Below are 55,208 nucleotides of genomic sequence, written 5' to 3'. Positions count from 1 at the left end.
CCCCTTCGACACCATCTCGGGCGGCTATCTCTATGACCGTCGCATGGTCGAGGGGCTGCGGGCGCGGGGCCATGCCGTGCGCGTGGTGGAGCTGGCCGGCGCGCACCCCATGGCCGATGCCGCCGCGCGGGACGCCGCCGGCGCGGCGCTTTCCGGGCTGCGCGCGGGCGAGGTCGCGCTGGTGGACGGGCTTGGCCTGCCCGCCTTCGCCCCGCACCGGGATGCGCTGGCGGCGCGCGGCGCGGTGGGGCTGATCCATCACCCGGTCAGCCTGGAACAGGGGCTGGACCGGGAGGCGCTGGAGCCTATCGAGCGCGACCTCTTCGCCGCCTGCGCGAAGCTGGTCGTCACCTCGCCCATGACGGCGACGACGCTCGGCACCTTTGGCGTGGACCTGGAGCGTGTGTCGGTGGTGGAGCCCGGCACGGACCCCGCGCCACGCAGCCAGGGCTCGGGCGGGCCGGGCTGCCGGATTTTGGCGGTCGGCTCCATCATCCCGCGCAAGGGGCATGACGTGCTGCTGCGCGCGCTGGAACGGCTGACGGATTTGGACTGGACGCTGCGCATCGTGGGCGCGGCCCATGACCCGGTTCACCTGCACAGCCTGGAGGCGCTGGTGGAGGAGCTGGGCCTCGGCGCGCGGGTGGAATTCCTGGGCGGGCTCGACACCGCCAGCCTGGAGGCGGAATACGCCACGGCCGACCTCTTCGCGCTCGCAACCCATTACGAGGGCTATGGCATGGTGGTGGCGGAAGCCCAGGCGCGCGGCCTTCCCATGGCGCTCTGCACCGGGGGGGCGGTGGCGGATCTGGTCGCCCCCGGCTCGGCCATCCTGGCGCCGCCGGGGGATTTCAACTCCCTCTCGCGGGGCATGCGCCGGCCCATCTATGACACGGCGCTGCGGGCGCAGATGGCGGATGCCGCCTGGAAGGCCGGGCAGGCCCTGCCGCGCTGGGAAGACCAGGCGGCCAGGCTCGCCACCATCCTGGAGGCCCCCCATGGCTGAGAGCTTTGACGGCGACTGGCTCTCCCTGCGCGAGGGCTTCGATGCCGAATCGCGCAGCATGGAACTGGCCGAAGCCCTGCTGGAGCACCTGGACGAGGTGGCCCGCCCGCGCTTCCTCGACCTCGGCGCCGGCACGGGCAGCCTGACGCGCTGGCTGGGCCATGTGCCCCAGCGCCCCCATGCCTGGGTGCTGGCGGACGCCGATGCGGACCTCATGTCCCGCGCCTTCGACAGCATGATGGAGGCCGCCCATGACTGGGGCTGGCGCGCCACCTGGCCGCAGAAGAAGGCGCTGCTGCTGCACTCGCCGCACGGCGCCTGGCGCATCGAGGGGATTCTCACGGACCTCGCCCGCGCGCCGGAGGGGCTGCCGCTGGACCGCGTGGACGCCGTGACCTGTTCCGCCCTGTGCGACCTGGTGTCGGAGCGCTGGGTGGAGGCGCTGGCCGCGGCCCTGGCCGAACACCGCCTGCCCTTCTACGCCGCGCTGAACGTCTCGGGACGGGAGCGTTTCATGCCCCCGCACCCGGATGATGCCTGGGTGGCGCGCGGCTTCGGCCGCGACCAGCGGCGGGTGAAGGGCTTCGGCGGGCCGGCGCTGGGGGTGGAGGCGCCGGCGGCCATCGCCCGCGCCTTCGCGGCCCAGAGCTATCAGGTGCTGACGGCGCCGACCGACTGGCGCATCCCGCGCCAGGCCGGCGCCATGGCGCGCGAATTGGCGCTGGGCCATGCCGAGGCCGCCATGCGCCACGAAACCCGCGAGGCCGGGCGCATCGAGGCCTGGGCGGAGGCCCGCGCCGCGCAGGCCGAGGCGGGGCGGCTTTCCGTGCGGGTGCCGCACAAGGATGTGCTGTGCCTCCCGCCCGCCTGAGGCCCTGCCCCGTCTGATGCCTTGCATCCGCCCGTCCGACATGGGTTGATGGGCCCCGCCCCCACCGGACCGGAGCCCCCCATGTCGAGCGTCAAGGACCCCGCGGCCGAAATCCATGTCGAGCAGCGCCGCCAGGCCCGCATCGACATGGCCGCCGCCCATCGCCTGGCCGTGCTGCATGACTTCCACGAGGCCATAGACAACCACTTCACCCTGATGGTGCCGGGCCGGCCGGGTCGGTTCTACCTCAACGCCTATGGGCTGCACTGGTCGGAGGTGACGGCCAGCAACCTGATCGAGGTGGCGTTCGACGGCACGGTGCTGGAAGGCACGGGGCCGGCCGACCGCAGCGCCATCTGCATCCATGCGCCCATCCATGAAGCCACGGGCGCGGCCTGCGTGCTGCACACCCACATGCCCTATTGCACCGCCATCTCGCAGCTGGAGGACATGACCATCGAGATGACGGGGCAGAGCGCCCTGCAGTTTCACAACCGCATCGCCTATGACTACGACTACAACGGCTTCGCCCATGAGCATGAGGAAGGGGCGCGCATGGCCGCCCTCATGGACGGCAAGCCCATCCTGATGCTGGCCAACCACGGCGTGGTGGTGACGGGAAATTCCGTCGCCCAGGCCTATCACCGCCTCTATTACCTGGAGCGCGCCTGCCGGACGCAGCTGTTCTCCATGTGGACCGGCCACCGCCGCCGCTTCGTCAAGGAGGAGGTGCTGGAGAAGATGCGCGTCCAGGCCGCCTGGAAGGACCCGACCATGGCGATGAGCGGCCCCGAATACCACTTCGCGGCGCTGAAGCGGCTGCTGGACCGCAGCGACCCGAGCTACGCGGATTGATGACGGGAGGCACAGGAAAGGAGGAGCTGCGCGTTGCAAGCGCCGCCACCAATCCCAACTTCCTGTAGGCGATCGCACAGGGGCACGAGGCCATGCCGCAGCCAAATTGGATCATCTCATGTCACGGTTACTCGGACGTGAGGTCAGGCTCCAGGTTCGCCATCACGAAGCGGCAGAGCTATGAGAATTTCAGCATCCCGCGCGGCGTGGAACTGGTCACCTATACCGAGCAGGGGGTGAACCTGAGCATGGCCCAAGGCTGGGACCTGTGGGACAAGCTGACAGGCAACCAGGAGGCCGCGGCCTACGCCCAGCGGCACAAGGGCAAGACATGGCCGACATCCGTCATCGACTACGGGCTGAGCGGACCGCACGACGCCGCGGATTTCGCGGACTGGATCAGCCCCGCGGGGCATAACGCGTGCGGGTTGTTCGAAGTGGGCAACCCTGTCTCCTTCCACCCCTTTCCCATCGCGACGCAGGTGACGACCCTGAAAGCCGTCGTGATGGAGGCGAAGAAGCAGAAAATTGCCCGTGTGTACTATCTGGCGTGCCAGGAACTCGGTTAGGCCCCTTGCACAATCCGCCCATGCCAGCTTGCCACATGCCATGCCCGGCGGGGAGGGATGCGTGTTCCCGGTGACCCACGCCACGCCCGGCGCCATCCCGCGCTGCCGCGCCGCCGCCGCCCCATGACCGACGACAAGGAGGCTAGGCGGGCCGCCGCCCTGCGGGCCAACCTGCGCCGGCGGAAGGCGCAAGCCCGGGCGCGTGAGGCGCTGGCGCATACGCCCCCCGCGACCCCGGCGGATGGACGCGACCCGCCCGAAGCGGGTAATCCACCGCCTCCGGGGAGTGACGCGCCGCCCCGGGAGTAACCTTCGGGGATCCCCAGCCATGTCCATCATGCCCGACCACTGGATCCGCCGCATGGCGGCCGAACACGGCATGATCGAGCCCTTCGTCGAGGCGCAGAAGCGCGAGGGCGTGATCAGCTACGGGCTTTCCTCCTTCGGCTATGACGCGCGGGCGGCCGATGAGTTCAAGGTCTTCACCAATGTGGACAATGCGGTGGTGGACCCCAAGGCCTTCAACGAGACGGGCTTCGTCACCCGCAAGGGTCCCGTCTGCATCATCCCGCCCAATTCCTTCGTGCTGACGCATACGGTGGAATATTTCCGCATCCCGCGCGACGTGCTGGTGATCTGCCTCGGCAAATCCACCTATGCGCGCTGCGGGCTGATCGTGAACGTGACGCCGCTGGAGCCCGAATGGGAAGGCCAGGTGACCATCGAGATCAGCAACACCACCCCCCTGCCGGCCAAGGTCTATGCCCATGAGGGCATCTGCCAGTTCCTCTTCCTGAAGGGCGAAAGCGCGCCGGAAGTGAGCTATGCCGACCGCAAGGGGAAATACATGGGGCAGCGCGGCGTCGCGCTTCCGAGGCTTTAGGGAGCGCTGACCATGGACCGCATCCGCATCCGCGGGGGCGCGCGCTGAATGGCAGCGTCCCCATCTCCGGCGCCAAGAACGCCACCCTGCCGCTGATGGCGGCCGCCCTGCTGGCCGATGGGCCGCTCACGCTGACCAACGCGCCGGATTTGGCCGACATCGCCACCATGCGCGCCCTGCTGCGCCAGCACGGGCTGAATGTGGAGCATGACAAGGCGGCGCGCACCCTGACCCTGTCGGGTTCGGCCAGCAACCTCGAAGCGCCCTATGACATCGTGCGGAAGATGCGCGCCTCGGTGCTGGTGCTGGGGCCGCTCGTGGCCCGGCACGGGCGCGCGCGTGTCTCGCTGCCCGGCGGCTGCGCCATCGGCACCCGGCCCGTGGACCTGCACATCAAGGGGTTGCAGGAGATGGGCGCCGAGATCGAGATCACGGCGGGCTATATCGAGGCCAAGGCCCCGCCAGGCGGGTTGCGCGGCGCGCGCATCCTCTTCCCGCAGGTGAGCGTCGGCGCCACCGAGAATTTGCTCATGGCCGCCTGCCTCGCCCAGGGCGAGACGGAGCTGGTGAACGCGGCGCGCGAGCCCGAGATCACCGACCTCGCCATGTGCCTCATGCGGATGGGCGCGCGGATCGAGGGCATCGGCACCGACCGGCTGCGCGTCGAGGGCGGCGCCACCCTGCTGCCCGCCACCCACCCCGTGGTGCCCGACCGCATCGAGGCCGGCACCTATGCCTGCGCCGCCGCCATCACGGGCGGCACGCTGCACCTGGAAGGCGCGCGCCTCGAACATCTGGGCTCCGTGGCGCGCGTGCTGCGCGAGGCGGGCGTGGACGTGGCCGAGACGCATACGGGCCTCACCGTCTCCCGCATGAACGGGCTGCGCGGCGCCGATGTGATGACCGAGCCCTTCCCCGGCTTCGCCACCGACATGCAGGCGCAGTTCATGGCGCTGATGTGCGTGGCCGAGGGGGCCTCCATGATCACGGAGACCATCTTCGAGAACCGCTTCATGCATGTGCCGGAACTCACGCGCATGGGCGCGCGCATCAACTTCCATGGCAGCAGCGCCATCGTGCGCGGGGTGCCGAAGCTGTCCGGCGCGCCGGTGATGGCGACGGATTTGCGCGCCTCGGTCAGCCTGGTGCTGGCGGGGCTCGCCGCCGAGGGCGAGACCATCGTCAACCGCGTCTATCACCTCGACCGCGGCTATGAGCGGGTGGAGGCGAAGCTCGCCGCCGTGGGTGCCGAGATCGAAAGGCTGCCCAATTGATGGACATGCCCATGACCACGCATTTCGCCGACAGCGCCACCGGCCTGGTGCTGGCCCTGCCCAAGGGGCGCATCCTGAAGGAGCTGGCGCCCTTCCTGGCGCGGGCCGGCATCATCCCCGCCCCCGACTTCACCGACGAGGACAGCCGCCGCCTGCGCTTCCCGACCAATGACGCGGCCCTCGACGTGGTGCGCGTGCGGCCCTTCGACGTCGCCACCTTCGTGGCGCATGGCGCGGCGCAGATCGGCGTCTGCGGGGCCGATGTGCTGATGGAATACGACACGGACCAGATCTACGCGCCGCTCGACCTCGGCATCGGGCGCTGCCGCGTCTCGGTGGCGGAGCAGGTGGTGACGGCGGGGCGCGAGGATTGGCGCGCCTGGTCGCGCATCGCGGTGGCGACGAAATACCCGAACATCGCCCGCCGCCATTTCGCCGCGCGCGGCATCCAGGCCGAGGTGGTGCATCTGAACGGGGCGATGGAGCTGGCGCCCTCGCTCGGGCTTTCGCGCGTGATCGTGGACCTGGTGCAAACCGGCTCCACCCTCAAGGCCAATGGACTGGTGGAGACGGAGGTGATCGCGCATGTCACCTCGCGCCTCATCGTCAACCGCACCGCGCTGAAGACGCGGCCGGAGGAGATCACGGGTTTCGTGGACCGTTTCCGCGCGGCGATGGACCAGAGCGCATGATGGCCACCGATTCACGCCTCCGGGCCGAGGCCCTCCGGCGATCGGAGGCGGCATGAAGCGCCTCTCCACCACGGATGCCGGCTTCGAGGCCGCCTTCACCGCCATCCTGGAAGACGGCCGCGACACGACGACGCGGGTGGATGCGGCGGTCTCCGCCATCATCGCCGCCGTGCGCGAAGAGGGCGATGCGGCGCTGCTGCGCTACACCGCGCGCTGGGATGGCTGGGCGCCGGAAAGCGCCGCGGCCCTGCGCGTGACGGAGGCCGAGGTGGAGGCCGCGCTGGCCTCCATCCCCCCTGACCTGCTGGCCGCGCTGGACGTGGCGGCCGCGCGCATCGAGGCCTTTCACCGGGCGCAGCTTCCCACCGACCTCGACCTCCCCGGCACCGATGGCGTGGCGGTCGGTATGCGCTGGGGCGCGCTGGATGCGGTGGGCCTCTATGTGCCGGGGGGCAAGGCGGCCTACCCCTCCTCGGTGCTGATGAACGCGTTGCCGGCGCGGGTGGCGGGGGTGGGGCGCATCGCCATCGCCGTGCCGGCCACCGAGGGCGCCATCAACCCGCTGGTGCTGGCCGCCGCGCATCGCGCGGGTGTGTCGGAGATCTGGCGCGTCGGCGGGGCGCAGGCGGTGGCGGCCCTGGCCTGGGGCACGCGGAGCATCGCGCCCGTGGACCGCATCGTGGGGCCGGGCAATGCCTATGTGGCCGAAGCGAAGCGCCAGGTGTTCGGCCGCGTGGGCATCGATTCCATCGCCGGCCCGTCCGAGGTGGTCATCCTCGCCGATGGCGACAACAACCCGGACCATGTGGCGCTCGACCTGCTGGCCCAGGCGGAGCATGACGAGGCGGCGCAGTCCATCCTCATCACCGATGACACGGCTTTCGCCGACGCCGTCGCCGCCGCCGTTGCGCGTGAGCTGGAGACCCTGCCGCGCGCGGGCATCGCCGGCGAATCCTGGCGCGACCACGGCGCCGTGATCCTGGTGCGCGACATGGAGGAGGCGGCGGCGCTGACCAACCGCCTCGCCCCCGAGCATTTGCAGATCATGGTGGCCAACCCCCGCGCGCTGTTCGGAAAAATCCGCCACGCGGGCGCGGCCTTCCTGGGCCGCCACACGCCCGAGGCCATCGGCGACTATGTGGCCGGGCCCAACCATGTGCTGCCCACGGGGCGCACCAGCCGCTTCGCCTCGGGGCTTTCCGTCTTCGATTTCCTGAAGCGCACCACCTGGGTGGAGTGCAGCGAGGCGGGCCTCGCCGCCATCGGGCCGGCCGCGGTGGCGCTGGCGCAGGCGGAGGGGTTGGGGGCGCATGGCCTCAGCGTCTCCACCCGGCTGCAAAGCAACGCGCCGGGGATGATGGCCAAAACTTGACCATCGCTCGTTCCGGGCGCATCTAGGCCCCGCCGGCGCCGGGGGCTGACCGCGGCGCGATCATCCGCGCCCACCCCGAGATGCCCAAGGAAGCGAATGTCGAAAGAGGATATGATTGAGTTCAGCGGCCAGGTCGTTGAACTTTTGCCCAACGCCATGTTCCGCGTGAAGCTGGACAATGAGCACATGGTCCTGGCCCACACCTCGGGGAAGATGCGCAAGAACCGCATCCGGGTGCTGGCGGGCGACCGTGTGAATGTCGAAATGACGCCCTATGACCTGACCAAGGGAAGAATCACGTTTCGGTTCAAGTGAGCCTGCGGCTCACTTGAACCGAAACGTTTTTTTGATGCCCTCAGGCGCCGGGCGCCGCCTCCGGCGGCTTGGCTTTCGGCGCGTTTCGGTGGCGACTGCCGTCAGGTGCCACGGGCGCCGCCGGCCGCCTTGCGGCCGGAGCGTGGGCGAGGGGCGCCACGGGCCTGCCGTTGCGCTGGCTGGACGCCACCCGTGCCTGCCGCTGAACGCCGGACCCCCTGATGCCTGACACCCCCCTCCTCCTCGCCTCCGCCAGCCCCCGCCGCCTGGAGCTGCTGGCGCGCATCGGCGTGGTGCCGGACCGCGTGGCCCCGGCGGATGTGGACGAGACGCCGCTGAAGGCCGAGCTGCCGCGCCTGCTGGCGCGCCGCCTGGCCGAGACCAAGGCCCGCGCCGTGGAGGCCCCCGGCGCCCTGGTGCTCGCAGCCGACACCGTGGTGGGCGTGGGCCGCCGCATCCTGGGCAAGCCCGCGGATGCGGAGGAAGCCCGGCGTTTCCTCACCCTGCTCTCGGGCCGGCGGCACCAGGTGCATACGGGCGTGGCGCTCCGCCTGCCCGATGGCGCGCTGCGGCAGCGCCTAGTCAGCACCACCCTCGCCTTCCAGCGCCTGACCGACCAGCAGATCAACGCCTATGTCGAAACCGGCGAATGGCAGGGCAAGGCCGGCGGCTACGCCATCCAGGGAAGGGCCGAGATGTTCGTGCGCTTCCTCTCGGGCAGCCATTCCAACGTGGTGGGGCTGCCGCTCTTCGAGACGGCCCAGCTCCTGCGCGGCTGCGGATGGCTGCGCCCCTGACCGAGATCCATGTCGGCCGCGCCCCCGGCGAGCGCCGGGTGGCGCTGCTGCGGGATGGGGTGCTGCAAGGCTTCCGCCTGGAACGCCCTGGCCGCCCGGATGGCGTGGGCGATGTGGTGCGTGGGCGCGTGGTGGCCGTGATGCCCGCCCTGTCCGGCGCCTTCGTCGAGCTACCGGGTGGAGAAAGCGGCTTCCTGCCCGCCAATGAGACCGAGGCGCGCCGCCTGCCGCCCGAGGGCACGCGCCTTCCCCTGCGCATCCTCCGCGCCGCCCAGGGCGGCAAGGGCGCCCGCGTCTCGGCCCGTGTGGCGGACCTGCCCGGCGAGGGCGTCCTGGCGCGCGGCCCCGACCAGGCGCTGCGCTGGGCCGCGCAATTCCCCGAGGCGCGCGTGCTGACCGACAGCCCCGCCGAACTGGCCCGCCTGCGCGCCACGCTGGGCCCGCGCGCCTCCCTCGCCCCCCCCTTCGACGATGCGCTGGAGACCGAGATCGAGGCGCTGCACGGCCCGGCGGTAGCGCTGGAAGGCGGCGGGCGGCTCATCATCTCGCCCCTGCCCGCGCTGACGGCGGTGGATGTCGATTCGGGCGGCGCGGACCCCGCCGTGGTGAATGCCCGCGCCATCCCCGAATTCGCGCGGCAGATGCGGCTGCGGGATCTGGCGGGGCCCATCCTGCTCGATGTGGCGGGGCTCACGACCAGGCAGCGGGCGGCGCTGGAACCGGCGCTGCGCGCCGCGCTGGGCGGCGATTCGCTGGTGGAGTATCTGGGCCTCGGCCCGCTGGGCTTGTTCGAGATGCGGCGGAGGCGAATCCACCCGCCCTTGCACGAGGTGCTGGCCGACCAGGCGCTCGCCCAGGGCCTGGCCCTGCTGCGCCAGGCGGCGCGGGAGGCGGCGGCCGCCCCCGCCCGGCGGATGGCCCTGCACGCCCCCGCCCGTGTGCTGGAGGCGCTGCGCGCCCTGCCCGGCGCGCTGGAGGAATATGCCGAGGACACCCGCCACGAACTGGCCCTGCGCGAGGCCGCCCAGCCCGAGGTGACCGATGCCTGAACCCCGCCCCTGCCCCATCTGCCGCCGCCCCATCCCGGCCCCGCGCGAGCCCGGCCAACGGCGCGCCAGCTTCTGCTCGGAGCGGTGCCGGCAGGTGGATCTGGGGCGTTGGTTCACCGGCGGCTACGCCATTCCCGCCACCGAGGCCGATGAGGACGAAAACCCGCGCGGGTGAGGGTGGACAGCCCGGCCGGGCTTGGCTATCACCCCGCGACCAACGGCGCCCAGGTAGCTCAGTTGGTAGAGCATGCGACTGAAAATCGCAGTGTCGCTGGTTCGATTCCGGCCCTGGGCACCATTTCCTTCCGCGCCATGCCGCCCGCCAACCCATCGCGCCGGTTCGACTTCGCTCCGCTCAGCCGCATCATTCCTTCCGCGCCAAGCTTTCTTTTTGCCGCCCGCCAACGGGGCGCAGCGGAACTCCGGGAACCGCACCTATGCGCCCGAGGTCAGGAAAGCGAGCGCGGCCATCAGCGTGCGGTGTCGCGCGGCTGGCCGGACGCGCCTCCCGATAGCCGGTGATGGCGGGCAGGAGGCGACTGCGGCTGGTGCAAGGAGCGCTGGGGGCTTTCCTGGCAGATCACCCCGCGCGTGCATCACGTGACATGTTGGCCGGCCGCCACGGCGCGCGCCCCCCGCCGCCGCGCCAGCGCGCGCGCGACGACGTAGAACACCGGCGTGAACAGCAGCCCGAACAGGGTCACGCCCAGCATCCCGTAGAATACCGCGACACCCAGGCTCTGCCGCATCTCCGCGCCGGCGCCGGTCGCGATGGTCAGCGGCAGCACGCCCAGGATGAAGGCCAGGCTCGTCATCAGGATGGGGCGCAGCCGGGTGCGCGCGGCCGCCACCGCGGCATCCCAGCGGCTCGCGCCCTCGGCCTCCGCCTGGCGGGCGAACTCGACGATGAGGATGGCGTTCTTGGCGGCCAGCCCCACCAGTACCACCAGCCCGACCTGCACCAGCACATTGTTGTCGAGCCCGGCGTAGCGCACCCCCATCAGGGCGGCCAGCACCGACATGGGCGCGATCAGCACGATGGCGAGCGGCAGCAGCCAGCTCTCATACATGGCCGCCAGCACGAGGAAGACGAAGACCACAGCGAGCCCAAAGGCGATGGGCGCGGTGTTGCCCACCAGCTTCTCCTGCAAGGCGATCTCGGTCCATTCATAGGTGAAGCCCTCGGGCAGGCTTTCCGCCAGCACGCGCTCCATCAGCGCGATGGCCTGTCCGGTGGAGACGCCCGGCATGGCGGCCCCCTGCAATTCCACGGCCGGGAACAGGTTGTAGCGCGGCATGCGGTAGGGGCCGGAGGTCTCCTGGAAGGTGGCCAGGCTGCCCAGCGGCACCATCGCGCCGCTCTCGCTGCGGGTCCGCAGCCGGGCGATGTCCTCGATGCCGGTGCGATATGGCGCGTCGGCCTGGGCGGTCACGCGCCAGGTGCGGCCGAGCAGATTGAAGTCGTTCACGAAGGCGGAGCCGAGATAGACGCCCATCGCCTCATGCACGCGGCTGACCGGCACGCCGAGCATTTCCGCCCGCGCGCGATCAATGTGCGTGCGGACCTGGGGCGTGTTGGTGTTGAACAGGCTGAAGGCGAAGGCGATGCCGGGCGTCTGGTTGGCCGCGCCCATCACCGCGTGCAGCGCGGCCTCCATGGCCTGGGGGCCGCGGCCGGCGCGGTCCTGGATCATCAGCTTGAAGCCGCCGCCGGTGCCGATGCCGGGCACGGAGGGCGGGGCGAGGACGAAGACCAGCGCATCCGGATCGCCCATCAGCCGGCCTTGCAGGTCGGCCAGGATGCCGCCCGCCGTCAGGCCCTGCGCGGAGCGGTCCTCGAAGGGTTCCAGGCTCGCGAAGATCACGCCCGAATTGGGCGCGTTGGTGAAGGTGGCGCCGTCGAAGCCCACGAAGGCCACGGCGCTCGCGACACCCGGCGTCGCCATGATGGCATCCGAGGCGCGCCGCACCACGGCATCGGTGCGCGAGAGGTTGGCGCCGGGCGGGAGCTGGAAGGCCGCGATGAAGTAGCCGCGGTCCAGCGGGGGAATGAGGCCCGTGGGTGTGGCCGTCACGGTCCAGCCGGTCGCCGCCAGCAGCCCGCCATAGATCAGCATGAGCATCACCGGGAGGCGCACCAGCCGCCGCGTCAGCCCGCCATAACCGATGGACATCCGGTCGAAGACCCAGTTGAAGCCGCGCGCGAAGGCGCCGAATGGCCGCAGCAGAAGCGGACGCGGCCCCGCGTGATGCGTGTGCGGCTTGAGCATGATGGCCGCCAGCGCCGGCGACAGCGTGAGCGAGACGATGGCGGAGAAGATGGTGGCCACCGAGATGGTCACCGCGAATTGCTGGTAGAAGGCGCCGGAAATGCCGGGGATGAAGGCCGTGGGCACGAAGACCGCGACCAGAACCAGCGCGATGGCGATGAGGGCGAAGCCCACCTCGTCCATCGTCCGGCGCGCGGCCTCCAGCGCCGACAAGCCACCGGCCATGTGCCGCTCCACATTCTCCACCACCACGATGGCGTCATCCACCACGATGCCGATGGCGAGGATCAGCCCGAACATGGTCAGCGTGTTCAGCGTGAAGCCCAGCGCCAGCAGCACCGCGAAGGTGCCGATGATGGAGACCGGGATGGCCAGCAGCGGAATGATGGCCGCGCGCCAGTTCTGCAGGAAGAGGATGACCACCAGCACCACCAGCAGCACCGCCTCGGCGAAGGTGACCAGCACCGCCTGCATGCTCTGCGCGATGAAGCGCGTGGGATCATAGACGATGCTGTAGCCGATGCCGGCGGGGAAGCTCTGCGCGGCTTCCTCCATGCTCGCGCGCACGGCGGCCGCGGTGTCCAGCGCGTTGCTGCCCGGGCGCTGGAACAGCACGATGGCGGTGGCGAGCTGGTTGTTCAGCAGCGCGTTCACCGTGTAGTCGTTCGCGCCGATCTCGACCCGCGCCACGTCGCGCAGGCGCAGCGGCGCGCCGCCCTCGCCGGTCGCGATCACCTGCTCACCGAATTCCTCCGGCGTGGCGAGGCGGCCTTGCGTCAGCACCGCGAATTCGAAGGCGCCGGCCGTCTCGGCGCGCGGCGCCTGGCCCAGCGCGCCGGCGGCCACCTGCACATTGGTGGCGCGCAGCGCCTGCACCACCTCGCCCGCCGTCAGCCCGCGCGCCGCGATGCGGTCGGGGTCGAGCCAGACGCGCATGGCGTAGTCGCGCGCGCCGAACATCTGCGTGTCGCCGATGCCCTCGATGCGCGCCAGGCGGTCGCGGATGTTCAGCGTGGCGTAGTTGGAGATGTATTCATGGTCCCGGCTGCCATCGGGCGAGGTGATATGGATCACCAGCAGGAAGTCCGGGCTCGCCTTGCGCACGGTGATGCCGAGGCGACGGACCTCCTCGGGCAGGCGCGGCTCGGCCACCGCCACGCGGTTCTGCACCAGCACCTGCGCCTGGTCCGCGTCCACGCCCTGGCGGAAGACGACGGTGACGGTGAGGCGCCCGTCGCCCGTCGCCTGGGAGGTGACGTAGAGCAGCCCGTCCACGCCGTTCACCTCCTGCTCGATGGGCCCGGCCACGGTTTCGGCGATCGTCTCGGCGGTGGCGCCGGGATACATGGCGGTGATGGTCACGCTGGGCGGCGCGATCTCGGGGTATTCGGACACCGGCAGCCGGAAGGCCGTGATGGCGCCGATCAGCGTGATCGCGATGGAAATCACCGCGGCGAAGACCGGGCGATCAATGAAGAAGCGGGCGAAGCGCATCGGGGCGGCCTTTGGCGGAACGGTGAAGGGTCAGCGCTGGGTGGCGGCGGCGAAGGGGCCGGGGCCGATATTCCCGGGCTCCGCCGTCACGCGCATGCCGGGCCGCGCGCGGTGCAGGCCGCCGATGATGACGCGGTCCCCGGGTGCCAGGCCGCTGCGGACCACGCGCAGCCCCTCGCTGAGCTGGCCGAGGCGCACCTGGCGCGGCGTCACCGTGCCGTCGGGGGCCACGGTCAGCACCATGCGCCCGGTCTGGTCCGCCATGACGGAGGCATCGGGCACCAGCAGGGCCGGCTCCTCGCCGGTCGAGAGGCGGATGCGGGCGAAGCCGCCGGGCGTCAGGAACAGGTCCGGGTTGGGCATCACGGCGCGGATGCGGATGGTGCCGCTGCGCGGGTCGAAGGCGCTGTCCACGAAATCCACGCGGCCTTCGCGGCTGAACTCGGCCTCGTCCATCAGGCGCAGCTGGATGGGCAGGCTCGCGCCGCGCAGCCCGGCGCGGGCGGAGCGCGCCTGGCGGAGGTATTCGGCCTCGCTGGCGTCAAAGGTCACGTAGACGGGGTCCAGCGCCAGCAGCGTCGTCATCGCCGTCTCGCCCTGCTGCACCAGGTTGCCCGCATCCACCCGGCGGTCGCTGACGCGGCCGGGGCGGGGGGCGCGGATTTCGGTGAATTCGAGGTCCAGCGCCGCCTGGCGCTCAGCGGCCTGGGCGGCGGCGAGCCCGGCCTCGGCCTCGCGCAGATTGGCGCGGCGGGTGTCGATCTCGGCCTGGGGGGCGATGCGGCTGGCGGCGAGCGGCTCGTAGCGCGCCACCTGCTGCCGCGCGAGCAGGACGCGCGCCTGGTTGCGCGCGACCTCGGCCCGCGCATTCTCCAGCGCGATGGCGAAGGGGCGCTGGTCCAGCGTGAACAGCAATTCGCCGGCGCGGACGATGGCGCCATCCGTGAAATGCACCTCGGCCACCTGGCCGGAGACGCGGGGGCGGATGTCCACGCGCGCGGAGGGCTCGATGCGCGCGGTGTGTTCCTGCCATTCGGTCACGGGGCGGGACAAAGGTGCCGCCACCGTGACGGAGGGCGGCGCGGGCTGGGCCAGGGCCATGGGCGCGGCCACGATCATGGCGGCGCCCACCGCCGCGCCCTGGAAGCGGGCCAGCCATGACAGCCAAAGGCTATCGTCTTGCGTTGAGGCCTTGCGCGCGGGAGGGGTCATGGCCTATCTCCTGATGATACCGACCGGTTCGTATCAGATAGAGTTACCGGTCAGTATCAGCAAGTGACCATTTGTGCGTTGCGAGATGAACTTTAGGCAAGGAGGATCGAGATGCCCGGCGACACCGCCGCCCACCCGCCCGCTGCCAAGCCCGCCGCTGCGAAGCCCAGCGCGGCTGACCGCATCCAGGACGCGGCGCGGGCCTTGTTCGAGCGCCAGGGCATCCGCGCCACCGGCGTCGAGGAGGTGTGCCGCGTGGCCGGTGCGACGAAGATGAGCCTCTACCGCAACTTTCCCAGCAAGGACGCGCTGGTCGCCGCCATCCTGGCCGAGGATGCGGCGGAGCATGACGCCTGGGTGGCAGAGAGCGTGGCCAAGGCACCGGACGCCGAGGGCCGCCTGCACGCGCTGATCGAGGCCATGGCCGTCGAGGTCGAGACGCCCGGCGTCTGCGGCTGCCCCATGCTGCTGGCGCAGGCGGAGTTCCGCGACCCGGAGCACCCCACCTACCAGGTGGTGGCCGAGTTCAAGCGCGGCCACCATGCCCGCATCGAGGCCCTGGCCGCGCAGGCGGGGGCCGCTTCGCCCGCGCTGCTGGCGGACCATCTCTCCGTGCTGATCGAGGGGGCCATCGCCGCGCGGAGCTATCTGGGCGAACCGCGTGCGGCGGCGTCACTGCGCCAGTGCGGCGCGGCGCTCATCCGCGCGGCGTTGGGCAGGGGCTGACGAGTGGCCTCCCAAGGGTTTCCGCGCACACCCCGGATGCCCATATCCAACGCATGACCCCGATTTCCGTCCTCGACCTCGCCCCCGTGCCCGAGGGCAGCGACACCGGCCAGGCGTTGCGCAACTCCCTCGACCTGGCCCGGCACGCCGAGGCGGCCGGCTACCACCGCTACTGGATGGCCGAGCACCACAACATGCCCGGCATCGCCAGCGCCGCCACGGCGGTCGCCCTGGCCCATGTCGCGGCGGGCACACGGCGCATCCGCATCGGCGCGGGCGGCATCATGCTGCCCAACCACGCGCCGCTGCTCATCGCGGAGCAGTTCGGCACCCTGGCCGCGCTGCATCCCGGCCGGGTGGATCTGGGCCTGGGCCGCGCCCCCGGCACCGACCAGATCGCCGCGCAGGCCATGCGCCGCAACCTCACGGCCGATGTGGACCAGTTCCCGCGGGATGTGATGGAGCTGCTGGCCTATTTCCGCCCCGCCCTCCCCGGCCAGGCGCTGCAGGCCGTGCCCGGCGCCGGCGAGGAGGTCGCGGTCTGGATCCTGGGGTCCAGCACCTTCGGCGCGCAGCTCGCGGCCCATCTGGGGCTGCCCTATGCCTTCGCCTCGCATTTCGCGCCGGGGCAGATGATGGACGCCATCGCGATCTACCGCGAGCGCTTCCGCCCCTCTGAATATCTCGCCGCCCCGCGGGTGATGCTGGGCCTGAACGTCTTCGCCGCCGAGACGGACGCGGAGGCGCGGCTGCTCTTCTCCTCCCTCCAGCAGGCCTTCGTGAACCTGCGCAGCGGCCGGCCGGGCAAGCTGCCGCGGCCGGTGGAAGGGTTCGAGGCAGGCCTCGACCTGCGGGCGCGCGCCATGCTGGACCACGCCCTGTCCTGCTCGGTCGTGGGCGGGAAGGAGACGGTGCGCCGCGGCATCGCGGAATTCGTGGAGCGCACGGGGGCGGATGAGCTGATGGTCACCGCGCAGATCCATGACCACGCCGCGCGCGTCCGGTCCTTCGAGATCCTGGCCGAAATCCACGCCACGCTGGACGCGATGGCGTAGCGAAGCTCAGCGCAGCCCGGCCCAATCCCCGGGCCGGATCTGGCCCAGCAGGGTGAAGCCCTCCGCGCCGCCCGGCCGCACCACCCAGGCCACGCCCATCGGCTCGGGGTAGATGCCCGTCGCGGCCTCGAAGGGGTCGTCATGGCCGACCAGCACGGTGTTGCGCCCGGCGGGCGGCGCGGCCGCGAGCAGCGGGCGCAGCCGGTCGCGCATGGCGGCGCGCTGGGCCGCGCTGTACTCCTCGGCGGGTTCGAAGTTCAGCGCGGCATCCTGGCGGTGGCGGCCGAAGGCCAGGTCGGCGGTCTGCCAGGCGCGGCAATACTGGCTGCTCACCACCTCCCCCACCGGGATGGCCAGGCGCTGGAAGGCGGCGCCCAGGGCGCGGGCCTGCTGCCACCCCTCCTCGCCCAGCACGCGCTGGGTGCTGCACTGGCCCATGACGGCGCTGACCTGGTCGGCGCCTTCCCGCTCGGTCGGCGCGTGGCGGAGGTAGATGACATGGCCGCCGCCGCGCAGCGCCTCCAGCAGGCGCGCGGGCGGAAGGGGGTTCGCGATGTCGGTGGGCGGGTCGGCGGCGAGGGCGAGGTGGGCCGGCAGGGCGGACAGGGTCAGCGCCAGGAGGGTGCGGCGTTGCATGGCAGGTCTCCGGGTGCGGAAGGCACCGGGGGGAGTTTACCGATATTGATAATCACTCGCAATTAAGGCAGCCCGCCCGCTTTTCCCTTCCCCGCCCCTCCCGCGCGGCGCAAGCTGCGCCCTCCGCGCCGGAGATCGCCATGACCGCCCGCCCGCCCCGCCCCGCCCTCGGCACACGGCCATGAGCGCCGCCGCGCTGGAGGATGTGCGGGCCTGCGTCTTCGACGCCTATGGCACGTTGTTCGACTTCGCCTCGGCCGCCGCCGCCTGCGCCGATGCGCTGGGGCCGCGCGGCCCGGCCCTGACCGCGCTGTGGCGCGACAAGCAGCTGCAATATTCCTGGCTGCGCGGCATGCAGGGCCTCTATGCCCCCTTCTGGCAGGTGACGGGCGAGGCGCTGGACCACGCGCTGGACGCGATGGACCTGGCCGCCACGCCGGGGCTGCGGGACCGGCTGATGGGCCTCTATCTGAAGCTCGACCCCTTCCCCGAGGTGCCCGCGCTGCTGGCCGCGCTGCGCGGGCACGGGCAGCGCATGGCCATCCTCTCCAACGGCTCCCCGGACATGCTGGGGGCGGTGGTGGAGAATGCGGGGCTGGCGGCGATGTTCGACGCCGTGCTGTCGGTGGACGCGGTCCGGACCTACAAGACCGACCCGCGCGTCTATCGGCTGGTGGAGGAAAGGCTGGGCCTGCCGGCCGCGCGAATCGCCTTCCTCTCCTCCAATGCCTGGGACGCGCATGCGGCGGCGGCCTTCGGCATGCAGGTGGTGTGGTGCAACCGCCAGGGCCAGCGGCCGGAGCGGCTGCCGGGCGTCATCGCGCGCGAAATCCGGGATTTGTCGGAACTGCCGGCGCTGTTGGGGTGAGGGGCGGCGTGGTCGGAGCGGCGGGATTCGAACCCACGACCCCCAGTCCCCCAGACTGATGCGCTACCAGGCTGCGCTACGCTCCGACGGCGCTTCCCTTATCACCCGTGGCGGGGATGTCAAAGAGGGGCAGGGTCACGCAACGCATGGTCCTGGCGCATGCCCGCCTCGCTCGCGCGCGCGGCCAGCAGCTTGAGCGCGCCCGGCGGCATGGGCGCGCCGGTCAGGTAGCCCTGCACCAGGTCGCAGCCCAGGCGGCGCAATTCCGCCAACTGCGCCGGCGCCTCGACGCCCTCGGCCACCACCTCAAGCCCCAGGCCGTGGCCCAGGTTGATCACGCTGGACACCACCGCGGCCGCCTCGGCCTCCTGGCCCAGGTCGCGGATGAAGCTGCGGTCTATCTTGAGGCGGTCGAAGCGGAACAGGCGCAGATAGGCCAGGGCCGAGAAGCCCGTGCCGAAATCATCCAGCGCCAGCGCGAAGCCCGCCGCGCGCAGCGCGTCCAGCCGGTGCTTCACCGCCACCGTGTCCTCGACCAGCACGCCCTCGGTCACCTCGAACTCGATGCGCGCGGGGGGGATGCCGGCCTCGGCCAGCACGGACAGCGCCTGGTCCAGGAAGCCGTCGCGGCGCAGCTGCATGACCGAGAGGTTCACCGACAGGCGCGGAATCGCGGGGTCGCGCAGCAAGGCCACCGCCTGGCGCAGCACCAGCAGCGCCACGTCGGAGATCACGCCCATCTCCTCCGCCAGCGGGATGAATTCGGCGGGCGAGATGGCGCCCAGCCGCGGGTCGTCCCAGCGCACCAGCGCCTCGGCCCCGCGCAGCGCGCCCGTGCGGGCGTCGAATTGCGGCTGGTAATGCACATGCAGCAGCCCCTCGCGCAGGGCGCGCAGCAGGGCGGCCTCCAGCGCCAGCCGGTGCTCGTGCTGGCGGTCGAGGCGCGGCTCGAACATCAGGGCGCGGCCGCGGCCCTCGCGCTTGGCGGCATGGGTGGCGGCATCGGCGTGGCGCAGCAGCGCGTCCAGCGTGGCGCCATGGGCGGGGGACAGCACCATGCCGGCCGAGACGTCGAGCCGGATCTCGCCGCCCTCCAGCAGCACCGCCTGGCGGACGGCCCGCCGCAGCCGCGCGAAGAGGCGCAGCGCCGGGCCGCGGGCCTGGGCCGGCAGCTCGGCGGGCGCGGGCTGCAGCAGGACGAACTGGTCGCCCTCCAGACGGTACAACCGCGCCTGCTCCTGCGTGTCGCGCAGCCATTCGCCGAGGCGCTGGGCGGTGGCGGCGAGAAGACGGTCCCCGGCGGCGTGGCCCAGGCCCATGTTCACACGCTTGAAGCGGTCGAAATCCAGCACCATCAGCAGCATGGGCTGCGCGGCGATCAAGGCGGGCGCCTCGGCCAGCAGGGCGCGGCGGTTGGGCAGGCCGGTCAGCGCATCGGTGTGGGCGGCGATGGCGGCCTCGCGCTCACGCGCGGCCAGGGACCGGACGGAGCGGCGCAGTCGCCACGCGGACCAGAAGGCCGCGAGCCCCACCAGCACCACGCTGGCCCAGACGAAGGGCAGCACATCGTTCCGCAGGGCGGCGCCGGGGCGCTGGGCGTCCCAGGCGAGGCGCAAGACCGGCGCGCCGGTGGCGTCAGGCAGGGTGAGGGTGGCGAGCCCCTCCTCGGCCAGCACGGGGGCGACGCGCAGCCCCGCCAGCATCTGGGCGCTGGACAGGCCGCGCAGGAAGGCCGGGCTGTCCAGCCAGCGCAGCATGACCACGATGGGGGGCGGCGGCGGTGGCAGGTTCCCGATCTGGGTGGCGGGGATGATGGTGGCCAGCGCCACCTGGGCCGGCCGGCCGGAGATCCGCGTGGTCAGCAGCAGGCGCAGCCCCTGCCCCTGCGTGGTGCCGAGCGTGGTGGCCTGGGGCCGGTGGGCATTGCGCTGCCCGCGCAGCGCCGCGATGGCCGGCGCCAACTGCGCCAGCATGGGCGCGGCCTGGCCAGGCGGCAGCACCTCGCGCCCCGCCAGCGCCAATTCCAGGAAACCGTCGGGCCGGACCAGCAGCGCCACATCCTGCTGCAGCAGGCCCATATGCCGGGCCAGCTCGCGCTGGGCCCAGCGCGGGTCGGGCTCGGCATGGAGGTTCAGCGCGGCCTCGTCCGAGACGGCGAAGGGTTCGAGCAGGCGCAGCGTCTCCTGCCCCTGCAACTGGATGGCCTGGGCGAGACGCCGCCCCTCCTCCTCGCGCGCCAGGGCGTCCGCCTGCCAGCCGGCCATCGTCAATGCGCCGAGGCCAAGCAGGCCGGCGGCGATCAGGGCGAGCAGGGGCCTGAGCAGCAGGTCGGCCCAGGATGCCGGCACGACGGGGACCGGGATGGGCAGTGGGGCCTCCTGGCCGCTTTTGCGGCCGATGCTGACGTGGCCAGCATATCGGGCACCGAGGATTGCGCGCAATCGCCGCTGAGCCACCAGATATTCCCCAACCGAAAAAACAACAGTGAATTCCACAACCTGCGCGAGCATGTCGTGGTGCAAAAAAAAGCCCGCCACCCCGGGGGGCGGCGGGCAGTCAATACAGGGAGGCTTCACGTCTGGGAGACGAAGGATCGAAAACGACCCTATCGGCGTCAATCAACCGATACCGGCAATGTAATCGCTCCCGCGTCATGCGGATGCGTCAAATCTTCGGGCCAGTCATGCGCCGGACGAAGGGATTTGCCGCAGAAAAGTCACGCGAGGCACATAAATTCATGCAACCCTGACGGGTATTTTGCGGTGCCCCTGCATGATGCCCGTCAGCCTTGGGCCTGAGTCAATTCCGTGACCAGGAAATCCCGGAAGACCGAGACCCGCTTCGAGGCCCGCATCTCCTCCGGATAGACGAAATAGGCGTTGATCTTGGGCGCCTTCAGCTCCGGCAGCACGGCCACCAGCCCGTCCAGTTCCGGCCCCATGTAGTCGGGCATGGCGGCGATGCCGAGGCCCGACTGCACGGCGCGCAGCATGCCGTTGAGGCTGTTCACCTCCACCGAGCCGCGCCGCCCCTGCCCCGCCTTGCGGCCGACCTCGGCCAGCCAGTTGATCTCCTCGACCGGCGGGCGGTAGTCGCCCCAGACGATGAGGCGGTGCGCGTCCAGGTCCTCGGGCCGCTGGGGCATGCCCATGCGCTTCAGGTAGTCGGGGCTGCCCACCACCTTCCAGCCGAAGGTGGCCAAATGCCGCTGGATCAGATCGGGCTGGCGGGGGGCGTGCATGCGGATGGCGACATCGGCCTCGCGCATGGCCAGATCCAGGTCCGCGTCGTCCAGCACGACCGAGACGTTGATCTCGGGATAGGCCTCCAGGAAGCGGTGCAGGCGCGGGGCGAGCCAGGAACCGCCGAAGCCCGTGGTGGTCGTGATCTTGAGGCGGCCGGCGGGGCGTTCGCGCCCCTCGGTCAGCAGCGCCTCGGTCATGGCGAGCTTGGCGAAGACCTCGCGCACGGTGCGGTTCAGCGTCTCGCCCGCCTCGGTCAGGATCAGGCCCCGCGCATGGCGGTGGAAGAGCGGCACGGACAATGCCTCCTCCAGCGCCTGGATCTGCCGCGACACGGCGGATTGCGAGAGCGCCAGCGTCTCACCCGCATGGGTGAAGGAGCCGGCTTCGGCGACGGCGTGGAAGACGCGCAGCTTGTCCCAGTCGAGCGGCATCACGCGGCCGCCTTCTCAGCCGCGGCCTCGATGCCGGCCAGGAATTTCTCGGCGTCCAGCGCGGCCATGCAGCCCGTGCCGGCCGCCGTCACCGCCTGGCGATAGACCTTGTCCGCCACGTCGCCCGCCGCGAAGACGCCGGGGATGCTGGTGCGGGTGCCGCCAGGCGTCACCGTGAGGTAGCCGCTTTCGTCCATGTCGAGCTGGCCGCGGAACAGGGCGGTGGCGGGGTCATGGCCGATGGCGACGAAGACGCCGTCCACCGGCAGCTCCCGCCGCTCCCCGGTTTTCGCATGGCGCAGGGCCAGCGCGCGGGCCACGGGGCGGGTGGCCTCCGTGCCCAGGATTTCCTCCGTCACCATGTCCCAGAGCACGGTCACGTTCTCCTTCGCGAAGAGGCGCTGCTGCAGGATGCGCTCGGCCCGCAGCGAATCGCGGCGGTGCACCAGCGTCACATGCCGCGCCAGGTTCGACAGGTAGAGGGCCTCCTCCACCGCGGAATTGCCGCCGCCCACCACGGCCACATCCTTGCCGCGGAAGAAGAAGCCGTCGCAGGTGGCGCAGGCCGAGACGCCGAAGCCCGACAGGGCGGCCTCACCCGGGATGCCGAGCCAGCGCGCCTGGGCGCCCGTCGCGATGATGAGCGAATCGGCCAGGACCACGTCGCCGCCATCCAGCTCGCAGCGGAAGGGCCGCTGGGCCAGGTCCACGCGGGTGACGATGTCGTACTGGATCTCGGTGCCCACATGCTCGGCCTGGGCGCGCATCTGCTCCATCAGCCAGGGGCCCTGGATGGCCTCGGCGAAGCCCGGGTAGTTCTCGACATCCGTCGTGATGGTGAGCTGGCCGCCCGGCTGCAGCCCGGCCACGAGCATCGGCTTGAGGCCCGCGCGGGCGGCGTAGATGGCGGCGGTGTAACCGGCGGGCCCGGCGCCGATGATCAGGAGGCGGCGAGAATGAGTTGCGGGCACCTTGGGGCTCCGGCTGCTGGCGTGTCCAAAACGCATATCTGCCCATCTTGGCGCGCGCCACAAGCGGGACGCTTGCAACCGCGCACATCCGCAAGGATATTGCGCGGCATGTCGCCCCAAAGCAACGAAACTCCGACCTCCGCCGCGCTCGACGCGATGGATCTGCGCATCCTGGCCGAACTTCAGGCGGATGGGCGAATCACCAATGTGGAATTGGCGCAGCGAGTGGGGCTCTCCGCGCCCCCCTGCCTGCGCCGCGTGCGCCGGTTGGAGGAGGCGGGGGTGCTGCGCGGCTACCATGCCGAGCTGGACCCGCAGGCGCTGGGTTTCGAGGTGACCTTCTTCGCCATCGTGGGCCTCGAAAGCCAGAAGCTGGCCGTGCTGGACGCCTTCGAGGCCGAGGTCACGGCCTGGCCCGAGGTGCGCGAATGCCACATGATCCGCGGCGGGGGCGACTTCCTGCTGCGCCTGGTCGCCCGCGACACCGCCCATGAGAACGAGCTGACGGGCCGGCTGACCGGGGCGCAGACGGTGCTGCGGGTGCAGACCCTGCAGACCATCCGCATCGGCAAGAACGCGCCCGGCGTGCCGATCTGGCCACTCGCCGACAAGGCGTGACGCAGTATCCATTTTCGCGTTGGTTGCACGGCCCGAATAAAATTCATCGCCTGTGGCCCAGGAATGACATTGTGTATTTGCGGCCACACATGGCGGGAAACCTACCGGAAGCGGGGCGGGAGGCTTGGACCGTCACGCGAATTTGACGCATAAAAACCTTGAGATTCGAAGAACGGAGAGCGGGTAGATGAAAAAGACGATCCTCGGTGCCGCGACGCTGGGCGCGATGGCCCTGGCCGTGACCGGCGCCTCCGCGCAGACGCAGATGCAGACGCAGCCGGCCAGCGGCTTCTATGTCGGCCTCGGCGTGGGTGCGAATTTCCATTCGCGCGAAAATGGCAATTTCGGCCCGGTGGGCGGCCGCATCGACTTCCGCACCGGCCATGTGGTGGTGCTGAACGCGGGCTACGCCTTCGGCAACGGCATCCGCGCCGAGATCGAGGCCGCCTACCGCGAGAACCAGGTGGACCACATCTCGGCCGGCGGCGTGCGCGCCAACCGGCAGCAGGGCTGGCTCCGCCAGTATGGCGTGATGGGCAACGCCTATTACGACATCCCCGTGGGCGTGAACCTGGGTGGCTTCTCCATCAACCCCTATGTGGGTGCGGGCCTCGGCTTCATGTGGAGCGACTACGACGACGTGCGCGGTGACTTCACCGGCTCGACCGTCGCGGTCATCAAGGGCTCGGGCCGCCTGGCCTTCCAGGGCATCGCGGGCATCGCGGTCGGTCTGGACGCCGTCGTTCCCGGCCTGTCGCTGACCACCGAGTACCGCTACCTGAACACCCGCGAGCGTGACGCCCGCTCGGCGCGCTTCACGGCGGTCGAGACGCGCGGCAGCTTCCGCGGCGACAACCACAACCACGCCGTGCTGCTCGGCCTGCGCTATGCCTTCGGCACGCCGGCGCCCACGCCGGTCGTGGCCCCGGCGCCCGCCCCGGCCCCGGCCCCGGCCCGCACCTTCCTCGTGTTCTTCGACTGGGATCGCGCCGACCTGACCGACCGCGCCCGCCAGATCATCGCGGAGGCCGCCACCAACGCCCGCACCGTGTCCTCGACCCGCATCGAGGTCTCGGGCCATGCGGACCGCACCGGTGCCGCCGCCTACAACCAGCGTCTGTCGGTGCGTCGCGCCGAGGCGGTGGCCGCCGAGCTGGTGCGCCGCGGCATCAACCGGAACGAGATCACGATCCAGGGCTTCGGCTTCGATCGTCCGCTCGTTCCGACCGCCCAGGGCGTGCGCGAGCCGCAGAACCGCCGCGTGGAAATCGTCCTGCGCTGAGGCGCGGGACTTTCCTTGCCGGAAACGGAAAGGGGCGCCGAGAGGCGCCCCTTTTCATTTGGCGGCGGCCTGGCCTTCAGCCCCGCCGGACCACATAGCCCCCCGCCTCGCTCGCCGCGATGATGGCATCGCCCTGGGCGGCGTCGCGCACCTCCACCATCAGGTGCAGCTCCGTGCTCTGCACGGTGGGCGCGCCGAAAAGCTGCTGGTGCTTCACCTCGATGACGTTGCCGCCCACGTCGGAGATGCGCTTCGAGATGTCGGCCAGCACGCCCGGCCGGTCGGGGATGTCGAAATGCAGGCGCAGGATGCGCCCGTCCCGCAGCAATTGCCGCAGCAGCACGTTGGACAGGGCACGGGCGTCAATATTGCCGCCGCAGACGGTGGTGCCCACCACCCTGCCCTTGAAGCGGTCCGGATGGGTCAGCACGGCGGCCAGGCCCACGGCGCCGGCGCCCTCGGCCACGACCTTGGCGCCCTCGGCCAGCAGGGCGACCGCCTGTTCGACCGCGCGCTCGGGCACCAGCAGCACCTCCACACCGAGGCCGCGCAGGATGGCGACGGCCTTCTCGCCCACGTCGCGCACCGCGATGCCTTCCGCGATGGTGGGCCCGCCGACCGCGACGGGCTGGCCCGCCAGGCGCTGTGCCATAGCGGGGTAGCCCTCCACCTCCACGCCGAAGACGGGCAGGCCCGGCCGCAGCTCCGCGACCGCCGTGGCCACGCCCGAGCACAGGCCGCCGCCGCCGACCGGGATGGCGAGGCATTCGATCTGCGGCGCATCCTCCAGCATTTCCAGCGCCATGGTCCCCTGCCCCGCGATCACGGCCGGGTCGTCATAGGGGTGGATGAAGGTCAGCCCCTCGCGCAGCGCAAGTTCATGGGCGTGGGAGGCGGCTTCGGCCAGGCTCTCGCCGAACAGCACCACGCGCGCGCCCCAGAACTCGGTGCGGACCACCTTGGTGGCCGGGGTGAAGCGCGGCATGACGATGGTGGCGGCCACGCCGGCCAGCTGCGCGTGGCGCGCCACCGCCTGGGCGTGGTTGCCGGCCGACATGGCGATGACGCCCGCCGCCTTCTCCCGCGCCGTCAGCAGAGCGAGGCGGTTGGCCGCCCCCCGCTCCTTGAAGGCGCCGGTGGCCTGGAGGTTGTCCAGCTTCAGCAGCACCCGCGTGCCGGCGGCGCGGCTGACCGCCGGGTTCTCCAGCGTGGGCGTGCGGATGACGGCGCCCTTGATGCGCTCGGCGGCCGCGCGGATGTCGGCGAGGGTGACGGCGGGCTTGGTGCCCAGCGCCACCGCGGCGTCTGCGGACATGTGGCGCGCCTTCAGCTGTAGGCGACGGCCGTGATCTCCACGGCCCGCGCGCCGCCGGGGGCCGGGACCTCGACGCTGTCGCCCACCGTCTTGCCCATCAGCGCCTTGGCGAGCGGGGAGGAGAGCGAGATGGAGCCCGTCTTCATGTCCGCCTCATACTGGCCGACGATGCGGTAGGTGGTCTCCTTCTCGGTCTCCTCGTCCACGATGGTGACGCGGGCGCCGAAGCGCACCTGGTTGCCGGTGATCTTGGAGACGTCAATGACCTCGACGGAGGGGATGATGGATTCGAGTTCGCCGATGCGGCCCTCGATGAAGGACTGGCGTTCCCGCGCGGCGTGGTATTCGGCGTTCTCCGAGAGGTCGCCATGGGCCCGCGCCTCCGCGATCGCCCGGATGATGGCCGGGCGCTCCTCGGATTTCAGATGCCGCAGTTCCTCTTCCAGCTTGGCCAGCCCCTCAGCGGTCATCGGGAACTTCTGCACGGGCAGTCTTCCTTCAAAGATGCCCTTCTCGCCGGCAAACCCGTTGCACAATGCGGCGACGAAGGGGGGAGGGTGGGTGCCTGATCGCCCCCACCCGTGAGGTCAGAATGACGTGGTAGAGTAGGATTGCAGGGGCGCCACATCAAGACTCTGCGTGCGCAGCGCCGTGATGGCGCCCACCGCCGCGCGGGCACCCGCCATGGTTGTATAGTGCGGCACCCCCTGCGTGAGCGCCGAGCGGCGGATGTCGAAGCTGTCCGACACGCTGCGCCCGCCGCCCGAGGTGTTGATGACGAGCTGGATCTCGCCCGACTTGATGGCGTCCACGCAATGCGGCCGGCCTTCCAGCACCTTGTTCACCACCGCGACGTCCAGCCCCGCCTCGCGCAGCCGCGCGGCCGTGCCGCGGGTGGCCATGATGCGGAAGCCGAGGTCGGACAGGCGCCGCGCCAGGCCCACGGCCGCCGCCTTGTCGCCCTCGCGCACGCTGATGAAGGCGGTGCCGGATTCGGGCAGCTTCACCCCCGCCCCCATCTGGGACTTGAGGAAGGCGCGTTCGAAGCTGGTGTCGAGGCCCATCACCTCGCCGGTGGACTTCATCTCGGGGCCGAGCAGCACGTCCACGCCGGGGAAGCGGTTGAAGGGGAAGACGGCTTCCTTCACCGCGACATGGCCGGAGACGGCGTCGTCATCCAGCTTGAACTCCGACAGCTTCGCACCCGCCATGACGCGCGCGCCGATCTTGGCGACGGCGACGCCCGTGGCCTTCGCCACGAAGGGCACGGTGCGGGAGGCGCGGGGGTTCACCTCCAGCACATAGATCTCGCCATCCTTCACCGCGTATTGCACGTTCATCAGGCCGCGGACCTTGAGGGCGCGCGCCATGGCCTCCGTCTCGGCCTTCAGCTCGGTCACGATGGAGGGCGGCAGGGAATAGGGCGGGAGCGAGCAGGCGCTGTCCCCCGAATGGATGCCCGCCTCCTCGATGTGCTCCATGACGCCGGCCACATAGACCTGGCCATCGGCGTCGGCGATGCAGTCCACATCCACCTCGATCGCGTCCTGGAGATACTGGTCAATGAGGATGGGGTTCTCGCCGGAGACGCGCACCGCCTCCACACCGAAGCGGCGCAGCTGTTCGGCATTATGGGCGATTTCCATGGCGCGGCCGCCCAGCACGTAGCTGGGGCGCACCACGACCGGGTAGCCGATGCGGGCGGCTTCGGCCTCCGCCTCGTCCAGGTTGCGCGCGGTGCCGTTCTGCGGCTGCTTGAGACCCAGGCCGCGCAGCAGAAGCTGGAAGCGTTCGCGGTCCTCGGCGATGTCAATGGCCTCGGCGCTGGTGCCCAGGATGGGGATGCCGGCGCGGTCCAGGGCCTGCGACAGCTTCAGCGGCGTCTGCCCGCCATACTGCACGATGCAACCCAGCACCTCGCCGCTCTCCTGCTCGCGGCGGATCAGGGCGATCACGTCCTCGGGCGTCAGCGGCTCGAAATAGAGGCGGTCACTGGTGTCGTAGTCGGTGCTGACCGTCTCGGGGTTGCAGTTGACCATGATGGTCTCGAAGCCGGCCCCGCCATGCTTGGCGGAGAGCGCGTAGCAGGCATGGACGCAGCAATAGTCGAACTCGATGCCCTGGCCGATGCGGTTGGGCCCGCCGCCGAGGATGACCACCTTCTTTGCGCTGGTGGGGCGGGATTCGCAGACGGGGTCGCCATAGCCGCCCTCATAGGTGGAGTACATGTAGGGTGTGTCGGAGGCGAATTCGGCCGCGCAGGTGTCAATGCGCTTGTAGACGGGGCGCACGCCCAGCGCCTCGCGCGCGGCGGCGACGGCCTCCTCCTTCTGGCCCGTGATCCGGGCGAGCTGCTTGTCGGAGAAGCCCAGCGCCTTCACCGCGCGCAGCGCCTGGGCGGTGCGGGGCAGGCCGTTTTCGCGCACGCCCTTCTCCGCGTCCACGATGCGCGCGATCTCGCGGATGAACCACGGGTCGAACTTGCAGGCGGCATGGATGGCATCCACCGACATGCCAGCGCGCAGCGCCTGGGCCACGGTCAGGATGCGGTCCGGGCGGGGCGAGGCCAGCGAGGCGTGGAAGGCCTCATGGCTGCCATCGCCGGGGGGCGCTTCCTCGTCGAGGCCGGAAAGCCCCGTCTCCAGGCTGCGCAGCCCCTTCTGGAGCGCTTCCGCGAAGGAACGGCCGATGGCCATGGCCTCGCCCACGCTCTTCATGGAGGTGGTCAGCGTCGCCGGCGTGCCGGGGAATTTCTCGAAGGTGAAGCGGGGAATCTTCACCACCACATAGTCGATCGTCGGCTCGAAGCTGGCCGGCGTCACCATGGTGATGTCGTTCTTCAGCTCATCCAGCGTGTAGCCGACGGCGAGCTTGGCCGCGATCTTGGCGATGGGGAAACCCGTGGCCTTCGACGCCAGCGCGGAGGAACGCGAGACGCGCGGGTTCATCTCGATGATGACCATGCGGCCATCGGCCGGGTTGATGCCGAACTGCACGTTCGATCCGCCCGTGTCCACGCCGATCTCGCGCAGGCAGGCGATGGAGGCGTCGCGCATGCGCTGGTATTCGCGGTCCGTCAGCGTCAGCGCGGGGGCGATGGTCACGCTGTCGCCGGTATGGACGCCCATCGGGTCCAGGTTCTCGATGGAGCAGATGATGATGCAGTTGTCCGCGCGGTCGCGGACCACCTCCATCTCGAACTCCTTCCAGCCCAACACGCTTTCCTCGACCAACACTTCGTTGGTCATGGAGGCGTCGAGGCCGGCGGCGATGATCTGCTCGAATTCCTCGCGGTTGTAGGCGATGCCGCCGCCGGTGCCGCCCAGGGTGAAGCTCGGGCGGATGACGCAGGGCAGGCCCACCTGCTCCAGCGCCGCGCGGGCTTCGTCCATGGAGTGCGCGATGGCGCTGCGCGGGCTCTCGATGCCGATCTTGCTCATCGCATCGCGGAATTTCTGGCGGTCCTCGGCCTTGTCGATGACCTCGGCCTTCGCGCCGATCAGCTCGCAGCCGTATTTCGTGAGAACGCCCGCCGCGTCCAGCTTCAGCGCGGTGTTGAGCGCCGTCTGCCCGCCCATGGTGGGCAGCAGCGCGTCGGGGCGTTCCTTCGCGATGATCTTCTCGACGACCTCGGGCGTGATGGGCTCGATATAGGTCGCGTCCGCCAGCCCCGGGTCCGTCATGATGGTGGCGGGGTTGGAGTTCACCAGGATGACGCGATAGCCCTCGGCGCGCAGCGCCTTGCAGGCCTGGGCGCCCGAATAGTCGAACTCGCAGGCCTGGCCGATGACGATCGGCCCGGCGCCGATGATGAGGATGGATTGGATGTCGGTGCGCTTGGGCATGATCAGCCGCCTGTGTTGCGCCGCGCGAGGAAGACCAGCAGCGCGGGGGTGAGGATGTGGCCCGGGATCACGAACACCCACCAGGTGACGTGCCAGGGCGCGGGGATGAGCAATGTCAGAAGCAGGTGAAGGGCGAGCGACGCCGCGGCCGCCGCCAGGATGCCCGGCGCGCCGGGCCAGCGCCGCTGCGTGACGCGCGAGAGCATGGTCACGACCAGCCCCGTGTAGAGCAGCCCCTGCAGGATAATGAGAATCTGGGTCACGCTTGCCCCCCCTTTTCCTGTTTCCAGGCCGACCACAGCAGGGCCGGCAGCAGCAGCAGATGCGGCACGCCCCAGAGCGCCAGGGCGGTGGAGACGTGCTCGGGCTCCAGCATCAGCAGGGTCACGCTGTGGACCGTGCAGGAGAGGGCGAAGGCGACGATGGCCGCGCGCATGGGGCGCATCAGCTTCTTCAGCGAATGCGCCATCCAGAACAGCACCAGGCCCGAATAGCCCAGCGCCATCAGCCCCAGAAGGAAACCGTTCATCGCGCCACCCTGCCCTTCCACCACAGCACCAGGGCCGCGATGCCGTGCGACACGGTCACCAGGATCACCACCGGCCAGGGGTTGCCCGGTGGTGCGAAGCCGATGGCGTGCAGCAGCAGTCCCAGCATGAGCATGGAGGTACCGAAGGCGGCACTCCGCCGGCGGATGAAGCCGCCCAGCGCGATCACGGTCACCAACGCCACCAGCGTCGTGCCCGCCAGCAGCGCGCCCAGCGCGAAGAGGGTCAGCAGCGTGTCGGCCATCAGCCGCTCCGCCCATCGGTCAGCGCGAGCTTCACCGCGATCAGCGCCAGCGCGCCGCCCAGCAGCCAGCGTTGCACCGCCATCCAGCCCGGATTGCTGCCCAGGAAGCGCGCGGTGGCCGCCGCACCCCGCACCAGCACCGCGTCGAAGGCCGTGCAAAGCCCGATCTGCACCGCGCCCAATATGGCCGCCTGCACGAACACATCGCCCCGCGCGGGGTCGAGGAAGGGCGGCAGCACGGCCACATAGAACAGCGCCACCTTGGGGTTCAGCGCGGCGGTGGCGAAGCCCACGGCAAACAGGCGCCCATCGGGCTCGGCCGGCAGGGCGCGGGGCGCGAAGAGCGGCTCGCCCCCCGGCCGCACGCATTGCCAGGCGAGCCACATCAGATAGGCCGCGCCGCCCAGCCGCAGCGCATCCCAGGCATAGGGGATGGCCAGCAGCGCGGCCGTGATGCCCGCCGCCGCGCAGAGCATGATGGCGAGCGACCCCGCCTGGCAGCCGATCAGCGACACCATCCCCGCCCGCGTGCCCTGCGCGAGCGAGCGCGAGACGAGGTAGAGCATGTTCGGCCCCGGCGTGATGGCGAGCCCCAGCGAGAGGGCGGCGAAGACCAGCAGCGTGTCGAGCGAGGGCATGCGCTCAGCCCTCCAGCAGCCGGCGCAGCATCGGCTCCACGTCGCGCTTGCCCTGGCCCATGGCGCGTTCGATCTCGTCCACGGCGCGCAGCGCGGGGGTGAGGCCGTGTTCGCCGAGCTCGATCAGCCCCGCGGTGCTGAGGCGTTCCAGCGCCGTCTCCAGCACGTTGCGGCCGAATTGCAGGTTCTGCTCCCGCCTTGGGTGTGGCGAGAGGCGGCTGCGGAGCTTGTCGAGTGCGGCGCCATCAATGGGCGAGACATCCTCGCGCCACAGCTTGTAGCTGGCCAGCAGCAGGAACTGCTCGGTGGCGCGCAGCGAGAGCACGCGCGGATGCGCGGCCGACAGCTCCTCGAAGCGCATCCAGGCGGGCAGGTCCATAATCAGCCCTGGATCGAATACCCGCCATCCACCGCGATGGATGTGCCGGTGATGTAGGCGGCGGCGTCGGAGGCGTAGAAGGCCGCGATCCCCTCGAAATCCTCGGGCGTGCCCCAGCGGCCGGCGGGGGCGCGGGCGCGCACATTGTCGTCCAGGCCGGGAATGTCGCGGCGGGCGCCGCGCGTCAGGTCGGTGTCAATCCAGCCCGGCAGCACGCAATTCACCGTGATGCCATCCTTCGCCCAGGCCGTGGCGAGGGACTTCGTCAGCTGCACCACCGCCCCCTTGGACGAGGCATAGGCCGCATGCAGCGGCATGCCGAAGATGGAGAGCATGGAGCCGTTGTTGATCACCCGGCCCACGCCACCCGCCTTCATGTGCGGATAGGCCGCCTGGGCCGCGAACATCGCACTCGTCAGGTTGGTGTTCAGCACCGTGTGCCAGTCCTGGAGCGTCACCTGCTCGGGCGGGCGGCGGATATTGGTGCCGGCATTGTTCACCAGGATGTCGAGGCGCCCCAGCACCTCCACGCAGCGGGCCACCATGGCCTTCAGCGAGTCCGGGTCGGTGACGTCCACCTCCACGCTGGCAGCGGTGGCGCCGAGTTCCTCCAGCGCCGTGACGGCCGCCGCGTTCTTGGCCGCGTCACGCCCGGCCACCATCACGGCGGCGCCATTGCGCGCCAGCCCCCGCGCGAAGCCGAGCCCGATGCCGCCATTGCCCCCGGTGACGAGGGCCACGCGCCCTGACAGGTCGAACATCGCAAACCCCTCCCTTTGATGGTTCAGGCCGCCTTGGCCTCCGCCATCATCGCCACGAAGCGGTGGAAGAGGTAGTGGCTGTCGCTCGGGCCGGGGCTCGCCTCGGGGTGGTATTGCACGCTGAAGGCCGGGCGGTCGGTGGCCGCGATGCCCTCATTGCTGCCGTCGAAGAGGCTGATATGCGTCACCTTGGCCGTGGAAGGCAGGGTGGAGGCATCCACCGCGAAGCCGTGATTCTGGCTGGTGATCTCGACGCGGCCGGTGGCGAGGTCCTGCACGGGCTGGTTGGCGCCGCGGTGCCCGCGATCGAGCTTGTAGGTGCGCGCGCCCAGGGCCAGCGCCAGCAATTGATGCCCGAGGCAGATGCCGAAGGTGGGAATCCGCTGCTCCAGCACCGCCCGGATGGCGGGCACGGCGTATTCGCCCGTCGCCGCCGGGTCGCCGGGGCCGTTGGAGAGGAACACGCCGTCGGGCTTCTCGCGGAGAATATCCTCGGCGGTGGCGGTGGCGGGCAGCACGGTCACGGCGCAGCCGGCATCGGCCAGGCAGCGCAGGATGTTGCGCTTCGCGCCATAGTCCAGCGCCACGACGCGGAAGCGCGGGGCCTCCTGCTTGCCGAAGCCCGTGCCCCAGGACCAGCGCGTCTCGTCCCAGGCATAGGCCTGGCGGGCGGTGACATCCTTGGCGAGGTCCATCCCCTCCAGGCCGGGCCAGGACTTCGCCTGGGCCGTCAGCGCCGCGATGTCGAAGCGGCCATCGGCCGGATAGGCCAGCACGCCATTGGGCGCGCCGCCATCGCGGATGCGGATGGTCAGCGCCCGCGTGTCCACGCCCGCGATGCCGGGAATGTTGTGGCGCTTCAGCCAGTCCTGCAGATGCGCCGTCGCGCGATAATTGGCGGGCTCGGTCAGATCCTGCTTCACCACCAGGCCGCGGCAGGCGGGGTTGGCCGCCTCCATGTCCTCGGGGTTGGTGCCGACATTGCCGATATGCGGGAAGGTGAAGGCGATGATCTGCGCGGCGTAGGAGGGGTCGGTCAGCGTCTCCTGGTAGCCCGTCATGCCGGTGTTGAAGCAGATCTCGGCCACCGCGGTGCCATGGGCGCCGAAGCCGCGGCCCCAGAAGACGCTGCCATCGTCCAGCACGAGCGCGGCGGTGGCACCTTCGGGGGCGGTCTCGGTCATCGGCGTTTCCTTGGTTGGGCGCGGCGTGGAGGAGGGTGCCCCAGGCAGGGCGTCCAGCGGAAGGCCGGTGGCCTGCATCACCGCGGCCCAGTGGCGGGCCGGGATGGCGCGGGCCTGTCGCCATTTCCGGATGGCCTCGGTGCCCACCTGACAGGTTACGGCGGCCGCTTCGGCCCCACCCATGAGGGCGAGGATGTCTTCCACACTGCGCATGGGCTAGACTATGTGGGAAATCACTTCCCACTTCAAGGCGAGATCACACGCCCTGGGAAAAACCCTCCACGCATAGGAAGCCCGCCATGAGCCTGCGCGACCGATTCACCGCCGAACTCAAGACCTCCATGCTCGCCAAGGACGCGCCGCGCACCGCGGCGCTCCGCATGATCACGGCCAAGCTCAAGGACACGGACATCGCCGCCCGCCCCGGCCCGCCGGTGGATGACGCCGCCATCATCGCCATGCTGCGGGGCATGGCGAAGTCGCGTCGCGAATCCGTGGAACTCTACCGCCAGGGCAACCGGCCGGAACTCGCCGAAAAGGAAGAGGCCGAGATCAGCGTCATCGAATCCTTCCTCCCCCAGCAGATGGACGAGGCCGCCATGGCCGCCGCCGTCCAGCAGGCCGTGGCCGAAACGGGCGCCGCCTCCATCAAGGAGATGGGCAAGGTCATGGCCGCCCTGAAAGCCAAACACGCCGCCAGCCTGGACATGGCCAAGGCCGGCCCGCTGGTGAAGGCGGCACTGGGCGGGTAAGGGCGCGCCTGGGCCCGCTGGCAGGGGCTGCCGCCCCCGCCAGACCACCCCCGCCAGGGGCCATGGGCCCCTGACCCCATCTGTGATGGCCATTTGCAGGGAGGGGCGTCACAGGCGCGCCTGTGGTCACGGACGCACCATGCCCCTCCCTGCAAATGGCCATGAGACGGGTTCCGAGGGCCAAGGCCCCCGGCGGGAGGGGTCTGGGGAGGGCGGCGCCCTCCCCGGCGGCGCCGAGCGCCCCCTACCCCGCCCGGTCGCCCGCCTTGTGTTCCGTGGTGCCCAGGGCGTCGGCCAGGCGGGTGGTGGCGCTGCCGGGGCGGGCGGGTTTCTGCTGGCTCTCGTGCGGCGCCCAGCCGGTCATCACCAGGATGGGGGCGTCGTGGCGCAGCGGCAGGGTGGCGAAGGCCTGGGGGAAGAGGGCGCGCGGTGGCGTGCGGGGGTCACGGGCGCGGATGGCGTTGGTTTCGCCGGCCGCCCGCAGGTCGGCCACCAGGGCCATGGGGTGGCGCCATTCCAGCGAAAGCCGGTCCTGGTCCGCCACCGGCAGGGCGAAGCCCGCGCGTTGCAGAAGGGAAGCCAGGTCCCGCAGTTCAGGAAAGGGCGAGACGCGGGGCGAAATGCCGCCACGGGTTTCGCTCTCGGCGGCGGCGAGGGCTTCGCGGAGGGGCTGCAGCGTGCCGAGGCCGGGCAGGCTGGCCAGGAACAGCCCGTCGGGCGCCAGGGCCTGGCGCAGCTGGACCAGGGCGCCCGGGAGGTCATTGACCATGTGCAGGCTGAGGCTGGCCACGATCAGGTCGAAGCTGTGCGGTGCGAAGGGGAGCCATTCCTCATCGGCGGCGATGGGCATGCCACCCGCGCGGGCCGCCATGGGCGCGGCGAGGTCCATGGACACCACGAAGGGAATGCCGCGCGCGGCCAGAAGCGGTGCCACGGCGCCGCGCCCGCCCAGGTCCAGCGCGCGGGTGAAGCGGCGCGTGGTGTCGTCGAGGCGGTCGAGCAGGATCTCGGCGGCGGCGTCGAGGATGGGCGCCACCTCGTGCACGCGCGGGGCCGCGCGGGCGCGGCGGCGGGCGAGCAGGGTGCGGTCGAAGATCTCGGGTGCGGCTTCCACCGAGTTCATGTGCGGCCCGTGGCGCCCCGGCGCAAGCGGGGGTAGCATCGGGGCCGCATCGAGGAGGAACCGAGCCATGAACACCATGGACGTCAAGGCGGCCCGCACCGCCGCCGTCGCCGCCGCCGTCGGCCGCGTGCGCGAGATCGAAACCCGCATGGGCGTCACGCGCGAGGCGCTGGAGGCCATCAAGGCCGAGCTGCTGCAACTGGCCGCCCAGGAACACCTGTTTCCCTCCAGCGAATTCCCGCCCCCGCCCAATGGCGAGAAGGGCAGCAACCGCTATCTGCTGCGCGAGGAGGACAACAACCGCTTCGCCCTCTACCTGAACGCGCTGAACCCCGGCAATTCCACCAAGCCGCATGACCACACCACCTGGGCCGTGGTCGTCGCCGTGGACGGGCAGGAGCTGAACAAGGTCTATGACCGCGTGGATGACGGCTCCGACCCCGCGCGCTGCGAGATGCGCGTGCGCGAGGAGATCATGGTGGAGCCCGGCCGCGGCATCGCGCTGATGCCCGAGGACATCCATTCCATCCACACCACCGGCGAGCGGCCGACGCGCCACCTGCACATGTATGGGCTGGCGCTGGAAAAGCTGGAGGGCCGCCGCGCCTTCGACGACAAGACCGGCGAGGTCAGCTTCTACAACAAGAGCTTCATGAAGCCGACCGCCGGCACCGACCGCTGATGCAAGTGGTGGATGCGGCCACGCTGAAGGCGTGGATCGGCGCGGGGCGCGAACTGGCCATCCTCGACGCGCGCGAGGAGGGCGAGTTCGGCCATGGCCATTTGTTCTGGGCCGTCCCCTGCCCGCTCTCCAAGCGGGAGATCCGGGCACGGGCGCTGCTGCCGCGGCTGGACGCGACGGTGGTCTGCGTGGATGGCGGCGAGGGTCATGCGGAGAAGCTCGCGGCCTTCCTGGAGGGCATCGGCGCGACCGATGTCCATGTGCTGCAAGGCGGCACCCCGGCCTGGGAGGCGGCGGGCTATGTGGTCTTCACGGGCGTGCATGTGCCCTCCAAGGCCTTCGGCGAATGGGTGGAGCACCACTACGGCACCGAAAGCCTGGATGCGAAGGAGCTGGACGCGCTGGTGAAGGCGGGGACGGATCTCGTCATCCTCGACAGCCGGCCGATGGACGAGTTCCAGCGGATGAGCATTCCGGGCGGGGTGAACGTGCCGGGCGGTGAGCTGGCCTATCGCATCGCGGATCTGGTGCCGAACCCCGAGACGACCATCGTGGTGAATTGCGCGGGACGCACCCGCAGCATCATGGGCGCGGAGAGCCTGCGCCAGGCGGGCGTGCCCAACAAGGTCGTCGCACTTCGCAACGGCACCATGGGGTGGGAGCTGGCCGGGCTGCAGGTCGCGCGCGGGCAGAGCGCGAGCTACCCGCCCGGCACGCCCGCCACCGCCGCCCTGGCCCTGGAGCGCGCCACGGCCTTCGCGGCCCGGACAGGGGTGCGCGAATGCACCCGCGCCGAGGCCGAGGCCATGCGCGCCGAGGCTGGCCGCACCACCTATGCGCTGGATGTGCGGGCACTCGATGAATACGCGGCCGGGCACATTCCGGGCTTCCGCCACGCGCCCGGCGGGCAGCTGGTGCAGGCCACCGACCAATGGATCGCGGTGCGGGGCGCGCGCGTCATCCTGGCCGACAACGACACGGTGCGCGCGCGGATGAGCGCCTCCTGGCTGCGGTTGATGGGGGGGTGGGAGGTGTTCGTCGTCACCGACCCGCTCTCGGGCGCGCTGGAGACGGGGCCCTGGGTGCCCTCGCTGACGCACACGCCCTCGGCGCCCGTCGTGACGCCGGAGGCGCTGGCGAAGGAGACGGGGGTGACGGTGGTGGACCTCGCGCGGTCCATCGATTTCCGGGCCGGGCATATCCCGGGCAGCGTCTGGGCGGTGCGCGGGCGGCTGCCGGAGATCACGGGGCCGGTCGTCATCACCGCACCCGACCCGCTGCTGGCGCATCTGGCGGCGGCGGAGACTTTGGGCGCCCGGGTGCTGGAAGGCGGGGTCGCCGCCTGGCGCGCCGCCGGCCTGCCCCTCGCCACCGACCGGCAGAACCCGCCGGACGAGGCCTGTGTGGACTGGTACCTCCGCCCCTATGACCGCAACAGCGGCATCGAGGAGGCCATGCACGCCTATCTCTCCTGGGAGATTGACCTGGTGCATGAGGTGGCGCGCGACGGTGACGCGCCCTTCGGGGCTTGGTAGCGGGGGCCTTACGGCGACTGGGCATCGGCGCGCTGGACGCGCTGCTGCCCCCCCATTGCCTGACCTGCGACGCCCCGGTGGAGGCGCAGGGCGGGCTCTGCGCCGACTGCTTCGGCAAGCTTTCCTTCGTCTCGGCGCCCTTCTGCGTGCGTTGCGGGGTGCCCTTCCCGCATGCGGGCATGGGCACGCCCATGGCCGACGGCGCCTGGTGCGAGGCCTGCGTCGAGGCCCCCCTGCCTTCACCGCAGCCCGCGCGGCGCTGCGCTATGACGCCGGCGCCAAGGCGCTGATCCTGCCCTTCAAGCACCGCGACGCGGTGGAGATGGCCCGCCCCCTCGCCCGCCACATGGCCCGCGCGGGGCGCGAATTGCTGGCCGAGGCCGACATGCTGCTGCCCGTGCCGCTGCACCGCTGGCGCCTCTTCGCGCGGCGGCACAACCAGGCGGCGCTGCTGGCGGCGGCGCTGTCACGCCTGTCGGGCGTGCCGCACCGGCCGCTGCTGCTGCGACGGCTGCGGCGCACGCGGCCCCTGGGCGAGATGGGCGCGCGCGACCGCGCGATGGAGCTGGAAGGCGCCTTCGGGCTGGCGCCTGGCGCCGCGCGGCTGTTGGCCGGGCGGCGGGTGGTGCTGGTGGATGACGTGCTGACCAGCGGCGCCACGGCCGATGCCTGCGCCCGCGCCCTGCTGGCGGGCGGGGCGGCGCGGGTGGATGTGCTGGCGGCGGCGCGGGTGCCGGACCCGCGGATGGAGGGCGCCTGATCGTCGCCGACGGCGCGAAGCAGCCGCACCGATCCAGGCTTACAGTTTGCCTTGTTCCTTCAGCACCTGCTCCGCCATGCGCAGCGCGTCAATGGCGGCGGGGAAGCCGCAATAGGCGACGGCGTGGGTGAAGACCTCGCTGATCTCCTCCGCCGTGCAGCCATTGTTCAGCGCGGCCACCAGATGGATGCGGAGTTCGTGCGGGTGGTTCAGCGCACACAGCATGCCGAGCGTGATGAGGCTGCGCTGCTTGCGGTCGAGATGCGGGCGGGTCCAGAGGGTGGCGTAGGCCATCTCCTCCGACAGGGCGCGGATGGCCTGGTTGAAGGGGGTGGTGCTGGCGTCGCGCGCGTCGGTGTAGGCGGCGCCCAGGATTTCGCGCATCTCCTGCCGACCGCGGGCGCGCAGCGTGGCGTGGGCTTCCTGTTCGTTCATCTTCGTTCCTCCCGGCGTTGACCGCACCGGGTCATTTCGCCACGGGTCGGCCCATGGCGCAAACGTGACGGCGCTACAGCTTCCCCTCTTCCTTCAGCACCGCCTCGGCCATGCGCAGCGCATCAATGGCGGAGGGGAAGCCGCAATAGGCGACGGCATGGGTGAAGACCTCGCGGATTTCCTCCGCCGTGCAGCCATTGTTCAGCGCGGCGACGAGATGGATGCGCAGCTCCTCCGGATGGTTCAGCGCGCAGAGCATGGCCAGCGTGATGAGGCTGCGCTGCCTGCGGTCCAGATGCGGGCGCGTCCAGAGGCTGGCATAGGCCATCTCCTCCACCAGCGCGGCGACGGGCGCGGTGAAGGGCGTGGTCGCGGCGTCATGCGCCTCGGTGAAGGGCGCGCCCAGGATTTCGCGCATCTCCCGCCGGCCGCGGGCGCGCAGCGTGGCGTGGGCCTCGTCTTCAGTCGTCATCGGGGGTCCTTGAGGCGTCGGGTTCGGGGCGGCCATGGCGCATGCGGCCGCGCGAGAGCTCGGCCACCACGCCGTGCAGCGTGCGCAGCTCCTGCTCGGTCACTTCGCCACGGGTGAACCAATGGCGCAGATTGCGCACCATGCCGGGGCGCTTGGCTTCGTTGCGCAGGAAGCCGCAGGCGTCCAGCTCCGCGATCAGGTGGCCCATGAAGTTTTCGAGGGAGTCGCGGGTGGCGACGCCGGTCTTGTGGGTTTGCAGCCGCACGGGCGGGGTTTCATCGGCCGCCACCCACCATTCATAGGCCAGCACCATGACGGCCTGGGCCAGGTTCAATGACGAAAATTCCGGGTTCAGCGGGTAGCGCACCAGCGTGTCGGCGCGGGCCAGGTCCTCGGCCTCCAGCCCCGCGCGCTCGGGGCCGAAGAGGATGGCGGTGCGGAGGTTGCGGGCGCGCAGGCCGCGCAGTTCGGTGGCGGCGGCGCGGGCCGTCATCACGGGCATGATGACATGGCGCGGGCGCGGACAGGTGGCGAAGACGCGGTGGCAATCGGCGATGGCGTCGTCCACCGTGGGGTGGACCGTGGCGGCGTCCAGGATGCGGTCGGCGCCGGAGGCGGCGGCCCAGGCGCGTTCCTTCGGCCAGCCCTCGCGCGGCGCCACCAGCCGCAGGTGGAACAGGCCGCCATTGGCCATGGCGCGGGCGGTGGTGCCGATATTCTCGGGCAGTTGCGGGCGGACGAGGACGATGATGGGCGTCTCGCCCTCCGGCGCGACAAGGGGGCGGCGCCTTCCTCACGCATCAGGCTCTACGCCACGTCGTGCCGCCGGCGCCATCCTCCAGGATAATGCCCTGGGCCTTCAGGTCGTCGCGGATGCGGTCGGCCTCCTTCCAGTTCTTGGCGGCGCGGGCGGCGAGGCGGGCGGCGATGGCGGCCTCGACCTCGGCATCGCCGCCACCCTGGCGCCAAGCGGCGGCGTCGTGCAGGGGCAGGCCCAGAATTTGCGCGGCTTCGAGAATGGCGGCGCGCGCCTCGCCCGGTGCCGGGTCCCAGGGGGCGGGCGTGCGGGCATGCACGGCGGCGGGGGAGCCGCCGACGGAGGCGACGTTTTCCAGCGTGCGGAGGTCGCGCAGGCGGGCGAGCGCCAGCGGCGTGTTCAAATCGTCATGCAGGGGTTCGAGCACCCATTCGACCATGGCGGCGGGCGCCTCGGCCTCGGGCGCGGGGCGGGCAAGCATGGCGTAGAAATCGTCCAGTTCCGCCTTGCACTCGTCCAGCGCGACGAGGGTGAAGTCCAGCGCCGCACGGTAATGCGTGCGCAACAGCAACAGCCGGAACGCCTCGCCCGCCCAGGGGCCGCGGGCCAGCACGTCCTGCACCGTGAGGAAGTTGCCGAGGCTCTTCGACATCTTCTCCCCATCCACCAGCAGCATACCGTTGTGCAGCCAGGTGTGGGCCATGAAGGGGGTGCCGAAGGCGGCGCGGGATTGCGCCACCTCGTTCTCATGGTGCGGGAAGAGCAGGTCATGCCCGCCGCCATGGATGTCGAAGGTCTCGCCCAGATGGCGCCAGGACATGGCGGAGCATTCGATATGCCAGCCAGGCCGCCCGCGGCCCCAGGGGCTGTCCCAGCCGGGCGTGTCGGCGTCGCTGGGCTTCCACAGCACGAAATCGCCGGGGTCACGCTTGTAGGGGGCCACGTCCACGCGCGCGCCGGCCAGGAGTTCGTCCTGGTTGCGGCCGGAGAGTTTTCCGTAGTCGGCGAAGCTGCCCACGCTGAACAGCACATGGCCCTCGGCCGCATAGGCGTGGCCGCGGGCGATCAGCTTTTCCGTCAGCGCGATCATCTCCGCGATGTGGCCGGTCGCCGTCGGCTCCACATCGGGGGCCAGGCAGTTCAGCGCCGCCATGTCGCGGTGGAAATCGGCGGTGGTGCGGCTCGTGATGGCGCTGATGGGCTCGCCGCTCTCGCGGGCGCGGGCGTTGATCTTGTCGTCCACGTCCGTGATGTTCCGCGCATAGGTCACGCGCGGATAAAGCCGCCGCAGCAGCCGCGCCAGCACGTCGAACACCACCACGGGGCGGGCGTTCCCCAGATGCGCCAGGTCATAGACGGTGGGGCCGCAGACATAGAGGCGCACATGGCCGGCATCGAGCGGCGTGAACGCCTCCTCGCGCCGGGTCAGGCTGTTGTGGAAGCGAAGCTGGGGCATCTGGGAAATCCGTGAGGGCATGGGCTGGCGGGCGCGCAGCAGGTGGCGCGATGTCGTCAGCGACAGGTCTTGCTCTGGCCCATGCGGGGGTTATGCGCCCGCTTGGGCCCTTGTTTCAAGGCTGGAGCGAGGCCGCCAGCCGCGCCTCGGTCCGCGCGCGGCCGATCAGGGGCAGAAGCTGCTTCATGTCGGGGCCCTGGTCCTCGCCGGTCAGCGCCCGGCGCAGGGGCAGGAACAGCCCCTTCCCCTTGCGGCCGCTGATGGCCTTGAGCGCGTTGGTCCAGCTGGTCCAGGTCGCGTCGTCCCAGGGTTCGGGGGGCAGATTCTCGCGCGCGTGGGCCAGGTATTCGGCTTCGTCCGGCTGGGGGATGGGCGCGATGTGGCCCTGCACCACCTCCCACCAGTGCTTGGCCTCGGGCAGCGTGTCGAGATTGCCGCGCACCGCGTCCCAGAAGGCCTCGGTGGCGCCCTCGGGCAGGCGGGGGGCGATCTCCGCGAAGGGCAGCGCGTGCAGCAGCTTGCGGTTCAGCCCCATCATCTGCCGCGGGTCGAAGCGCGGCGAGGAATGGGAGACGGCGCCGAGGTTGAAGCCCGGCAGCAGGTCACGCGGGGCGCCCGGCGCGGGGTCGTGCGAGGTGCCCAGCCCCGCCAGGTAGCCGGTGATGGAGGCGGCCTCGATCCCGTCACGCCGCAACTGCCGCAGCGAGAGGCTGCCGATGCGCTTGGACAGCGGCCCGCCATCGGCATCCGTCAGCAGGGGCAGATGGGCGAAGGCCAGCTTGCGCGGATCACCGCCCAGCGCCGCGAAGAGGTCGAGCTGGATGCCCGTGTTGGTCACATGGTCCTCGCCACGGATCACATGGGTGATGCCCATGTCCAGGTCGTCCACAACGGAGGTGAAGGTGTAGAGGGGCGAGCCATCGGCGCGCACCAGCACCGGGTCGCTGATGGCCGAAAGCTTCACCGCGCGGCGGCCCAGCACATGGTCCTGCCATTCGACCGTGGTGTTGGACAGCTTGAAGCGCCAATACGGCACCTTGCCATTGGCCATGGCGCGGGAAAGCTGCTCCGGCGTCATCTTGAGGGCCGCACGGTCATAGAGGGGCGGGCGGCCGGCGCGGCGCTGCTGCTCGCGCTTGTACGCCAGTTCCTCCTCGCTCTCGAGGCAGGGGTAGAGGCGGCCTGAGGCCTTCAGCGCCTCGGCGGCGGCGGCGTAGCGGTCCAGGCGGTCGGACTGGCGGACCAGCTCGTCCCAGTCGAGGCCGAGCCAGCGCAGGTCCTCCTCGATCGCCTCGGCATAATCCTGGCGGGAGCGCTGGGTGTCGGTGTCGTCCAGGCGTAGCAGGAGGTGGCCGCCGGATTTGCGGGCGAAGAGCCAGTTGGCGAGGGCAATGCGCGCATTGCCCACATGCAGATGCCCCGTGGGAGAGGGGGCGAAGCGGAGTTTCATCTGGGGCCTATTCCTCGCCGTCGTCTTCGTCGGCGTCGCCGCGGGGGTCGAGCATGCGCCAGTTGCGCTCCTCCCGGTCGCGGCAGGGGGTGGCGGTGAAGTGGGCGAGTTCGGTGGCGCTTTTCCAGGCGCCGTCCTCCACGCCGCCCACCTCGGCATCCTCGCCGAAGGCGAACCAGGCGTCGCGCACCTGTTCGGGCGTCATGCCGCGGGCGCGGCAGATCTCGACACTGTCGCGCACGCGACGGCGGGCAAAGGCATTGGCGTGGGCGAGCGAGGTGAAGCCGCGCACCACCTCCACCGGCTCCGTGCCATTGGCGCCGGAGAGGTCCAGGATGCGGACCTCGAGGCCCTCCGGCGGGGCGAGCAATTCCTCGCTCATGCGATCAGCCCCGTGAAGCCGTTGGTGATGGGGTAGCGGCGGTCGCGGCCGAAGGCGCGGCGGCCGATCTTCACGCCGGGCGGCGCCTGGCGGCGCTTGTATTCGGCGCGGTCCAGCATGCGCCAGACGCGCAGGACCAGGGCGCGGTCGAAGCCCTTGGCCACCATCTCATCCACGCCGCGCTCCTCCTCGACGAGGCCCATCAGCAGGGCGTCCAGCACGTCATAGGGCGGCAGGGTGTCCTGGTCCTTCTGGTCGGGCTTGAGCTCGGCGCTGGGGGGCTTGGTGATCACGCGGTCGGGCATCACGGGGCCACGCGGGCCCCGCGCGTCATGCGGGACATTCGCGTTGCGCCAGCGGCAGACGGCGAAGACGTCGGTCTTGTAGACATCCTTCAGCACGGAATAGCCGCCGCACATGTCGCCATAGATGGTGGCGTAGCCCGTGCTCATCTCGCTCTTGTTGCCCGTGGTCAGCAGCATGTCGCCGAACTTGTTGGACATGGCCATCAGCGTCACGCCACGGATGCGGGACTGGATGTTTTCTTCCGTGATGTCGGGCGGGCGGTTGCCGAAGGCCGGCGCCAGCATGCCCGCGAAGGCCTCCATGGCGGGGCCGATGTTCACGCTCTCATAGCGGATGCCCAGCAGGCGGGCGCATTCCGCCGCATCCTCCAGGCTTTCCGCGCTGGTGTAGGGCGAGGGCAGCATGACGGCGCGCACCCGGTCCGGCCCCAGCGCATCAGCGGCGACGGCGGCGGAGAGGGCGCTGTCAATGCCGCCCGAGAGGCCGAGCACGATGCCGGGAAAGCCGTTCTTCTCCACATAGTCGCGCAGGCCCAGCGTCATGGCCGCGTAGATCTGCGCCTCATGGCCGAGCGGCGCGGCGAGCGGCTGGGGCTCGCAGCGCCACCCCTCCCCTTCATGCCCCCAATCGGTGACGACCATGGTCTCGGTGAAGGAGGGCAGGCGCACGGCCAGGCTGCGGTCGGCGTTCAGCACGAAGCTGGCGCCGTCGAAGACCAGCTCGTCCTGCCCGCAATTCTGGTTCAGGAAGACGAAGGGCAGCCCCGTCTCCACCACCCGCGCCACGGCGAGGTCTATCCGCGCCTCGCTCTTGTCCAGCTCGAAGGGGGAGCCGTTGATGGCCAGCAGCAGTTCCGCGCCGCTCTCCACCAGGGTTTCCGAGACGGCGGGGAACCACCAATCCTCGCAGATCATCAGCCCGATGCGGGTGCCGCGGAACACCACGGGGCCGGGGGCCGGGCCGGCGTCGAAGACGCGCTTGTCGTCGAAGACGCCGTAATTGGGCAGCTCGTGCTTGGCGCGGCGGGCCACGATCTTCCCGCCATCGAGCAGGAAGGCCGCGTTGTAGAGTTTCCCGCCATCCTTCCACGGGCCGCCGATGATGAGGCCAGGCCCGCCATCGGCGGTGTCCGCCGCCAGGGCTTCGATCTCCGCCACGCACATGTCGTAGAAGGCGGGCTTCAGCACCAGATCCTCGGGCGGGTAGCCCGCGATGCTGAATTCGGGCGTCACCAGCAGGTCCGCGCCCTGGGCGGCCGCCTCGGCGCGGAGGCGGCGGATCTTGGCGGCATTGGTCCGCAGCGCGCCCTCATGGGGGTTCATCTGCGCGAGGGCGATGCGGAGGCGCTGGGTCATGGCGTGGAAGTAGGCAGGGTGCGGGGCGCGGTCAATTCAGCTCCCGCGCCTTTGCCCGTTCTTCCGCAGCAGGAATTCGCGGCCCACCTTCACCCGCGCCACCCCGTCATAGTCCACGATGTCCGCGGTGGCGTAGGTCTCGCTCCAGAGGTCGGGGATGAAGCTGCCGGTGCCGACCAGGTCCAGCGGCGCGCGCGCCTCGGCCATCACCCGGCACTTGCCCACCCCGAAGCCGGAGGAACCCACGATGCGGACCTTGGGATAGCCCGCCGCGTCCAGCGCCTCGCGCACGCGCCAGATGGCGGCGGCGGAAACGCCGGTGCCGACCAGGTGGCGCAGCTCGGTTTCACTGCGATAGCGGCGGATGGCCGCCGGCGCGTGGCGTTCCAGCACCGCATAGCTCTCGGCCGGATCGAGCCCTTCCAGGAAGCGGCCGCCATGGGTGTCGAGCCGCACGGCCATCCGGCCCGCCGCCGCCAGTTCGGGGAAGCGGGCGCAGACGGCCAGGCTGTCCGTGACCTCCTGGCCGAAATAATCCACCAGCACCGTCAGATCGTCGTCCGGGTAGGTGGCGTGGAACATCTCGGCCGCGCGCAAAGTGGAGCCCGCATAGCCGATGAGGGCATGGGGCATGGTCCCGCGCCCGGCCTTGGCGCCGAACCAATGCGCCGTCGCGTCATTGGCGTTGCCGATGAAGCCGCGCGCGCCCTCCCGCTTCGCGGCGGCGCTGCCCACGCTGGCGGCATAGGCCATCATCTCCTGCATCTCCTGGCCGGCGCAGTGCCGCGCCTCCATGGCCAGGAAGGCGGTGCCGGGCAGTTCGAGGCACATCTGGTAGGCGTTGTGCGCGGCCACGCAGGCCGGGCCCAGCTTCTGGAGATAGAGGGTTTCAAGGTCGGCCAGGCAGGCGAAGGAGCCGGTGAGGTAGAGCAACGGGTCGCCCGCCCCCACCCAGGACCCTTCGGGGTATTTCACCTCGATCTCGATGGGTGTGCCACGCCGCGCCGAGACGGCTTCGAGGAATTCCACCGCCAGCCGGGGGGCCGAGACCACCGGCCGGCGCAGGAAGACGGCGTAGGTGACGCGGGCATCGCCGAATTTTTCGACGATGCGGCGGGTGCGGTTGAAATAGCTGTCGGTCCGCCCCGCGATCTCCTCATCCCGCATGGGCGCTACTGCGCGGCCCGGGCGGGGATGCGCTCGGGGCGGGCGCGGTGGGCCTTCAATTCCTCGGCGATGAGGAAGGCCAGCTCCAGCGACTGCTCGGCGTTCAGCCGGGGGTCGCAGAAGGTGGCGTAGTTGGCCGAGAGGTCGGCCGCCGTGAGTTTCTGCGCGCCGCCCACGCATTCGGTCACGTCGCGGCCCGTCATCTCGACATGCACGCCGCCGGCATGGGCGCCCTCGGCCGCCATCACGTCGAAGAAGCGGCGCACCTCGTCCAGGATGGCGTCGAAGCTGCGGGTCTTGTAGCCGTTCTGGGTGGTGGTGTTGCCGTGCATGGGGTCGCACAGCCAGACCACCTGGCGGCCGGCCTCGCGCACCGCGCGCACCAGGGGGGCGAGCTTCGTCTCCACCTTCTCGGCCCCCATGCGGGAGATGAGGGTAAGGCGCCCGGCCTCATTGCGCGGGTTCAGGATTTCGGTGAGCCGCACCAGCTCGCCCGCCTCCATGGAGGGGCCGACCTTCATGCCGATGGGGTTCGCCACCCCGCGCAGGAATTCCACATGCGCGCCGTCCGGCTGGCGGGTGCGGTCGCCAATCCAGAGGAAATGCGCGCTGCACGCATAGGTCCGGTGGTGGGTGCTGCTCTGGCGGGTCAGCGCCTCCTCATAGGGCAGCAGCAGCGATTCATGGCTGGTGTAGAAGGCCGTCTCGCGGATTTGGGGCGCGTTGTCGCTGTTCATGCCGCAGGCGGCCATGAAGCGCAGCGTCTCATCAATCCGGTTGGACAGGCCCTCATACTGGTCGGCCAGCGGCGAGCGCGCCACGAAGTCGAGGTTCCAGCGATGGACCTGGTGCAGATCGGCGAAGCCGCCGGTGGCGAAGGCGCGCAGAAGGTTCAGCGTGCCGGCCGATTGCAGATAGGCGAATTCCATCCGCGCGGGGTCGGGCACGCGGGCCTCGGGCGTGAAGGCCGCGCCATTGATGATGTCGCCCCGGTAGGAGGGGAGCGTCACGCCATCCTGGGTTTCGACATCGCTGCTGCGGGGCTTGGCGAACTGCCCCGCCATGCGGCCCAGCTTCACCACCGGCATGCCGGCGCCGAAGGTCAGCACGACCGCCATCTGCAGCAGCACCTTGAAGCTGTCGCGGATGGCGTCGGCATGGAAGTCGGCAAAGCTTTCGGCGCAATCACCCCCCTGGAGGACGAAGGCCTGGCCTTGGGCAGCTTCGGCGAGCGCGGCCTTCAATCGCTCGCACTCGCCTGCAAAAACCAGCGGCGGAAAGGTCTTGACCTTGGCTTCCATGGCGGCGAGGGCCGCCGTGTCGGGATAGTCCGGCACTTGCCGGATGGGCATTTGCCGCCAGGAATCGGGGCGCCATTCACGCGCCATGGCCGTCACTCCAGTGAAGAAAGGTCCATGACACTAGGACAGGCCCGGGCGCGTGGCTACCTCTGGGCCTATTCCGCCGCGTCAGCGGTGACCCCCGCGACACGCGTGCGTGTGCGCAGCGTCACGAATTCCTCGGCCGCCGTGGGGTGGATGCCGATGGTCCGGTCGAAATCCGCCTTGGTGGCGCCCATGCGGACGGCGATGCCGATGCCCTGCATGATCTCGGCCGCATCCTCGCCCACCATGTGCGCGCCCAGGATGCGCTGGCTCTGCTGGCAGACCACCAGCTTCATCATCACCCGCATGCCGTCCCGCTTGGTGATGGTGTGGCGCATGGGGGTGAAGCGGGTGAGGTAGATGTCCACCGGGCCGCGGCGCGCGGCCTCCTCCTCCGAGAGCCCCACCGTGCCCACGGGGGGCGAGGTGAAGATGGCCGTCGGCACGTTCTCGTAGCTCGCCCGGCGGGGGTTGTTGCCATAGAGGGTGTCGGCCAGGGCGTGGCCGACCGCGGTCGCCATGGGGGTCAGGTTCAGCCGGTCCGTCACGTCGCCGATGGCGTAGATGTGGGGGATGTTGGTCGCGTGGTCCTCGTCCACCGGGATGGCGCCGCCTTCCGCCACCTTCACCCCCGCGCGCTCCAGCCCCAGCCCCTCGGTGTTGGGGCTGCGGCCGGTGCAGAAGAAGACCGCGTCCACATCCCGCGTGCCGTTGTTGGAGAGGCTGAGGAGGATGCGGCCGTCATCGAGGCGCGAGAGGCGCGTGGCGTTCACGCCCCCCTCCATGCGGATGCCCTGGGCCGTCATGGCTTCCGTCAGGCAGAGGCGCACATCATTGTCGAAGCCGCGCAGCACCTGGGCGGAGCGGTGGAAGACCTCCACCTCCGCGCCCAGCCCGTGCAGGAGGCCCGCGAATTCGAGGGCGATATAGCCCGCGCCCAGGATGGCCACCTTCTTCGGCAGCCTGGGCAGGGTGAAGAGGTCATCGCTGATGAGGCCGAGTTCGGCGCCCGGAATGTCGAGCCGCGTGGCGCGGCCACCGGTCGCGACCACGATGCGCTCGGCGGTGACGCGCTGGTCGCCCACGCGCAGGGTGTGCGCGTCCTCGAAGGTGGCGCGGGCGTCGAAGCTGGTCACGCCCGCGCCTTGCAGCAGGCGGCCATAGATGCCGGACAGGCGCGTGACTTCAGCATCGCGCGCGGCGGCGAGCTTGGCCCAGTCATGCGCGCCCTTGGCGATGTCCCAGCCGAAGGCGGCGGCGTCCTCGGCCCAGCGGCCATATTCGGCGGCCTGGACCATGATCTTCTTGGGCACGCAGCCGACATTCACGCAGGTGCCGCCCCAGAAGCGTTCCTCGGCCACCGCCACGCGGGCGCCATGGCCCGCCGCGATACGGGCCATCCGCACCCCGCCCGAGCCGCCGCCGATGACGAAGAGGTCGAAATCATGGGGCATGGGCGGGGTTCCTGGGCCGTTGCGTGACCCCGCCCATGTAGGCGCTCCGTCGCGGCAATGAAACCGGGGCTACCAGCCGATGGCGCGCGGCAGCCAGGTGGCCAGTGCGGGAAAGGCGAAGACCGCCCCCACCGCCAGGATCTGCAGGGCCACGAAGGGCAGCACACCGCGGTAGATCTGGCCGGTGGTGATCTCGGGGGGGGCAGCGCCGCGCAGGAAGAACAGCGCCCAGCCGAAGGGCGGGGTGAGAAAGGAGGTCTGGAGCATCACGGCGATCAGCGCCGCCAGCCACACCGGGTCCACGCCGGAACTCGCGAAGATGGGCAGGAAGAGGGGGACCGCGATGTAGGAGATCTCGATCCATTCCAGGAAGAAGCCCAGCACGAAGATCAGCAGCAGCATGAAGAGGATGTCGGTGTTCACGCCGCCGGGGAGGAAGGCGAAGAGGTCCTCCACCAATTGCTCGCCGCGCAGGCCGCGGAAGGCGAGCGCGAAGACCTGCGCGCAGATCAGCACGAACATCATCATGGCCGTGATGCGCGCGGCGGCGGCGGCACTTTCCCACAGCAGGGTGGCGTTGAAGCGGCGGCCCAGGGCGGTGACCAGCACGGCGCCCAAGGCACCCATGGCCGCCGCCTCGGTGGGGGCGGCGATGCCCGCGATGATGGAACCCAGCACCGCCACGATGAGCCCCACCGGCGGCAGCACCACGCGCAGCAGGCGCAGCAGCAATTGCCGCGTATCGATCAGCGCGCGTTCCTCGGCCGGCACGGGCGGCGCCATGTCGGGCCGCACCATGCCGAGGATGATGACATAGGCCGCGAACATGCCGGCCAGCAGCAGGCCCGGAAACACCGCGGCGGCGAAGAGCGTACCGACCGAGAGGTTCATGATGTCCGCCATCAGGATCAGGATCAGCGAGGGCGGGATGATCTGCCCGAGCGTGCCCGAGGCGCAGATGACGCCGCAGGCGAGCCCCCGGTCATAGCCGCGCTGCATCATGGCCGGCAGCGCCAGCAGCGCCAGCGTCACCACCGTGGCCCCCACGATGCCCGTGGTAGCCCCCATCAGCACGCCCACGAAGACGACGCCGAGCGCCAACCCGCCCCGCAGATTGCCCGCGAGGCGGCCCACCACGGCCATCAGGTCTTCCGCCAGGCGGGACTTCTCCAGCATGACGCCCATGAAGACGAAGAGGGGAATGGCCAGCAGGGTGTAGTTCGTCACCACGCCGTAGATGCGCGCCGGCAGCAGGTTGAACAGCATGGGCCCGAAGCCCAGCCAGCCGAAGACGAAGCCCGAGATGGCGAGCGTCAGCGCCACCGGCACCCCCACCAGCAGCAGCCCGAAGAAGGCGAGCAGCATGGCGATGGCGTAGATTTCCTGGATCGGCATGGGGAGTTTCCGGTGTCAGCGCCGCAATTGCGGCGCGAGGCGGAGAAGAAGCGCGGTGAATTGCAGTGCCAGCAGCGCGAAGCCCAAGGGAATGAAGCCCTTCAGGATGTAGCGCGCATCAATGCCGCCCGGATTGGCCGAGCCCTCGCCCTGCATCCAGGACTGCATGACATAGCGCCAGGACAGCCAGATGACGGCAAGGCTGACCAGCAGCCCGGCGAGGCAGGAGAGGAATTCCACCCGCCGCTGCCACACCTCGCTCATGCGGGCGTAGAAGACGTCCACCCGCACATGCTCGCCATGCTTCAACGCCCAGGCGGCCCCCAGCAGCGCGATGGGCGACATCAGGTGCCATTCCAGCTCCTGCGCCCAGACGCTGCCGGCGGAGAAGCCGTAGCGCAGCAGCACATTGCCCGCCATCACCAGCACCAGCCCGATGAGGGCCACGGCGGAAAGGCGGCCGAGCCATTCGACCACCCCCTCCAGCGTGTCGGCGGCGCGGTTCACGCTTCGCGGATCTTGTTGTGGTAGGGCACTTCCGAATAGCGCGACCAGGCGTCGAAGCGCGCCTTGTAGGCCATGTAGCTTTCATGGACGCGGCGCGTCACGGCATCGCGCGCGATGGCGGCTTCCAGGACCTTGGCGTTCTCCTCGCGCAGGCGGGCCACCACGGCGTCCGGCAATTCCTTCGCCTCGACGCCGTGGTTGCGGATCAAATCCTCCATCGCGTCGGCATTGTTCTTCTGGCACCAGGCCTCGGAGATCACGTTGCAGGCGGCGACCGCGTTTTCCACGATGGCCTTCAGGTCATTGGGCAGGCGCGCCCAGGCGGCCTTGTTGATGGTGAGCTCGGAGGCCGTGGCCGTCTCGTGCCAGCCGGTCGTGTAGTAGTGCTTGGCGACGCGGTGCAGGCCGAGCTGCCGGTCGAGATAGGGGCCCACGAATTCGGCGGCATCAATCACGCCGCGTTCCAGCGCGGGGAACAGCTCGCCCGGCGGCAGCAGGCGCACATCCACGCCCAGCGCCTGATAGACGCGGCCCGCCAGGCCCGGGATGCGCATCTTGAGGCCGCGCAGATCCTCGACGGAGTTGATGGGGCGGCGGAACCAGCCCGTCATCTGCACGCCCGTGTTGCCGCAGAGGAAGGGCACCAGGTTGAAGCGGTCATAGACCTCGCGCCAGAGGTCGAGGCCGCCGCCATCATACATCCAGCCGTTCAGCCCCTGGAAGTTCAGGCCGAAGGGCACGGCGGTGAAGTATTGCGCGGCGAAGGTCTTGCCCGTCCAGAAATAGGCGTTGGCGTAGTTCATCTCGACGATGCCGGCGCTGACGGCGTCGAAGCCCTCGGCAGCCGGGATCAGTTCGCCCGCGCCGAAGAACTGGATGCGGATGCGGTTGTTGGACATGCGCTGGATGCGATCAATCAGGTCGCGCGCGGAACCCGGGCCAGTGGAGTAGAAGGCCGCCTGGGGGCCGTAGAAGCTCGTCATGCGCCAGTTGAAGGTGGTCTGCGCGGTGACGACGGCGGGGGTGGCGAGGCTGCCCGCGATGCCGCCCGCGGCGGCGCCCAACATCAAGCGACGGTTCATGTGCTCTCTCCGGCCGGGACAGGATGTCCGTTCCGGGAGACCAATTGTTCAGGACCGCGCCGCCGCCAAGGGCGAATTCCGGGCAATCCAGGGGGCCCGGCGCAGCCCCCTGCCCTGTTTGTTGGCGTTGTGCCTATTCCACCGTCACGCTCTTGGCCAGGTTGCGCGGCTGGTCCACATCCGTGCCCTTCAGCACCGCCACATGATAGGCCAGCAGCTGCACCGGGATGGCGTGCAGGATGGGCTGGCTGAAGGGGTCGGCATCGGGCAGCACCACCACGCGCTCGGCGAAGCGGCGCAGCGCCGGCGCGCCGGCGGCATCGGTGAAGGCCATGATGCGCCCGCCGCGCGCCGCGGCCTCCTGCAGGTTGGAGGCGGTCTTTTCGTAAAGCGGCCCCGAGGGGCACAGCGCGATGACCGGCACCGAGGCGTCAATCAGCGCGATGGGGCCGTGCTTCATCTCGCCCGCCGCATAGCCCTCGGCGTGGATGTAGCTGATCTCCTTCAGCTTCAAGGCACCTTCCAGCGCGATGGGATAGAGCGCGCCACGGCCGATGAAGAGCACGTCGCGCGCCACCGCCACCTCGGCGGCCAGGGCGCGGATTTCGGCGTCCTGCGCCAGCACGGCGGCGGCGTGTTCGGGCACCTCCAGCAGGGCGGTGGACAGCCGCGCGGCCTCCTCCGGCGAGAGCGTCCCGCGCGCGCGGCCGAAGCCGATGGCGAGGCAGGCCAGCACCGCCAGCTGCGCCGTGATGGCCTTGGTGGAGGCGACCGAGATTTCCGGCCCGGCCACCGTCAGCACGGTGGCATCGCTCTCGCGCGCCATGCTGCTCTCGGGCACGTTCACGATGGAGAGGATCTTTTGGCCCCGCGCGCGCAGCATCTTCATGGCGGCGAGGTTGTCCGCCGTCTCGCCGGACTGGCTGATCAGCAGGGCGGCGCCGCCCTCGGGCAAGGGCGGGTCGCGGTAGCGCAGCTCGCTCGCCACATCCGCATCCACGGGAATGCGCGCGAGCTGCTCGATCCAGTAGCGCCCCACCAGCCCCGCCAGGAAGGCGCTGCCGCAGGCGGTGATGGTGAGGCGCGGCACATCGCGGATGTCGAAGGGCAGATTGGGCAGGTTCACGCCCAGCGTGGCCGGGTCGAGATATTGCCGCAGCGTGTCGCCCAGCACGGCCGGGTGTTCATGGAGTTCCTTCTCCATGAAGTGGCGATAATTGCCCTTGCCCATGGCCGCGCCCGAGACGGCGCTGAGGCGGATGGCCCGCTGCGTCGGCGCGCCATCGGCGTCGTAGAATTGCGCGCCGGTGGGCGTCAGCACCGCGTGGTCGCCCTCATCCAGATAGGCGATGCGGCGCGTCAGCGGGGCCAGCGCCAGCGCGTCGGAGCCCACGAACATCTCGCCCTCGCCATAGCCCACGGCCAGCGGCGCGCCGTGGCGGCCCACCACCAGCATCTCGGGGTGGCCGGCGAACATGATGGCCACCGCGAAGGCGCCATGCACGCGCGAGAGCGCGGCGGAAGCGGCCTCGCGCGGGGGCATGCCCTGCACCAGGTGCCAGTCCACCAGCTTGCAGAAGGTCTCGGTGTCGGTCTCGGTCTCGAAGACGTAGCCCTTGCCTTCCAGCTCCGTGCGGAGTTCGGCGTAGTTCTCGAAGATGCCGTTGTGCACCACGGCCACGCGCAGGGTGGCGTGCGGGTGGGCGTTGCGCTCGATGGGCGCGCCATGGGTGGCCCAGCGCGTGTGGCCGATGCCGGTGGTGCCATCGAGGGGGGTGGCCTCCAGCACGGCGCCGAGGTTCTGCAGCTTGCCCTCGGCGCGGCGGCGTTCGATCTGCCCGCCCGTCAGGGTCGCGATGCCCGCGCTGTCATAGCCGCGATATTCCAGGCGCCGCAGCGCGTCCAGCAGACGGGGGGCGGCGGCCTCGCGCCCGACCACACCGACAATTCCGCACATGGGCCTCTCCTCAGCTCTTGCGGCGCGGCGTCACGCCGCGGCCTGGCTTGTTGGCCTGGCGGCCGCGCGCGATGGCCAGCGCGTCATCCGGCACATCCTCGGTGATGACGCTGCCGGCGGCGGTGATGGCGCGCGCGCCCACACGTACCGGGGCGACAAGGGCGGTGTCACTGCCGATGAAGGCGCCTTCGCCGATCTCGGTGCGGTGCTTGTTCACGCCGTCATAGTTGCAGGTGATGGTGCCGGCGCCGATATTCGCACCCGCGCCCACGCTCACATCGCCCAGATAGGTCAGGTGGTTCGCCTTGGCGCCGGGGCCGAGGCTGGCCGCCTTCAGCTCCACGAAATTGCCGACATGGGCGCCCTGCCCCACATCGGCGCCCGGGCGCAGCCGCGCATAGGGGCCCACGATGGCATTCGCGCGCACCACGCAGCCCTCCAGGTGGGAGAAGGCGCGGATGCGGACCCCCTCCTCCACCGTGACGCCGGGGGCGAAGACCACATGCGATTCCACCACCACATCGGGGGCGAGGCGCGTGTCCCAGGCCAGCGTCACGCTGGCGGGGTCGGTCAGGGTGGCGCCGCCCAGCATGGCGGCCTCGCGCAGGCGGGACTGGATCTCGGCCTCGGCGGCGGCGAGTTCGACGCGGGTGTTGATGCCGCGGAGTTCGGCCTCCGGCGCCTCGACGGCGGTGGTGCGAAGGCCCTCGGCGCGGGCGGCGGCGACCACGTCCGTCAGGTAGTATTCGCCCTGGCGGTTGTCGTTGCGCAGGCCGGAGAGCCAGCGGAACAGGTTCGGCGCCGCGGCGCAGACCACGCCGGCATTGCAGAGGGGAATGGCGCGTTCGGCCTCGGTCGCGTCCGCATGTTCGACGATGCGCGCCACCTGCCCTGCTTCGTCCAGCACCACGCGGCCATAGCGGCCGGGCTCGGCCGGGCGCATGGCCAGCAAGGCGAGGTCCGTCGTCTCGCGCGCGGCGACCAGACGTTCCAGGGTCTCGGTCGTGATCAGCGGGTTGTCGCCATAGAGCACGGCCACATCGCCCGCGAAGCCCTCCAGCAGGGGTGCCGCGATGCGGGCGGCGTGGCCGGTGCCCAGGCGTTCCTGCTGCACCACCGTGGCGTGCGGGACGACAGCGGCGACGAGGTCCTGCATGCCCGGCCCAACCACCACCACGATGCGCTGGAACACCGGCGCGCAGGCGGCCAGCAGGTGCTGCACCATCGGCCGTCCCGCAAGCTGGTGCATCACCTTGGGCTGGGCGGACCGCATGCGGGTGCCCTGCCCCGCGGCGAGAATGATGGCGGCGCGCATCCTTGGCCCCTGAGCTGCAACGGCTTCGCGGTCTAGCCGAGGGGTTCACGGGGCGGCAAGGGCGCGCCGCCCACGC

Annotated in this window: 53 protein-coding genes, 2 tRNA genes and 2 pseudogenes (1 of these 57 running past the window's edge); 24 read left to right on the top strand and 33 right to left on the bottom strand. The window is 70.7% G+C overall.

All coding sequences use genetic code 11. The features are described from left to right. The 14 genes and pseudogenes from ICW72_RS19950 to ICW72_RS21445 form a co-directional block, all read left to right on the top strand. Positions 1–1,006, top strand: the 3' portion of a protein-coding gene (locus ICW72_RS19950; protein WP_191084259.1) for a glycosyltransferase family 4 protein. Its footprint begins 26 nt before the window's first position; the window shows 1,006 of its 1,032 coding nt (coding positions 27–1,032); its start codon lies off the left edge, out of view; it ends in the stop codon at positions 1,004–1,006. Beyond that, positions 999–1,877 carry a class I SAM-dependent methyltransferase gene (locus ICW72_RS19945; RefSeq protein ID WP_191084258.1) on the top strand — a complete coding sequence of 293 codons (879 nt, stop codon included), beginning with the start codon at positions 999–1,001 and terminating at the stop codon, positions 1,875–1,877. Before ICW72_RS19950 ends, ICW72_RS19945 begins: the two co-directional genes overlap by 8 nt. 81 nt (positions 1,878–1,958) lie before the next feature. Further along, entirely contained in the window at positions 1,959–2,732 is a 774-nt protein-coding gene (locus ICW72_RS19940) for a class II aldolase/adducin family protein (protein WP_191084257.1), read from the top strand. A gap of 92 nt (positions 2,733–2,824) precedes the next feature. After that, on the top strand, positions 2,825–3,301 hold the full coding sequence (locus tag ICW72_RS19935) for a putative adhesin (RefSeq protein ID WP_332308954.1): 477 nt from the start codon (positions 2,825–2,827) through the stop codon (positions 3,299–3,301). Between the two features lie 328 nt (positions 3,302–3,629). Next, positions 3,630–4,184, top strand: a complete 555-nt coding sequence (gene dcd / locus ICW72_RS19930) for a dCTP deaminase (RefSeq protein ID WP_191084255.1) — start codon at positions 3,630–3,632, stop codon at positions 4,182–4,184. A 12-nt stretch (positions 4,185–4,196) separates the two neighbouring features. Continuing rightward, positions 4,197–5,458, top strand: a pseudogene (murA, locus tag ICW72_RS19925) (UDP-N-acetylglucosamine 1-carboxyvinyltransferase). Then, positions 5,458–6,150 (top strand): ATP phosphoribosyltransferase, encoded by a 693-nt coding sequence (gene hisG, locus ICW72_RS19920; RefSeq protein WP_191084254.1) that lies wholly within the window; start codon positions 5,458–5,460, stop codon positions 6,148–6,150. Before murA ends, hisG begins: the two are co-directional and overlap by 1 nt. A gap of 52 nt (positions 6,151–6,202) precedes the next feature. Then, on the top strand, positions 6,203–7,522 hold the full coding sequence (gene hisD / locus ICW72_RS19915; RefSeq protein ID WP_191084253.1) for a histidinol dehydrogenase: 1,320 nt from the start codon (positions 6,203–6,205) through the stop codon (positions 7,520–7,522). A 96-nt stretch (positions 7,523–7,618) separates the two neighbouring features. Beyond that, a complete protein-coding gene (gene infA / locus ICW72_RS19910; RefSeq protein ID WP_007003972.1) occupies positions 7,619–7,837 on the top strand; it encodes a translation initiation factor IF-1 in 219 nt (72 codons plus the stop codon). A gap of 221 nt (positions 7,838–8,058) precedes the next feature. Next, entirely contained in the window at positions 8,059–8,634 is a 576-nt protein-coding gene (locus ICW72_RS19905) for a Maf family protein (RefSeq protein WP_191084252.1), read from the top strand. Then, complete coding sequence (locus ICW72_RS21160; RefSeq protein WP_191084251.1) at positions 8,619–9,683, top strand: ribonuclease E/G; 1,065 nt, start codon at positions 8,619–8,621, stop codon at positions 9,681–9,683. Before ICW72_RS19905 ends, ICW72_RS21160 begins: the two co-directional genes overlap by 16 nt. Further along, entirely contained in the window at positions 9,676–9,858 is a 183-nt protein-coding gene (locus ICW72_RS19895) for a DNA gyrase inhibitor YacG (RefSeq protein ID WP_191084250.1), read from the top strand. Before ICW72_RS21160 ends, ICW72_RS19895 begins: the two co-directional genes overlap by 8 nt. A 47-nt stretch (positions 9,859–9,905) precedes the next feature. After that, positions 9,906–9,981, top strand: a tRNA-Phe gene (locus ICW72_RS19890). Positions 9,982–10,220: 239 nt separating this feature from the next. Continuing rightward, positions 10,221–10,268 (top strand): annotated as a pseudogene (locus tag ICW72_RS21445) (VOC family protein); the annotation flags it as partial. A gap of 11 nt (positions 10,269–10,279) precedes the next feature. Here ICW72_RS21445 and ICW72_RS19880 read toward each other — a convergent pair. Together ICW72_RS19880 and ICW72_RS19875 are read right to left on the bottom strand one after the other, a co-directional pair. After that, complete coding sequence (locus ICW72_RS19880) at positions 10,280–13,447, bottom strand: efflux RND transporter permease subunit (protein ID WP_191084249.1); 3,168 nt, start codon at positions 13,445–13,447, stop codon at positions 10,280–10,282. Positions 13,448–13,477: 30 nt separating this feature from the next. After that, a complete protein-coding gene (locus ICW72_RS19875; RefSeq protein ID WP_223880710.1) occupies positions 13,478–14,659 on the bottom strand; it encodes an efflux RND transporter periplasmic adaptor subunit in 1,182 nt (393 codons plus the stop codon). Positions 14,660–14,770: 111 nt separating this feature from the next. On the opposite strand from ICW72_RS19875, the gene ICW72_RS19870 reads away from it, so the two are divergent. Beyond that, positions 14,771–15,385, top strand: a complete 615-nt coding sequence (locus ICW72_RS19870) for a TetR/AcrR family transcriptional regulator (RefSeq protein WP_191084248.1) — start codon at positions 14,771–14,773, stop codon at positions 15,383–15,385. A 53-nt stretch (positions 15,386–15,438) separates the two neighbouring features. Continuing rightward, positions 15,439–16,440 (top strand): LLM class flavin-dependent oxidoreductase, encoded by a 1,002-nt coding sequence (locus ICW72_RS19865; protein WP_191084247.1) that lies wholly within the window; start codon positions 15,439–15,441, stop codon positions 16,438–16,440. A 6-nt stretch (positions 16,441–16,446) separates the two neighbouring features. On the opposite strand, the gene ICW72_RS19860 is transcribed toward ICW72_RS19865, so the two are convergent. After that, positions 16,447–17,076 (bottom strand): histidine phosphatase family protein, encoded by a 630-nt coding sequence (locus ICW72_RS19860; RefSeq protein ID WP_191084246.1) that lies wholly within the window; start codon positions 17,074–17,076, stop codon positions 16,447–16,449. A 181-nt stretch (positions 17,077–17,257) separates the two neighbouring features. On the opposite strand from ICW72_RS19860, the gene ICW72_RS19855 reads away from it, so the two are divergent. Beyond that, entirely contained in the window at positions 17,258–17,944 is a 687-nt protein-coding gene (locus ICW72_RS19855) for a haloacid dehalogenase type II (protein WP_191084245.1), read from the top strand. 9 nt (positions 17,945–17,953) lie between these two features. On the opposite strand, the gene ICW72_RS19850 is transcribed toward ICW72_RS19855, so the two are convergent. The 4 genes from ICW72_RS19850 to trxB form a co-directional block, all read right to left on the bottom strand. Then, positions 17,954–18,030, bottom strand: a tRNA-Pro gene (locus ICW72_RS19850). Positions 18,031–18,063: 33 nt separating this feature from the next. After that, on the bottom strand, positions 18,064–20,292 hold the full coding sequence (locus ICW72_RS19845) for a putative bifunctional diguanylate cyclase/phosphodiesterase (protein WP_191084244.1): 2,229 nt from the start codon (positions 20,290–20,292) through the stop codon (positions 18,064–18,066). 434 nt (positions 20,293–20,726) lie between these two features. Then, on the bottom strand, positions 20,727–21,620 hold the full coding sequence (locus ICW72_RS19840) for a LysR family transcriptional regulator (RefSeq protein ID WP_191084243.1): 894 nt from the start codon (positions 21,618–21,620) through the stop codon (positions 20,727–20,729). Continuing rightward, complete coding sequence (trxB, locus tag ICW72_RS19835) at positions 21,620–22,627, bottom strand: thioredoxin-disulfide reductase (RefSeq protein ID WP_191084242.1); 1,008 nt, start codon at positions 22,625–22,627, stop codon at positions 21,620–21,622. Before trxB ends, ICW72_RS19840 begins: the two co-directional genes overlap by 1 nt. Positions 22,628–22,699: 72 nt before the next feature. Here trxB and ICW72_RS19830 point away from each other — a divergent pair, with 72 nt between their 5' ends. Together ICW72_RS19830 and ICW72_RS19825 are read left to right on the top strand one after the other, a co-directional pair. Next, entirely contained in the window at positions 22,700–23,209 is a 510-nt protein-coding gene (locus ICW72_RS19830) for an Lrp/AsnC family transcriptional regulator (protein ID WP_184384871.1), read from the top strand. Between the two features lie 187 nt (positions 23,210–23,396). Next, positions 23,397–24,491, top strand: coding sequence for an OmpA family protein (locus ICW72_RS19825; RefSeq protein WP_191084241.1), 1,095 nt, complete (start codon positions 23,397–23,399; stop codon positions 24,489–24,491). 76 nt (positions 24,492–24,567) lie between these two features. Here ICW72_RS19825 and ICW72_RS19820 read toward each other — a convergent pair whose 3' ends face one another. From ICW72_RS19820 to carA, 10 genes are all read right to left on the bottom strand, one after another. Continuing rightward, positions 24,568–25,806: a threonine ammonia-lyase gene (locus tag ICW72_RS19820; RefSeq protein ID WP_191084240.1), complete on the bottom strand. Its 1,239-nt coding sequence runs from the start codon at positions 25,804–25,806 to the stop codon at positions 24,568–24,570. An 11-nt stretch (positions 25,807–25,817) separates the two neighbouring features. Then, the gene (gene greA / locus ICW72_RS19815) at positions 25,818–26,291 is read right to left on the bottom strand and encodes a transcription elongation factor GreA (RefSeq protein WP_184384877.1); all 474 of its coding nucleotides are present in this window, start codon (positions 26,289–26,291) and stop codon (positions 25,818–25,820) included. Positions 26,292–26,393: 102 nt separating this feature from the next. After that, positions 26,394–29,651, bottom strand: coding sequence for a carbamoyl-phosphate synthase large subunit (carB, locus tag ICW72_RS19810; RefSeq protein WP_191084239.1), 3,258 nt, complete (start codon positions 29,649–29,651; stop codon positions 26,394–26,396). A 2-nt stretch (positions 29,652–29,653) separates the two neighbouring features. After that, on the bottom strand, positions 29,654–29,914 hold the full coding sequence (locus tag ICW72_RS19805; protein WP_191084238.1) for a hypothetical protein: 261 nt from the start codon (positions 29,912–29,914) through the stop codon (positions 29,654–29,656). Next, complete coding sequence (locus ICW72_RS19800; RefSeq protein ID WP_191084237.1) at positions 29,911–30,180, bottom strand: hypothetical protein; 270 nt, start codon at positions 30,178–30,180, stop codon at positions 29,911–29,913. Before ICW72_RS19800 ends, ICW72_RS19805 begins: the two co-directional genes overlap by 4 nt. Beyond that, complete coding sequence (locus ICW72_RS19795; protein WP_191084236.1) at positions 30,177–30,443, bottom strand: hypothetical protein; 267 nt, start codon at positions 30,441–30,443, stop codon at positions 30,177–30,179. Before ICW72_RS19795 ends, ICW72_RS19800 begins: the two co-directional genes overlap by 4 nt. Continuing rightward, a complete protein-coding gene (locus tag ICW72_RS19790) occupies positions 30,443–31,081 on the bottom strand; it encodes a LysE family translocator (protein WP_191084235.1) in 639 nt (212 codons plus the stop codon). Before ICW72_RS19790 ends, ICW72_RS19795 begins: the two co-directional genes overlap by 1 nt. Positions 31,082–31,085: 4 nt before the next feature. Further along, positions 31,086–31,460, bottom strand: a complete 375-nt coding sequence (locus ICW72_RS19785) for a hypothetical protein (protein ID WP_191084234.1) — start codon at positions 31,458–31,460, stop codon at positions 31,086–31,088. Positions 31,461–31,462: 2 nt separating this feature from the next. Then, a complete protein-coding gene (locus tag ICW72_RS19780; RefSeq protein WP_191084233.1) occupies positions 31,463–32,221 on the bottom strand; it encodes an SDR family NAD(P)-dependent oxidoreductase in 759 nt (252 codons plus the stop codon). 23 nt (positions 32,222–32,244) lie between these two features. Next, entirely contained in the window at positions 32,245–33,618 is a 1,374-nt protein-coding gene (carA, locus tag ICW72_RS19775; RefSeq protein WP_191084232.1) for a glutamine-hydrolyzing carbamoyl-phosphate synthase small subunit, read from the bottom strand. Positions 33,619–33,704: 86 nt separating this feature from the next. Between carA and ICW72_RS19770 the strand changes: the two genes are divergently transcribed. Then, positions 33,705–34,157, top strand: coding sequence for a GatB/YqeY domain-containing protein (locus tag ICW72_RS19770; RefSeq protein ID WP_191084231.1), 453 nt, complete (start codon positions 33,705–33,707; stop codon positions 34,155–34,157). A 244-nt stretch (positions 34,158–34,401) separates the two neighbouring features. Here ICW72_RS19770 and ICW72_RS19765 read toward each other — a convergent pair whose 3' ends face one another. Then, complete coding sequence (locus ICW72_RS19765) at positions 34,402–35,280, bottom strand: methyltransferase domain-containing protein (protein ID WP_191084230.1); 879 nt, start codon at positions 35,278–35,280, stop codon at positions 34,402–34,404. A 67-nt stretch (positions 35,281–35,347) separates the two neighbouring features. Here ICW72_RS19765 and ICW72_RS19760 point away from each other — a divergent pair, with 67 nt between their 5' ends. The 4 genes from ICW72_RS19760 to ICW72_RS19750 are packed head-to-tail and all read left to right on the top strand — an operon-like array spanning position 35,348 to position 38,257. Then, positions 35,348–35,962 carry a cysteine dioxygenase family protein gene (locus ICW72_RS19760; RefSeq protein ID WP_191084229.1) on the top strand — a complete coding sequence of 205 codons (615 nt, stop codon included), beginning with the start codon at positions 35,348–35,350 and terminating at the stop codon, positions 35,960–35,962. Beyond that, positions 35,962–37,497 (top strand): rhodanese-like domain-containing protein, encoded by a 1,536-nt coding sequence (locus ICW72_RS19755; protein WP_191084228.1) that lies wholly within the window; start codon positions 35,962–35,964, stop codon positions 37,495–37,497. Before ICW72_RS19760 ends, ICW72_RS19755 begins: the two co-directional genes overlap by 1 nt. Further along, complete coding sequence (locus ICW72_RS21260; RefSeq protein WP_332308951.1) at positions 37,491–37,787, top strand: double zinc ribbon domain-containing protein; 297 nt, start codon at positions 37,491–37,493, stop codon at positions 37,785–37,787. Before ICW72_RS19755 ends, ICW72_RS21260 begins: the two co-directional genes overlap by 7 nt. After that, positions 37,706–38,257: a ComF family protein gene (locus ICW72_RS19750; protein WP_332308950.1), complete on the top strand. Its 552-nt coding sequence runs from the start codon at positions 37,706–37,708 to the stop codon at positions 38,255–38,257. The genes ICW72_RS21260 and ICW72_RS19750 overlap by 82 nt, the downstream gene beginning before the upstream one ends. A gap of 39 nt (positions 38,258–38,296) precedes the next feature. Here ICW72_RS19750 and ICW72_RS19745 read toward each other — a convergent pair whose 3' ends face one another. The 15 genes from ICW72_RS19745 to glmU form a co-directional block, all read right to left on the bottom strand. Further along, positions 38,297–38,692 carry a carboxymuconolactone decarboxylase family protein gene (locus ICW72_RS19745; protein ID WP_191084227.1) on the bottom strand — a complete coding sequence of 132 codons (396 nt, stop codon included), beginning with the start codon at positions 38,690–38,692 and terminating at the stop codon, positions 38,297–38,299. Between the two features lie 73 nt (positions 38,693–38,765). Further along, entirely contained in the window at positions 38,766–39,164 is a 399-nt protein-coding gene (locus tag ICW72_RS19740) for a carboxymuconolactone decarboxylase family protein (RefSeq protein ID WP_223880708.1), read from the bottom strand. Then, positions 39,154–39,915, bottom strand: a complete 762-nt coding sequence (locus ICW72_RS19735) for an RNA methyltransferase (protein ID WP_191086347.1) — start codon at positions 39,913–39,915, stop codon at positions 39,154–39,156. Before ICW72_RS19735 ends, ICW72_RS19740 begins: the two co-directional genes overlap by 11 nt. A 49-nt stretch (positions 39,916–39,964) precedes the next feature. Further along, positions 39,965–41,377, bottom strand: a complete 1,413-nt coding sequence (gene cysS, locus ICW72_RS19730; RefSeq protein ID WP_191084226.1) for a cysteine--tRNA ligase — start codon at positions 41,375–41,377, stop codon at positions 39,965–39,967. 115 nt (positions 41,378–41,492) lie between these two features. Further along, positions 41,493–42,827 carry a glutamate--tRNA ligase gene (gltX, locus tag ICW72_RS19725; RefSeq protein WP_191084225.1) on the bottom strand — a complete coding sequence of 445 codons (1,335 nt, stop codon included), beginning with the start codon at positions 42,825–42,827 and terminating at the stop codon, positions 41,493–41,495. A gap of 7 nt (positions 42,828–42,834) precedes the next feature. Beyond that, positions 42,835–43,209 (bottom strand): hypothetical protein, encoded by a 375-nt coding sequence (locus ICW72_RS19720; protein ID WP_191084224.1) that lies wholly within the window; start codon positions 43,207–43,209, stop codon positions 42,835–42,837. Further along, a complete protein-coding gene (locus ICW72_RS19715) occupies positions 43,206–44,870 on the bottom strand; it encodes an NAD+ synthase (RefSeq protein WP_191084223.1) in 1,665 nt (554 codons plus the stop codon). Before ICW72_RS19715 ends, ICW72_RS19720 begins: the two co-directional genes overlap by 4 nt. Positions 44,871–44,906: 36 nt before the next feature. Then, positions 44,907–46,037: a beta/alpha barrel domain-containing protein gene (locus ICW72_RS19710; RefSeq protein WP_191084222.1), complete on the bottom strand. Its 1,131-nt coding sequence runs from the start codon at positions 46,035–46,037 to the stop codon at positions 44,907–44,909. A gap of 5 nt (positions 46,038–46,042) precedes the next feature. Beyond that, a complete protein-coding gene (locus ICW72_RS19705; RefSeq protein WP_191084221.1) occupies positions 46,043–47,425 on the bottom strand; it encodes a class II 3-deoxy-7-phosphoheptulonate synthase in 1,383 nt (460 codons plus the stop codon). A 68-nt stretch (positions 47,426–47,493) separates the two neighbouring features. Beyond that, complete coding sequence (gene gorA / locus ICW72_RS19700; protein ID WP_191084220.1) at positions 47,494–48,876, bottom strand: glutathione-disulfide reductase; 1,383 nt, start codon at positions 48,874–48,876, stop codon at positions 47,494–47,496. A gap of 69 nt (positions 48,877–48,945) precedes the next feature. Next, the gene (locus ICW72_RS19695; RefSeq protein ID WP_191084219.1) at positions 48,946–50,271 is read right to left on the bottom strand and encodes a TRAP transporter large permease; all 1,326 of its coding nucleotides are present in this window, start codon (positions 50,269–50,271) and stop codon (positions 48,946–48,948) included. 15 nt (positions 50,272–50,286) lie between these two features. Beyond that, positions 50,287–50,778: a TRAP transporter small permease subunit gene (locus tag ICW72_RS19690; protein WP_223880707.1), complete on the bottom strand. Its 492-nt coding sequence runs from the start codon at positions 50,776–50,778 to the stop codon at positions 50,287–50,289. Next, entirely contained in the window at positions 50,775–51,860 is a 1,086-nt protein-coding gene (locus tag ICW72_RS19685) for a TRAP transporter substrate-binding protein (protein ID WP_191084218.1), read from the bottom strand. Before ICW72_RS19685 ends, ICW72_RS19690 begins: the two co-directional genes overlap by 4 nt. A gap of 133 nt (positions 51,861–51,993) precedes the next feature. After that, entirely contained in the window at positions 51,994–53,817 is a 1,824-nt protein-coding gene (gene glmS / locus ICW72_RS19680; RefSeq protein ID WP_191084217.1) for a glutamine--fructose-6-phosphate transaminase (isomerizing), read from the bottom strand. A 10-nt stretch (positions 53,818–53,827) separates the two neighbouring features. Next, the gene (glmU, locus tag ICW72_RS19675) at positions 53,828–55,132 is read right to left on the bottom strand and encodes a bifunctional UDP-N-acetylglucosamine diphosphorylase/glucosamine-1-phosphate N-acetyltransferase GlmU (protein ID WP_191084216.1); all 1,305 of its coding nucleotides are present in this window, start codon (positions 55,130–55,132) and stop codon (positions 53,828–53,830) included. Positions 55,133–55,208: the final 76 nt, after the last annotated feature.

Origin of the sequence: Roseococcus microcysteis, from assembly GCF_014764365.1 — a bacterium.
In the GTDB taxonomy this organism is placed as follows: Bacteria; Pseudomonadota; Alphaproteobacteria; order Acetobacterales; family Acetobacteraceae; genus Roseococcus; species Roseococcus microcysteis.
The sequence above is the reverse complement of the archived record's forward strand: the minus strand, read 5'-3'. Positions and strand labels throughout refer to the sequence as shown.

Excerpts from the sequence above, each read along its gene's own strand:
- ICW72_RS19945 (WP_191084258.1), top strand. The coding sequence starts at position 999 with ATGGCTGAGAGCTTTGACGGCGACTGGCTCTCCCTGCGCGAGGGCTTC.
- ICW72_RS19940 (WP_191084257.1), top strand. The coding sequence starts at position 1,959 with ATGTCGAGCGTCAAGGACCCCGCGGCCGAAATCCATGTCGAGCAGCGC.
- ICW72_RS19935 (WP_332308954.1), top strand. The coding sequence starts at position 2,825 with ATGCCGCAGCCAAATTGGATCATCTCATGTCACGGTTACTCGGACGTG.
- dcd (WP_191084255.1), top strand. The coding sequence starts at position 3,630 with ATGTCCATCATGCCCGACCACTGGATCCGCCGCATGGCGGCCGAACAC.
- hisG (WP_191084254.1), top strand. The coding sequence starts at position 5,458 with ATGGACATGCCCATGACCACGCATTTCGCCGACAGCGCCACCGGCCTG.
- hisD (WP_191084253.1), top strand. The coding sequence starts at position 6,203 with ATGAAGCGCCTCTCCACCACGGATGCCGGCTTCGAGGCCGCCTTCACC.
- infA (WP_007003972.1), top strand. The coding sequence starts at position 7,619 with ATGTCGAAAGAGGATATGATTGAGTTCAGCGGCCAGGTCGTTGAACTT.
- ICW72_RS19905 (WP_191084252.1), top strand. The coding sequence starts at position 8,059 with ATGCCTGACACCCCCCTCCTCCTCGCCTCCGCCAGCCCCCGCCGCCTG.
- ICW72_RS21160 (WP_191084251.1), top strand. The coding sequence starts at position 8,619 with ATGGCTGCGCCCCTGACCGAGATCCATGTCGGCCGCGCCCCCGGCGAG.
- ICW72_RS19895 (WP_191084250.1), top strand. The coding sequence starts at position 9,676 with ATGCCTGAACCCCGCCCCTGCCCCATCTGCCGCCGCCCCATCCCGGCC.
- ICW72_RS19880 (WP_191084249.1), bottom strand. The coding sequence starts at position 13,447 with ATGCGCTTCGCCCGCTTCTTCATTGATCGCCCGGTCTTCGCCGCGGTG.
- ICW72_RS19875 (WP_223880710.1), bottom strand. The coding sequence starts at position 14,659 with ATGACCCCTCCCGCGCGCAAGGCCTCAACGCAAGACGATAGCCTTTGG.
- ICW72_RS19870 (WP_191084248.1), top strand. The coding sequence starts at position 14,771 with ATGCCCGGCGACACCGCCGCCCACCCGCCCGCTGCCAAGCCCGCCGCT.
- ICW72_RS19865 (WP_191084247.1), top strand. The coding sequence starts at position 15,439 with ATGACCCCGATTTCCGTCCTCGACCTCGCCCCCGTGCCCGAGGGCAGC.
- ICW72_RS19860 (WP_191084246.1), bottom strand. The coding sequence starts at position 17,076 with ATGCAACGCCGCACCCTCCTGGCGCTGACCCTGTCCGCCCTGCCGGCC.
- ICW72_RS19855 (WP_191084245.1), top strand. The coding sequence starts at position 17,258 with ATGAGCGCCGCCGCGCTGGAGGATGTGCGGGCCTGCGTCTTCGACGCC.
- ICW72_RS19840 (WP_191084243.1), bottom strand. The coding sequence starts at position 21,620 with ATGCCGCTCGACTGGGACAAGCTGCGCGTCTTCCACGCCGTCGCCGAA.
- trxB (WP_191084242.1), bottom strand. The coding sequence starts at position 22,627 with ATGCGTTTTGGACACGCCAGCAGCCGGAGCCCCAAGGTGCCCGCAACT.
- ICW72_RS19830 (WP_184384871.1), top strand. The coding sequence starts at position 22,700 with ATGTCGCCCCAAAGCAACGAAACTCCGACCTCCGCCGCGCTCGACGCG.
- ICW72_RS19825 (WP_191084241.1), top strand. The coding sequence starts at position 23,397 with ATGAAAAAGACGATCCTCGGTGCCGCGACGCTGGGCGCGATGGCCCTG.
- ICW72_RS19820 (WP_191084240.1), bottom strand. The coding sequence starts at position 25,806 with ATGTCCGCAGACGCCGCGGTGGCGCTGGGCACCAAGCCCGCCGTCACC.
- carB (WP_191084239.1), bottom strand. The coding sequence starts at position 29,651 with ATGCCCAAGCGCACCGACATCCAATCCATCCTCATCATCGGCGCCGGG.
- ICW72_RS19800 (WP_191084237.1), bottom strand. The coding sequence starts at position 30,180 with ATGAACGGTTTCCTTCTGGGGCTGATGGCGCTGGGCTATTCGGGCCTG.
- ICW72_RS19795 (WP_191084236.1), bottom strand. The coding sequence starts at position 30,443 with ATGGCCGACACGCTGCTGACCCTCTTCGCGCTGGGCGCGCTGCTGGCG.
- ICW72_RS19790 (WP_191084235.1), bottom strand. The coding sequence starts at position 31,081 with ATGCCCTCGCTCGACACGCTGCTGGTCTTCGCCGCCCTCTCGCTGGGG.
- ICW72_RS19785 (WP_191084234.1), bottom strand. The coding sequence starts at position 31,460 with ATGGACCTGCCCGCCTGGATGCGCTTCGAGGAGCTGTCGGCCGCGCAT.
- ICW72_RS19780 (WP_191084233.1), bottom strand. The coding sequence starts at position 32,221 with ATGTTCGACCTGTCAGGGCGCGTGGCCCTCGTCACCGGGGGCAATGGC.
- carA (WP_191084232.1), bottom strand. The coding sequence starts at position 33,618 with ATGCGCAGTGTGGAAGACATCCTCGCCCTCATGGGTGGGGCCGAAGCG.
- ICW72_RS19770 (WP_191084231.1), top strand. The coding sequence starts at position 33,705 with ATGAGCCTGCGCGACCGATTCACCGCCGAACTCAAGACCTCCATGCTC.
- ICW72_RS19765 (WP_191084230.1), bottom strand. The coding sequence starts at position 35,280 with ATGAACTCGGTGGAAGCCGCACCCGAGATCTTCGACCGCACCCTGCTC.
- ICW72_RS19760 (WP_191084229.1), top strand. The coding sequence starts at position 35,348 with ATGAACACCATGGACGTCAAGGCGGCCCGCACCGCCGCCGTCGCCGCC.
- ICW72_RS19755 (WP_191084228.1), top strand. The coding sequence starts at position 35,962 with ATGCAAGTGGTGGATGCGGCCACGCTGAAGGCGTGGATCGGCGCGGGG.
- ICW72_RS19745 (WP_191084227.1), bottom strand. The coding sequence starts at position 38,692 with ATGAACGAACAGGAAGCCCACGCCACGCTGCGCGCCCGCGGTCGGCAG.
- ICW72_RS19740 (WP_223880708.1), bottom strand. The coding sequence starts at position 39,164 with ATGACGACTGAAGACGAGGCCCACGCCACGCTGCGCGCCCGCGGCCGG.
- cysS (WP_191084226.1), bottom strand. The coding sequence starts at position 41,377 with ATGCCCCAGCTTCGCTTCCACAACAGCCTGACCCGGCGCGAGGAGGCG.
- gltX (WP_191084225.1), bottom strand. The coding sequence starts at position 42,827 with ATGAAACTCCGCTTCGCCCCCTCTCCCACGGGGCATCTGCATGTGGGC.
- ICW72_RS19720 (WP_191084224.1), bottom strand. The coding sequence starts at position 43,209 with ATGAGCGAGGAATTGCTCGCCCCGCCGGAGGGCCTCGAGGTCCGCATC.
- ICW72_RS19715 (WP_191084223.1), bottom strand. The coding sequence starts at position 44,870 with ATGACCCAGCGCCTCCGCATCGCCCTCGCGCAGATGAACCCCCATGAG.
- ICW72_RS19710 (WP_191084222.1), bottom strand. The coding sequence starts at position 46,037 with ATGCGGGATGAGGAGATCGCGGGGCGGACCGACAGCTATTTCAACCGC.
- ICW72_RS19705 (WP_191084221.1), bottom strand. The coding sequence starts at position 47,425 with ATGGCGCGTGAATGGCGCCCCGATTCCTGGCGGCAAATGCCCATCCGG.
- gorA (WP_191084220.1), bottom strand. The coding sequence starts at position 48,876 with ATGCCCCATGATTTCGACCTCTTCGTCATCGGCGGCGGCTCGGGCGGG.
- ICW72_RS19695 (WP_191084219.1), bottom strand. The coding sequence starts at position 50,271 with ATGCCGATCCAGGAAATCTACGCCATCGCCATGCTGCTCGCCTTCTTC.
- ICW72_RS19685 (WP_191084218.1), bottom strand. The coding sequence starts at position 51,860 with ATGAACCGTCGCTTGATGTTGGGCGCCGCCGCGGGCGGCATCGCGGGC.
- glmS (WP_191084217.1), bottom strand. The coding sequence starts at position 53,817 with ATGTGCGGAATTGTCGGTGTGGTCGGGCGCGAGGCCGCCGCCCCCCGT.
- glmU (WP_191084216.1), bottom strand. The coding sequence starts at position 55,132 with ATGCGCGCCGCCATCATTCTCGCCGCGGGGCAGGGCACCCGCATGCGG.